Origin of the sequence: Rhodococcus sp. NPDC078407 (genome assembly GCF_044542515.1) — a bacterium.
GTDB lineage: Bacteria > Actinomycetota > Actinomycetes > Mycobacteriales > Mycobacteriaceae > Rhodococcoides.
In genome coordinates this window covers 1-57,671 of the sequence record NZ_JBITUQ010000030.1, presented here as the reverse complement: position 1 = coordinate 57,671, position 57,671 = coordinate 1, and the positions used below count along the sequence as shown (strand labels likewise).

At 65.3% G+C, this 57,671-nt stretch carries 52 protein-coding genes and 1 pseudogene (1 of these 53 running past the window's edge); 27 read left to right on the top strand and 26 right to left on the bottom strand.

Annotated features, from left to right (window positions below; all coding sequences use genetic code 11):
* The 4 genes from ACIGGF_RS22790 to ACIGGF_RS22775 all read left to right on the top strand — a co-directional run.
* Window positions 1-1,485: the 3' portion of an alpha/beta fold hydrolase gene (locus ACIGGF_RS22790; protein WP_397523426.1), read on the top strand. Its footprint begins 90 nt before the window's first position; 1,485 of the gene's 1,575 nt are visible here — the last part of the coding sequence; its start codon lies beyond the left edge, outside the window; its stop codon occupies window positions 1,483-1,485.
* Window positions 1,486-1,554: 69 nt separating this feature from the next.
* A complete protein-coding gene (locus tag ACIGGF_RS22785; RefSeq protein WP_397523425.1) occupies window positions 1,555-2,793 on the top strand; it encodes a glycosyltransferase family 87 protein in 1,239 nt (412 codons plus the stop codon).
* 27 nt (window positions 2,794-2,820) lie between these two features.
* Window positions 2,821-3,249 carry a peptide-methionine (R)-S-oxide reductase MsrB gene (gene msrB / locus ACIGGF_RS22780; protein WP_397523424.1) on the top strand — a complete coding sequence of 143 codons (429 nt, stop codon included), beginning with the start codon at window positions 2,821-2,823 and terminating at the stop codon, window positions 3,247-3,249.
* Window positions 3,250-3,277: 28 nt separating this feature from the next.
* On the top strand, window positions 3,278-3,736 hold the full coding sequence (locus tag ACIGGF_RS22775; RefSeq protein WP_397523423.1) for a MaoC family dehydratase: 459 nt from the start codon (window positions 3,278-3,280) through the stop codon (window positions 3,734-3,736).
* Here the strand turns inward: ACIGGF_RS22775 and ACIGGF_RS22770 are convergent.
* Genes ACIGGF_RS22770 through hemE form a run of 5 tightly spaced genes read right to left on the bottom strand, consistent with a single transcriptional unit; the run spans window position 3,714 to window position 9,884 of the window.
* A complete protein-coding gene (locus tag ACIGGF_RS22770; RefSeq protein WP_397523422.1) occupies window positions 3,714-6,035 on the bottom strand; it encodes a molybdopterin-dependent oxidoreductase in 2,322 nt (773 codons plus the stop codon). The two genes, ACIGGF_RS22775 and ACIGGF_RS22770, sit on opposite strands and share 23 nt — an antisense overlap.
* Before the next feature lie 13 nt (window positions 6,036-6,048).
* Window positions 6,049-6,732: an HAD family hydrolase gene (locus ACIGGF_RS22765; protein ID WP_397523445.1), complete on the bottom strand. Its 684-nt coding sequence runs from the start codon at window positions 6,730-6,732 to the stop codon at window positions 6,049-6,051.
* A 17-nt stretch (window positions 6,733-6,749) separates the two neighbouring features.
* On the bottom strand, window positions 6,750-7,445 hold the full coding sequence (gene hemQ, locus ACIGGF_RS22760; protein ID WP_397523421.1) for a hydrogen peroxide-dependent heme synthase: 696 nt from the start codon (window positions 7,443-7,445) through the stop codon (window positions 6,750-6,752).
* Window positions 7,446-7,449: 4 nt separating this feature from the next.
* On the bottom strand, window positions 7,450-8,805 hold the full coding sequence (locus ACIGGF_RS22755) for a protoporphyrinogen oxidase (protein ID WP_397523420.1): 1,356 nt from the start codon (window positions 8,803-8,805) through the stop codon (window positions 7,450-7,452).
* Complete coding sequence (gene hemE / locus ACIGGF_RS22750; RefSeq protein WP_397523444.1) at window positions 8,802-9,884, bottom strand: uroporphyrinogen decarboxylase; 1,083 nt, start codon at window positions 9,882-9,884, stop codon at window positions 8,802-8,804. The genes ACIGGF_RS22755 and hemE overlap by 4 nt, the downstream gene beginning before the upstream one ends.
* 115 nt (window positions 9,885-9,999) lie before the next feature.
* Between hemE and ACIGGF_RS22745 the strand changes: the two genes are divergently transcribed.
* The 6 genes from ACIGGF_RS22745 (at window position 10,000) to ACIGGF_RS22720 (ending at window position 17,124) form a co-directional block, all read left to right on the top strand.
* Window positions 10,000-10,599, top strand: a complete 600-nt coding sequence (locus tag ACIGGF_RS22745; RefSeq protein ID WP_397523419.1) for a DUF3000 domain-containing protein — start codon at window positions 10,000-10,002, stop codon at window positions 10,597-10,599.
* A 40-nt stretch (window positions 10,600-10,639) separates the two neighbouring features.
* Window positions 10,640-11,935 (top strand): HRDC domain-containing protein, encoded by a 1,296-nt coding sequence (locus tag ACIGGF_RS22740; protein WP_397523418.1) that lies wholly within the window; start codon window positions 10,640-10,642, stop codon window positions 11,933-11,935.
* Between the two features lie 72 nt (window positions 11,936-12,007).
* The gene (locus tag ACIGGF_RS22735) at window positions 12,008-13,234 is read left to right on the top strand and encodes a thiolase family protein (protein WP_397523417.1); all 1,227 of its coding nucleotides are present in this window, start codon (window positions 12,008-12,010) and stop codon (window positions 13,232-13,234) included.
* A complete protein-coding gene (locus ACIGGF_RS22730) occupies window positions 13,231-15,336 on the top strand; it encodes a 3-hydroxyacyl-CoA dehydrogenase NAD-binding domain-containing protein (RefSeq protein WP_397523416.1) in 2,106 nt (701 codons plus the stop codon). Before ACIGGF_RS22735 ends, ACIGGF_RS22730 begins: the two co-directional genes overlap by 4 nt.
* Window positions 15,337-15,433: 97 nt before the next feature.
* Complete coding sequence (gene sigJ, locus ACIGGF_RS22725) at window positions 15,434-16,285, top strand: RNA polymerase sigma factor SigJ (RefSeq protein WP_397523415.1); 852 nt, start codon at window positions 15,434-15,436, stop codon at window positions 16,283-16,285.
* A 92-nt stretch (window positions 16,286-16,377) separates the two neighbouring features.
* Window positions 16,378-17,124 carry an SDR family oxidoreductase gene (locus ACIGGF_RS22720; protein ID WP_397523414.1) on the top strand — a complete coding sequence of 249 codons (747 nt, stop codon included), beginning with the start codon at window positions 16,378-16,380 and terminating at the stop codon, window positions 17,122-17,124.
* 85 nt (window positions 17,125-17,209) lie between these two features.
* Here the strand turns inward: ACIGGF_RS22720 and dxs are convergent, their stop codons facing one another.
* The gene (gene dxs, locus ACIGGF_RS22715; RefSeq protein WP_397523413.1) at window positions 17,210-19,090 is read right to left on the bottom strand and encodes a 1-deoxy-D-xylulose-5-phosphate synthase; all 1,881 of its coding nucleotides are present in this window, start codon (window positions 19,088-19,090) and stop codon (window positions 17,210-17,212) included.
* A 177-nt stretch (window positions 19,091-19,267) separates the two neighbouring features.
* On the opposite strand from dxs, the gene glsA reads away from it, so the two are divergent.
* Window positions 19,268-21,094 (top strand): glutaminase A, encoded by a 1,827-nt coding sequence (gene glsA / locus ACIGGF_RS22710; RefSeq protein WP_397523412.1) that lies wholly within the window; start codon window positions 19,268-19,270, stop codon window positions 21,092-21,094.
* Window positions 21,095-21,132: 38 nt separating this feature from the next.
* On the opposite strand, the gene ACIGGF_RS22705 is transcribed toward glsA, so the two are convergent.
* Together ACIGGF_RS22705 and ACIGGF_RS22700 are read right to left on the bottom strand one after the other, a co-directional pair.
* Window positions 21,133-21,891, bottom strand: a complete 759-nt coding sequence (locus ACIGGF_RS22705) for an anti-sigma factor domain-containing protein (protein ID WP_397523411.1) — start codon at window positions 21,889-21,891, stop codon at window positions 21,133-21,135.
* A complete protein-coding gene (locus tag ACIGGF_RS22700) occupies window positions 21,888-22,631 on the bottom strand; it encodes a sigma-70 family RNA polymerase sigma factor (protein ID WP_397523410.1) in 744 nt (247 codons plus the stop codon). Before ACIGGF_RS22700 ends, ACIGGF_RS22705 begins: the two co-directional genes overlap by 4 nt.
* Window positions 22,632-22,811: 180 nt before the next feature.
* On the opposite strand from ACIGGF_RS22700, the pseudogene ACIGGF_RS22695 reads away from it, so the two are divergent.
* Window positions 22,812-23,741: pseudogene (locus ACIGGF_RS22695) on the top strand (ATP-binding cassette domain-containing protein); the annotation flags it as partial.
* Window positions 23,742-23,995: 254 nt separating this feature from the next.
* On the top strand, window positions 23,996-24,835 hold the full coding sequence (locus ACIGGF_RS22690; protein ID WP_397523409.1) for an ABC transporter permease: 840 nt from the start codon (window positions 23,996-23,998) through the stop codon (window positions 24,833-24,835).
* A 22-nt stretch (window positions 24,836-24,857) separates the two neighbouring features.
* Here ACIGGF_RS22690 and ACIGGF_RS22685 read toward each other — a convergent pair whose 3' ends face one another.
* From ACIGGF_RS22685 to ACIGGF_RS22670, 4 genes are all read right to left on the bottom strand, one after another.
* On the bottom strand, window positions 24,858-25,379 hold the full coding sequence (locus ACIGGF_RS22685; protein ID WP_397523408.1) for a CGNR zinc finger domain-containing protein: 522 nt from the start codon (window positions 25,377-25,379) through the stop codon (window positions 24,858-24,860).
* A 187-nt stretch (window positions 25,380-25,566) separates the two neighbouring features.
* The gene (locus ACIGGF_RS22680) at window positions 25,567-26,556 is read right to left on the bottom strand and encodes an ABC transporter substrate-binding protein (RefSeq protein ID WP_397523407.1); all 990 of its coding nucleotides are present in this window, start codon (window positions 26,554-26,556) and stop codon (window positions 25,567-25,569) included.
* Between the two features lie 44 nt (window positions 26,557-26,600).
* Window positions 26,601-27,872 carry a class I SAM-dependent RNA methyltransferase gene (locus ACIGGF_RS22675; RefSeq protein ID WP_397523406.1) on the bottom strand — a complete coding sequence of 424 codons (1,272 nt, stop codon included), beginning with the start codon at window positions 27,870-27,872 and terminating at the stop codon, window positions 26,601-26,603.
* Entirely contained in the window at window positions 27,869-29,866 is a 1,998-nt protein-coding gene (locus tag ACIGGF_RS22670) for an APC family permease (RefSeq protein WP_397523405.1), read from the bottom strand. Before ACIGGF_RS22670 ends, ACIGGF_RS22675 begins: the two co-directional genes overlap by 4 nt.
* A gap of 177 nt (window positions 29,867-30,043) precedes the next feature.
* Here ACIGGF_RS22670 and ACIGGF_RS22665 point away from each other — a divergent pair, with 177 nt between their 5' ends.
* Both ACIGGF_RS22665 and ACIGGF_RS22660 read left to right on the top strand, forming a co-directional pair.
* Window positions 30,044-30,709 (top strand): potassium channel family protein, encoded by a 666-nt coding sequence (locus tag ACIGGF_RS22665; RefSeq protein ID WP_397523404.1) that lies wholly within the window; start codon window positions 30,044-30,046, stop codon window positions 30,707-30,709.
* A gap of 49 nt (window positions 30,710-30,758) precedes the next feature.
* Complete coding sequence (locus tag ACIGGF_RS22660) at window positions 30,759-31,418, top strand: potassium channel family protein (RefSeq protein WP_397523403.1); 660 nt, start codon at window positions 30,759-30,761, stop codon at window positions 31,416-31,418.
* Here the strand turns inward: ACIGGF_RS22660 and ACIGGF_RS22655 are convergent.
* Entirely contained in the window at window positions 31,392-32,054 is a 663-nt protein-coding gene (locus tag ACIGGF_RS22655; RefSeq protein ID WP_397523443.1) for a DUF3159 domain-containing protein, read from the bottom strand. The two genes, ACIGGF_RS22660 and ACIGGF_RS22655, sit on opposite strands and share 27 nt — an antisense overlap.
* A gap of 154 nt (window positions 32,055-32,208) precedes the next feature.
* Window positions 32,209-32,586 (bottom strand): OB-fold nucleic acid binding domain-containing protein, encoded by a 378-nt coding sequence (locus tag ACIGGF_RS22650; protein ID WP_397523402.1) that lies wholly within the window; start codon window positions 32,584-32,586, stop codon window positions 32,209-32,211.
* 122 nt (window positions 32,587-32,708) lie between these two features.
* Between ACIGGF_RS22650 and ACIGGF_RS22645 the strand changes: the two genes are divergently transcribed.
* A complete protein-coding gene (locus ACIGGF_RS22645; protein WP_397523401.1) occupies window positions 32,709-33,431 on the top strand; it encodes an alpha/beta fold hydrolase in 723 nt (240 codons plus the stop codon).
* On the opposite strand, the gene ACIGGF_RS22640 is transcribed toward ACIGGF_RS22645, so the two are convergent.
* Complete coding sequence (locus ACIGGF_RS22640; protein WP_397523442.1) at window positions 33,413-34,306, bottom strand: DUF3710 domain-containing protein; 894 nt, start codon at window positions 34,304-34,306, stop codon at window positions 33,413-33,415. The genes ACIGGF_RS22645 and ACIGGF_RS22640 overlap by 19 nt on opposite strands.
* A 64-nt stretch (window positions 34,307-34,370) precedes the next feature.
* The gene (gene dut, locus ACIGGF_RS22635; RefSeq protein WP_397523441.1) at window positions 34,371-34,814 is read right to left on the bottom strand and encodes a dUTP diphosphatase; all 444 of its coding nucleotides are present in this window, start codon (window positions 34,812-34,814) and stop codon (window positions 34,371-34,373) included.
* 241 nt (window positions 34,815-35,055) lie between these two features.
* Here dut and ACIGGF_RS22630 point away from each other — a divergent pair, with 241 nt between their 5' ends.
* Window positions 35,056-35,508, top strand: a complete 453-nt coding sequence (locus tag ACIGGF_RS22630; protein WP_397523440.1) for a DUF3093 domain-containing protein — start codon at window positions 35,056-35,058, stop codon at window positions 35,506-35,508.
* Between the two features lie 73 nt (window positions 35,509-35,581).
* Here ACIGGF_RS22630 and ACIGGF_RS22625 read toward each other — a convergent pair whose 3' ends face one another.
* Window positions 35,582-35,884 carry a DUF4193 domain-containing protein gene (locus ACIGGF_RS22625; RefSeq protein ID WP_027496891.1) on the bottom strand — a complete coding sequence of 101 codons (303 nt, stop codon included), beginning with the start codon at window positions 35,882-35,884 and terminating at the stop codon, window positions 35,582-35,584.
* A 545-nt stretch (window positions 35,885-36,429) separates the two neighbouring features.
* Between ACIGGF_RS22625 and cei the strand changes: the two genes are divergently transcribed.
* Complete coding sequence (gene cei / locus ACIGGF_RS22620; RefSeq protein ID WP_397523400.1) at window positions 36,430-37,110, top strand: envelope integrity protein Cei; 681 nt, start codon at window positions 36,430-36,432, stop codon at window positions 37,108-37,110.
* A gap of 15 nt (window positions 37,111-37,125) precedes the next feature.
* On the opposite strand, the gene ACIGGF_RS22615 is transcribed toward cei, so the two are convergent.
* Window positions 37,126-38,025 (bottom strand): inositol monophosphatase family protein, encoded by a 900-nt coding sequence (locus ACIGGF_RS22615; protein WP_397523439.1) that lies wholly within the window; start codon window positions 38,023-38,025, stop codon window positions 37,126-37,128.
* A 172-nt stretch (window positions 38,026-38,197) separates the two neighbouring features.
* Between ACIGGF_RS22615 and ppgK the strand changes: the two genes are divergently transcribed.
* Together ppgK and ACIGGF_RS22605 are read left to right on the top strand one after the other, a co-directional pair.
* On the top strand, window positions 38,198-39,019 hold the full coding sequence (gene ppgK, locus ACIGGF_RS22610) for a polyphosphate--glucose phosphotransferase (protein WP_397523399.1): 822 nt from the start codon (window positions 38,198-38,200) through the stop codon (window positions 39,017-39,019).
* 161 nt (window positions 39,020-39,180) lie between these two features.
* A complete protein-coding gene (locus tag ACIGGF_RS22605) occupies window positions 39,181-40,512 on the top strand; it encodes an RNA polymerase sigma factor (RefSeq protein ID WP_397523398.1) in 1,332 nt (443 codons plus the stop codon).
* A gap of 112 nt (window positions 40,513-40,624) precedes the next feature.
* Here ACIGGF_RS22605 and ACIGGF_RS22600 read toward each other — a convergent pair whose 3' ends face one another.
* The gene (locus ACIGGF_RS22600) at window positions 40,625-40,984 is read right to left on the bottom strand and encodes a DUF952 domain-containing protein (protein WP_397523438.1); all 360 of its coding nucleotides are present in this window, start codon (window positions 40,982-40,984) and stop codon (window positions 40,625-40,627) included.
* 1,208 nt (window positions 40,985-42,192) lie between these two features.
* Between ACIGGF_RS22600 and ACIGGF_RS22595 the strand changes: the two genes are divergently transcribed.
* The gene (locus tag ACIGGF_RS22595) at window positions 42,193-42,387 is read left to right on the top strand and encodes a hypothetical protein (protein WP_397523397.1); all 195 of its coding nucleotides are present in this window, start codon (window positions 42,193-42,195) and stop codon (window positions 42,385-42,387) included.
* Between the two features lie 116 nt (window positions 42,388-42,503).
* Here ACIGGF_RS22595 and ACIGGF_RS22590 read toward each other — a convergent pair whose 3' ends face one another.
* The gene (locus ACIGGF_RS22590; RefSeq protein WP_397523437.1) at window positions 42,504-44,243 is read right to left on the bottom strand and encodes a DEAD/DEAH box helicase; all 1,740 of its coding nucleotides are present in this window, start codon (window positions 44,241-44,243) and stop codon (window positions 42,504-42,506) included.
* 189 nt (window positions 44,244-44,432) lie between these two features.
* Here ACIGGF_RS22590 and ACIGGF_RS22585 point away from each other — a divergent pair, with 189 nt between their 5' ends.
* A complete protein-coding gene (locus ACIGGF_RS22585; RefSeq protein ID WP_397523396.1) occupies window positions 44,433-45,500 on the top strand; it encodes a YihY/virulence factor BrkB family protein in 1,068 nt (355 codons plus the stop codon).
* A 4-nt stretch (window positions 45,501-45,504) separates the two neighbouring features.
* Here ACIGGF_RS22585 and ACIGGF_RS22580 read toward each other — a convergent pair whose 3' ends face one another.
* Window positions 45,505-45,741, bottom strand: a complete 237-nt coding sequence (locus ACIGGF_RS22580) for a DUF3039 domain-containing protein (protein ID WP_397523395.1) — start codon at window positions 45,739-45,741, stop codon at window positions 45,505-45,507.
* Window positions 45,742-45,835: 94 nt separating this feature from the next.
* Between ACIGGF_RS22580 and ACIGGF_RS22575 the strand changes: the two genes are divergently transcribed.
* The 3 genes from ACIGGF_RS22575 (at window position 45,836) to ACIGGF_RS22565 (ending at window position 48,881) form a co-directional block, all read left to right on the top strand.
* Window positions 45,836-46,204, top strand: a complete 369-nt coding sequence (locus ACIGGF_RS22575; protein ID WP_397523394.1) for a DUF3099 domain-containing protein — start codon at window positions 45,836-45,838, stop codon at window positions 46,202-46,204.
* Between the two features lie 33 nt (window positions 46,205-46,237).
* On the top strand, window positions 46,238-47,731 hold the full coding sequence (locus ACIGGF_RS22570; protein ID WP_397523393.1) for a methyltransferase: 1,494 nt from the start codon (window positions 46,238-46,240) through the stop codon (window positions 47,729-47,731).
* Window positions 47,732-47,909: 178 nt separating this feature from the next.
* Window positions 47,910-48,881 carry a sigma-70 family RNA polymerase sigma factor gene (locus tag ACIGGF_RS22565; protein ID WP_032377730.1) on the top strand — a complete coding sequence of 324 codons (972 nt, stop codon included), beginning with the start codon at window positions 47,910-47,912 and terminating at the stop codon, window positions 48,879-48,881.
* Between the two features lie 111 nt (window positions 48,882-48,992).
* On the opposite strand, the gene ACIGGF_RS22560 is transcribed toward ACIGGF_RS22565, so the two are convergent.
* Complete coding sequence (locus ACIGGF_RS22560; protein ID WP_397523392.1) at window positions 48,993-51,725, bottom strand: GNAT family N-acetyltransferase; 2,733 nt, start codon at window positions 51,723-51,725, stop codon at window positions 48,993-48,995.
* Complete coding sequence (locus ACIGGF_RS22555; RefSeq protein WP_397523391.1) at window positions 51,718-52,986, bottom strand: acetoin utilization protein AcuC; 1,269 nt, start codon at window positions 52,984-52,986, stop codon at window positions 51,718-51,720. Before ACIGGF_RS22555 ends, ACIGGF_RS22560 begins: the two co-directional genes overlap by 8 nt.
* Window positions 52,987-53,171: 185 nt before the next feature.
* On the opposite strand from ACIGGF_RS22555, the gene ACIGGF_RS22550 reads away from it, so the two are divergent.
* Both ACIGGF_RS22550 and galE read left to right on the top strand, forming a co-directional pair.
* Entirely contained in the window at window positions 53,172-53,858 is a 687-nt protein-coding gene (locus tag ACIGGF_RS22550) for an iron dependent repressor, metal binding and dimerization domain protein (RefSeq protein ID WP_397523390.1), read from the top strand.
* 44 nt (window positions 53,859-53,902) lie between these two features.
* A complete protein-coding gene (gene galE / locus ACIGGF_RS22545) occupies window positions 53,903-54,883 on the top strand; it encodes a UDP-glucose 4-epimerase GalE (protein WP_397523389.1) in 981 nt (326 codons plus the stop codon).
* A 12-nt stretch (window positions 54,884-54,895) separates the two neighbouring features.
* Here the strand turns inward: galE and ACIGGF_RS22540 are convergent, their stop codons facing one another.
* From ACIGGF_RS22540 to ACIGGF_RS22530, 3 genes are all read right to left on the bottom strand, one after another.
* Entirely contained in the window at window positions 54,896-55,999 is a 1,104-nt protein-coding gene (locus tag ACIGGF_RS22540; RefSeq protein WP_397523388.1) for a DUF4192 domain-containing protein, read from the bottom strand.
* 162 nt (window positions 56,000-56,161) lie between these two features.
* Complete coding sequence (locus tag ACIGGF_RS22535) at window positions 56,162-56,869, bottom strand: DUF5642 family protein (RefSeq protein WP_397523387.1); 708 nt, start codon at window positions 56,867-56,869, stop codon at window positions 56,162-56,164.
* Window positions 56,870-56,984: 115 nt separating this feature from the next.
* Complete coding sequence (locus ACIGGF_RS22530) at window positions 56,985-57,617, bottom strand: MBL fold metallo-hydrolase (protein ID WP_397523436.1); 633 nt, start codon at window positions 57,615-57,617, stop codon at window positions 56,985-56,987.
* Window positions 57,618-57,671 lie beyond the last annotated feature (54 nt).

Here is a 57,671-nt window from a genome sequence, read left to right as displayed (position 1 = left end):
GTCGCGGTGGAGCAGCGATCGCCCGGTCAGCCGGCCGAGTCCGAGGCGGACGCGCCGCCGAAGCCGGTCGCGATCGCCGTTCCGACCACGGACTTGGCCTGGGCCGACTGCACCGCAGCGACACTCGGGACGTACGGGCTCACCTCCACCACTCCCGGTTTGACACTCGAATGCGCGGAGTACGAAGCCGACGTCGATGCGAGCGGACAGATGTTCGGCACTTTCGCTGTCGGAGCCCTGCGAGCCCGGCTCGACACGACGCCCACCGATGCGGGCCCACTGGTGTTCACGTCCGGTTCGGACCGATCCTCGACCGCCACGTTGGCCACCATGGCCGCCGGACCGCTGTCGACACTGCTTGCGGCGCATCCCGTCGTCGCGGTGGATCGACGCGGCATCGGCCGATCCACCGCGGTGGACTGCATCGACGACACGGTCCAAATTCCTACCAAGTCTGCCGTGGACACGTTGGGGCAGTTCACCAGGTCCGATGGCGACGCAGTCGACCGAGCCGTCGACGCGGGACGTGATGCCACGATCGAGTGCACCGACACTCTGCAGCCGCAGGAGCTCGCATTCGGAACCACCTACGCCGCCGACGATCTCGACCGACTCCGACAGCTCTGGGGTGTCGAGCAGATCGCCTTGATCGGATCCGGTAACGGCGCGCTCACCGCTGTGGCCTACGCAGCGAAGTTTCCCGGCAACATTTCGCGTCTGATTCTCGACTCCCCGCCGGGGGTCAACGCCGATCAGATCACGCTGGCCGAGCAACGAACCCAGGGCAAGGAAGCCGCTTTCGCGGCGTTCGCACAACGGTGCGTCGCACTGAACTGCTCACTCGGGAGTGATCCGACGGCCGCGGTGGCGCAGCTGCTCCGACGCGCCGCCGGTGGCGAGTTCGCACCGCTGTCCACCCACGAAATTCTCGACGGCATCACCTTCGCCCTGGCGTCGACAGCAGGCGACGCGTCGTCTCGGGCCAACGGTCTGTCGAACACCCTGTCCACCGCGGCCGGGTCCGACACCACCGCGCTGTCCGCCCTCGCCGAACGAGGTCGAAACGCATACGGCACCGACGGTCAATTCGTCTCCCGCTGCACGGACGGGCAGCAGTGGCCGTCGCCGCAGGGCGTCCGCGATCTGTCGGAGCAGTGGGCCGAAAGATATCCGGTCTACGGCACCGACGCCGCGCTGTCTGCCCTGCTCTGCTCGTCCTGGCCGACGGCTCCGTCGATTCCTCTGCCCACCTCGTTGGAAGTCCCGGTATTGGTCCTGTCGAACGCGGGCGACCCGATCGTCGGCAACGCAGGGCTGGCTTCGGTCACCGGGTTGGTAGGGGCCACCGGCGCGGCCGTGGCCTCGGCGGCGTGGCAAGGCAGCGGGCACCCGAGCCTCGGCGGATCACAATGTCTGCAGAGCGCAGCGGTGAACTATGCACGCGACACCGCGCTTCCGATCGACGGCACGGTCTGTCCCGCCTGACCCCGGTACCGGATTCCGACGCGGGGTGTCCTTGCTCTGGTTACGCATCGCCTCGGGTACCGTTCCCGGGTGTCACTTAGCTTTCTGGAGCCGCGTACGGGGCGGACCACCGCCGAGGTAATCAAGTACGCCCTCTGGCCCATCGCCATCATGACCGTGATCCAGCGGGTGGTCATCAAAGCGGTCAACGGAGACATCACCAACGATTTCACCCCGGTGTACAACGCCGCCCTGGCATTCCTCAACCGTCAGCCGGTGTACACGGCGAACTTCGACTCCGTCGATCCGCACTATCTGTATCAACCGAGCGCGACGATGCTGCTCTCCCCCATCGCCGTCATCGACCCCGAGCGGTCCCGCTGGCTGTTCATCATCGCCAGCACCATAGCCATTCTGCTGGCGCTGTACATTCTGCTGCGCATCTTCGGCTTTCGGCTCGATTCGGTTGCGGCTCCGGCTCTCCTGCTGGCCGCTTTCGTCAGCGAAACAGTCACCAACACATTGGTGTTCACCAACTTCAACGGCTTCGTCCTTCTCGGCGAGGTGGCCTTCCTCGGGTTCCTCCTCCAGCGCAAAGACCTGTCGGCGGGCGTCGCCATGGGTCTGACACTGGCAATAAAACCGATGCTCGCGCCCTTGCTGCTACTTCCGTTGATGACACGTCAGTGGAAGGTCTTCATCACCTCGATCGCGATCCCCGTCGTGATGATGGCCATCGCCTGGCCGCTGTCGGTGGATCCGATGAACTTCATCGATCGGACGCTGCCGTACCTGCTGCAGACTCGCGACTACTTCAACAGCGCCGTCGTCGGCAACGGCCGCTACTACGGCGTTCCCGAACTTCTCACGCTCGGAATCCGCGCGGTCCTGGGAATCATGGTCCTGATCTCGCTGTGGTTGCTCTACCGGTACTGCCGCGAAGACCGTCTGTTCTTCTTCGCGACCACGTCGGGCTTGATTCTCACCGCGCACTGGCTGTTGGGCTCCCTGGGCCAGATGTACTACTCCATGATGCTGTTCCCGCTGCTCATGACCGTCGTGCTGAAGAATTCGCTGCTGCGAAACTGGCCCGCCTGGCTCGCGATCTACGGGTTCATGAACTATGACCGATGGCTGTCCGGGCGCTGGATCGAAACCGGCCGTGCCCTGGATTACCTCCGGACCACGTTCGGGTGGGCGCTGCTGATCGTCGTCATCTTCGGTGTTCTCGTCGGACGCTATTTCGCCGCTCGAAGCGAAGGACGACTGGACGACGGAATCGAGCCGAATTACCTGCTGCCGAGCGCTCCACCAGCAAAAACGGCATAGCCCGACAAATCGTATTAGCGTGAGAGCATGAGTTCAGCAACCGACAACAACTCCGCTCCCGCCGTCCAGCTCACCGACGCACAGTGGCGAGAGAAGCTGACCCCCGAGGAGTACGCGGTTCTGCGGCAGGCAGGCACCGAGCGCCCCGGCGTCGGCGAATACACCGACACCACCACCGAAGGCATCTACGAGTGCCGCGCCTGCGGGGCCGAGCTGTTTCGCAGCACCGAGAAGTTCGAGTCGCACTGCGGCTGGCCGTCCTTCTTCGACCCGGCCGACAGCGACGCCGTTCTCCTGAAGGAAGACAGCACACTGGGAATGCGCCGCGTCGAGGTGATCTGCCGCAACTGCCACAGCCACCTCGGCCACGTCTTCGAGGGCGAGGGCTACCCGACGCCGACCGACCAGCGCTACTGCATCAACTCGATCTCGTTGACGCTCAAGCCTGCATCCTGATCGGCACCGCTCGAGCCATACTGTGAGCATGCGCACTTTCACCTCACCAGAGCAGATCAAAGCCGCCGTCGGTGAAGACCTCGGCACGAGCGATTGGTTGCAGATCACCCAGGAACGGGTGAACACCTTCGCCGACGCCACCGGCGATCATCAGTGGATCCACGTCGACGTCGAGCGGGCGAAGAAGGAAAGCCCGTTCGGCGCGCCCATCGCCCACGGATTCCTGAGCCTGTCTCTGGTGTCGATGCTCAACTGGCAGATCTACACCATCGAGAACACCAAGCTCGGGATCAACTACGGCTCCAACAAGGTTCGCTTCATCAACCCGGTGAAGGTCGGATCCCACGTGCGCCTGCAGACCACTCTCGTCTCCGTCGACGAGGTATCCGGCGGGGCACTACAGATGGTGACGGCGGGAACGTTGCAGATCGAGGGCGAGGACAAGCCGGCTCTCGTCGCAGAGATCATTTCCCGGGTCGTGTTCTGACCCCTGATCGAACAGGCGGATCGAACGCTGTGATCGGCGGCAGTGGCTCGTCGTAGCGTTCGATCTCCACCAACACGTGCTGGCCGGTGCAGCCGCGCGACAGCGAGGACGACCCCTGGTCTGCGGTCAGCACGTTCACACTGCCGTGCTTGCACATCGAATCAGGGTCGGCCGGATCGAGTGGGTCGTACCAGGCTCCCGTGGACAGCTGCACGATCGACTCCAGCATCGCGTCGTCCAGAACCACTCCGGCCAGGCACGAGCCGCGATCGTTGAACACCCGTACGATGTCACCGTCCGCGACTGCCCTGGCCGCGGCCGCCGACGGGTGCATGCGTATCGGCTCGCGCCCCTGAATCTTCGAGTTACGGCTCACCGCACCGTGATCGAGCTGACTGTGCAGCCGGGTGCGCGGCTGATTGGCGATCAGGTGCAACGGAAAGTGTTCGGCCCGCTGTCCACCGAGCCACTCGTGCGGCTCGAACCACATCGGATGCCCACGGCAGTCGTCGTAGTCGAATCCCGCCACCGTCGTCGAGTAGATCTCGATCTTGCCACTCGGGGTGCGGAGTGCGTTCCCGACCGGATCGGTTCGGAAGTCTTGGAAGAACGTCAGATCGTCCTCGGTCTGCATCCGGAACGATCCCGCACGCCGAAAGTCCTCGAACTCCGGGGTCGAGACGCCGCCCGCGCGCAGATATCCGCGCCACTGCTCGTACATGTGCTCGAGCCACTGCTGCGAGCTACGCCCTTCGGTGAACTGCTCGCCCACACCGAGTTTCGTGGCCAACTCGGCGAACGTGTCGTAGTCGTCGCGGGAGTCGGCGAATCGCGCGGCTGCCGGTTCCATCGCAACCAACAAGGGATTGTTGCGCGTGCAGCTCAGATCCGACCGCTCCAACGACGTGGTCGACGGGACCACGATGTCGGCGTGCTTGGCCATCGGTGTCCAGTACGGGTCGTGCACCACCACGGTGTCGGTTCTGCCGAGAGCGCGGCGTAGCCGTCCCAGATCCTGGTGGTGGTGAAAAGGATTTCCGCCCGCCCAATAGACGATCTTGATGTCGGGATAGGTCAATCGCCTACCGTCGTAATCGAACTCACCGCCGGGATCGAGAAGCATGTCCGAGACCGCCGCGACCGGAATCAGGTCGGGAATTGGGTTGACGCCCTGCGGCAGGGTCGGCAACGGATACGGCACCGGAGCCAGCCCGGGTTCGTTCATCGAGCCGTAGCCGTGTCCGAATCCCCCACCCGGCACACCGATCTGGCCCAGCATCGCGGCCAACGTGATCCCCATCCACGGGGCCTGTTCGCCGTGCCGAGTACGTTGCAGGGACCACGTGACGGTGACCATCGTGCGTTTCGACGCCATCTCCCGTGCGAGATCCGCGATCACTCCGGCGTCGACGCCGCAGATCGCCGACGCCCAGCGCGGATTCTTCGGAATACCGTCCGTGGTGCCGAGCAGATATTTTTCGAACTCCGGATAGCCTTCGCAGTACTTGTCCAGAAATGCTGTGTCGTGCAGATTTTCGTGAGCGAGTACGTAGGCCAGGGCCAGCATCATCGCCACGTCGGTACCGGGGCGTGGGGCGATCCATCGCGCGTCGCCGTTCATGTCGTCGCGCAGCGGACTCACCGTCACGATCTGCCCGCCACGGCCGCGCATCGCGTCGAGCGAGCCGGCGGTCGGATGATCGGACGTGCCGCCGTGATTGATGCCGGTGTTCTTCACCGGAACTCCCCCGAATGCGACCAGAAGCTCGGTGTGCGCAGCCATCACATTCCAGGATGTGGAGCGCGAGAACATCTTCCAATGCGCACCGAGAACGTGCGGCATGATGACGCCGGTTGCCCCCAGGGAGTAGCTGTGTACCGACCTCGTGTAGCCGCCGATGCAGTTGAGGAAGCGATGCACCTGACTCTGTGCGTGATGAAAACGTCCGGCACTCGCCCAACCGTAGGACCCACCATAGATGGCGCTGTTGCCGAATGTGTCCACTACTCTGCGTAGTTCGCCCGCCAGAAGGTCGGTGAGCTCGTCCCAGGAGACGTCGACGAACTCGTCGCTGCCGCGCTTGTCGGTCGGACCAGGCCCGTGCTCGAGCCAGCCCCTACGCACAGCCGGTGAGGTGACACGGGAGCGATGGGTCACCGAACCGACGATGTTGCCCAGTACCGGAGAAGGATTTCGATCGGTGACCTGAGGATGAACCGCAGTGACCTCACGTCCGTCGGACTCGGCCCGGAACATGCCCCAGTGACCCATGTGCTGGACACCGGCCACGCCGGTCATCGAACCACTCCGGTCATCGAATCCCGTACTGGCTCAGAGCTGCCAGCAGCGCATCCGGTCGCTCGGCCGTCGGCACCGGATCGACGAGCGCGAACAGGCAACCGATCTCCTGCGCTGCTCCGTCTGCTTCGACGCTGTCTCCGACCATCAAGGTCCGCGATGCGTCGACACCCAGCGCCGCCACCGCATGTCGGAAGATGTCCGGTTGTGGTTTGACGTGTCCGACCTCGAACGACAAAACGAATTCGTCGACATACCGGTCCAAGCCACGGGCCTGGAACGCAGGACGAATATCGAACGCGATGTTGCTCAACACGCCGACTCGAACCGAGTCGCGCGCAAGCATTTCGAGCACTGCCTCGGTATCGGGGTAGGGCGTCCAGGAATCGGCGTCGATCACCCGTCCGTAGATCGATTCGGCATGGGTCTGCGCGGTGATGCCGGACTCGGCGAGCACATGGAGATACGCCTGCCTGTGCAGCGCTGGATCCAGGTCGCGATTGCGCCACGCGTGCCGGGTGACGTCGTCGAACTCGACCGTCTCCCCCACCGGCGCGGTCATGCGACGCATCAGCTCGGCAGCTCCCGCACCGTCGACCGCCACACCGTTGGAGTCGTGCACACCGTCGAACCACGACGCATCCTCTTCGAGCCGGAAGAGGGTCCCGGAAAAATCGAAGAGAACGGCGTCGACGATCGGTGTGTTCGTCCTCGTCACGGCAGGGATTCGACGAGCGCGTCCACCTCGACCCGAGGGCCGGTGAAGAACGGGGTCTCCTCACGCACATGCCGCCGCGCTTCGGTTGCCCGCAGATCGCGCATCAGGTCCACGATGCGGTCGAGTTCGGGGGCCTCGAACGCCAGGATCCACTCGTAGTCACCGAGCGCGAACGACGGCACGGTGTTCGCCCGTACGTCTTTGTAGTCGCGCGCAGCCTTGCCGTGATCGGCGAGCATCGTCCGACGCTCCTCGTCCGGCAGCAGGTACCAATCGATCGAGCGGACGAACGGGTAGACGCAGATATACGCGCCCGGGTCCTCACCGGCGATGAAGGCCGGGACGTGGCTCTTGTTGAATTCGGCCGGGCGGTGCAGCGCGGTGTTGCTCCAGACCGGAGTGCTCGCCTTGCCCAGTGCGGTGGTGCGACGGAAGTCGGAGTATGTCGCCTGCAGGTCCTCGATGCGCTCGGCATGCGTCCACACCATGAAGTCCGCATCGGCACGCATACCGGCGATGTCGTACACGCCCCGCACCGCGACACCCTTGTCTTCGCGGCCCTCGAAGAAGACTTTCGCCTCCTTGGCGGCCTCGGCTCGATCCTCGCCCAGCACACCGGGCGTGACCTTGTAGACCGAGAACATCAGATAGCGAAGTGTCGAATTGAGCGCTGAGTAATCGAGGCGTGCCATGGCCCTATCGTGCCACTTCGATCAGACGAGCGGCAGCGGTGGTGGCGGACGCAATACAGGCGGGCACACCGACGCCGCACTGCCAGGCTCCGGTGACCTCCAGGCCGGGCAGATCGGCGACGCCGGACTCGACGGCAGCGACCCGATCGAGGTGTCCCGGCGCGTACTGCGGAAGGCCTCCCGGCCACCGCTGCACGGTCGTGGCCAGCGGTCGCACCTCTACGCCGGCAACCGTGCGCAGATCGTTCAGTGCTGTCTCGACCGACTCGGCATCGGATCGGTCCGACGCCGTGGAGTCTCCGAAGCGGCCGAGCGATGCTCGCAGCAGGACCGCGTCACGCTCGGCCAGGTGCGGCCACTTACGACTGGACAGGGTGAACGCCTTCACGTCCAGCCCCGCGTCCGTGGCCACCAGAATCCCTGAATTCTGCGGCAACTCCGTGCCTTTCGGGAAAGTCATCGCCACGACGACCGAGGACGCCAGCTCGATACTGCGGGCCGCGTGCGACGCATCCGGTGCCACCACGGAGAGCAGCCGACCGAGGACGGGTGCGGGTACCGCCAGAACCAGACCGTCCACCGGGCCGACGCCATCGACGGACCAACCGTTCGCTTCCCGGCGCACCTCGTCTACGCCTGCGCCGACGACCGTTCGGGCATCGGTCGCGGCGATCAGGGCATCGAGCAGCACCGCATAACCGTCGCGCAGCCCGCCGAACACCGGTCCCGGGGACGGCGTGGGCAGTGCCGCCAGTACGGCTTCGGTCAAGCTGGCTGCGCCTGCGTCCAACGCGGCGGCCAGGGTCGGGAGTGCTGCCCGAACTCCGATCGAGCTCGCCGATCCGGAATACACACCGCCGAGCAGCGGGTCGACCGAACGGCTCACCACCTGGGAGCCGAACCTGGAACTCACGAGATCGGCCACACTGACGTCCGAACCCGCGGTCCATGCGAAAGGCCGTGCGGTCTCGGTCTCGATCAGATGCAGATCGTGAGGGTCCACCAAATTCCGTACCGACTCGGCGGACGACGGTATGCCCATCAGAGTGCCGAGTGGGAGTGGGTGCGTTCGGCCACCGGAAAACACCAGCGGGCGTGCCGGCGACGGATGCACCAACTGATCCGACAGTCCCAGCTCGGCGAGCAGAGCCGGTACTTCCGGCCGACGACCGATGAAGGCTTCTGCGCCGACGTCCAGTGACTCGGCACCGACCTCGGTGGTGCGCAGCGTGCCGCCCAGTCGAGCGGAGGCCTCGACGAGAGTGATCTCCGCCTCGGTTCCGAAGGCCTGCCGGAGGCGATACGCGGCAACGAGGCCGGAGATTCCGCCGCCGATGACGGCGTAGCGCCGCACCGTCACAAGGAATGCACCAGCGAGACCACCCGGGTGAGGATGTCGGGATCGGTCTCGGGAAGAACCCCGTGACCGAGGTTGAACACATGCCCCCGTGCACCGGCGGCCACCGCGCGGTCGGCTTCGGCAGCAATACGTCGAACTTCTGCCTCGACGGCATCCCACCCGGCGAACAGGACGGCGGGATCGAGATTGCCCTGCAGCACCTTTCCTCCGCCGACTCGGTGCACGGCGTCGTCGAGCGGGATTCGCCAGTCGACGCCGACCACATCGGCACCTGCCTCGCCCATCGCGCCGAGTAACTCACCGGTTCCGACGCCGAAGTGGATCTTGGGGACACCGGCCGACGACACGGCGTCGAACACTCGCGTCGAGTGCGGCAGCACGTACTCGCGATAGTCGGCGAGGGACAGCGCACCGGCCCACGAGTCGAATACCTGCACCGCATCCACCCCGGCGGCCAGCTGAGCCTGCAGGAACGTGATCGTCGTGGTCGCCAGTGCATCCAGCAGCGCGTGCCAGGTCGCCGGATCGGACCGCATGAGCGCCTTGGTCTTCTCGTGATTGCGACTGGGGCCGCCCTCGACCAGATACGACGCCAGGGTGAACGGGGCTCCGGCGAACCCGATCAATGGAGTGCTTCCCAGCTCACGAGTGAGAATGCGGACGGCATCGGCCACCGGTTCCACCTGATCTGCAGTCAGGACCGGCAAGGCCGCCACATCGGCCGCCGACCGCACCGGCTGCGCGACGACCGGACCGGTGCCGGCGACGATGTCGAGGTCGATACCGGCAGCCTTGAGCGGAACGACGATGTCCGAGAACAGGATTGCCGCATCCACATCGTGCCGCCGAACAGGTTGCAGCGTGATCTCGGCCACGAGGTCGGGTCGGAAGCATGAATCCAACATGCCGATGCCGGCACGAATCTTGCGGTACTCGGGCAGCGATCTGCCGGCCTGCCGCATGAACCACACCGGCCGACGCGAGGGGGCTCGACCTGCGATCGCGGCCAGGAACGGCGCATCCGGGAGTTCTCGACGGGCGGGGGCTGTGGTGTGCGCTTCGGCGTTCATCGCTTCCATGTTCCCACGCGTCGGGAAAGCTCCTGCCACCAAGGGCGACACACCCACTTCGGTTCCATCACGGCTCGGCGCGCCTCCGCCTCGGTTCGACGTGACGCGTCTAACGTCCGATCACGTGACCGACTCCGAACCCTCCGCCGAACCTGCGCCTTTCCGCGCCGCCATCGACGCGATGCATCGGGCTCAGGTACACCCGGCAATCGAAATCGGTCCGATCCGGCCACCGCAACGCCTCGCCCCGTACAGCTACGCCATCGGTGCCGAGGTGAAGCATCCGGACTCCGAGCAGGTCGACGAACAGAGCGACGGCGACGCGTTCGGCCGCTTGATTCTGCTCTACGACCCCGACGGTGCAGAAGCATGGAACGGGACGCTTCGACTGGTCGCCTACATTCAGGCGGATGTCGACGAATCGCTGGCCGAAGATCCCATGCTCCCCGAGGTCGGCTGGAGTTGGCTGGTCGACGCATTGGAATCGCGGGCCGAACCACTCAACGCACTCGGCGGAACGGTCACCTCGACCAGCTCGGTGCGTTACGGCGACATCGCCGGACCACCCAAGGCGCATCAGCTCGAGCTGCGCGCGTCCTGGACAGCGACGTCCGAAGACCTCTCGACGCATGTCGAGGCCTTCTGCGAAGTTCTCGCTTACGCGGCCGGTCTGCCGCCTGCGGGCATCACCACCCTCGGTCAACGCAGCTCCAGCAGGACATAGTCGCGTTTCTCCCCGACGGTAGGGCTTAGAGTCACATCTCATGTCAGCCGAGAGCTCCCCCGACACCACGTCGGACAACACCACGCAGGACGAGCAGGCGAACGAGCCTGTCGCCGTTCCGTTACTGGCCCCGGCTGACGGAGTACCCGACGTCGTCGACACACCGGACGCCGTGCGTGTCGCAGCAGCTCTGCTCGCAGCAGGTCACGGACCCCTCGCCGTCGACGCCGAACGCGCCTCCGGCTTCCGCTACTCCCAGCGCGCCTACCTGCTGCAGTTCCGTCGCCGCGGCGCGGGCACGGTGCTGCTCGATCCGATTCCCGTCAGCGGCGATCTCGCTCCGCTCGCCGAGGTCGTCAATCCACTCGAATGGGTACTGCACTCGGCCGATCAAGATCTGCCGGGACTCGCCGAACTCGGCCTGGTGCCGGCAACGCTCTACGACACCGAGCTCGCCGGCCGGCTGGCCGGATTCGACCGGGTCGGCCTCGGCGCGATCGTCGAACGCACCCTCGGACTTGCGCTGCAGAAAGGGCACGGCGCAGCCGACTGGTCCACCCGGCCCCTGCCCGACACCTGGCTCAACTACGCCGCGCTCGACGTCGAGGTTCTACTCGAACTCCGCGACGCGATGGCCGCAGAGCTCGAACGCCAAGGCAAGTCGGAGTGGGCGGCACAGGAATTCGCGCACATACTCGCTCTCGGACCACCCAAACCCAAGACCGACAGATGGCGTCGAACGTCCGGGATCCATGCGATCAAATCGCCCCGTACTCTTGCGGCTGTTCGTGAAATGTGGACCACCCGAGACGAATTGGCCGCCAAACGCGATGTGGCTCCGAGCCGGGTACTGCCGGACTCGGCGATCGTCGCCGCAGCGACCGCCGATCCGAAGACCTCACGCGAGCTCGAACTCCTACCGGTCTTCGGCGGTCCTCGCCAGCGCCGGTCATCCCGACTGTGGGCTTCTGCTCTGACGCGTGCACGGGCGCTTCCGACGTCCGAGCTGCCCTCGATGGCAGCGTCTTTCGACGGTCCACCCCCGGTCAACCGCTGGGCGAGACGCGATCCCGACGCGGCCGCGAGGCTCGCCGACGTGCGAGCGGCTATGACCGAGCTGAGCGAGTCGGTGTCGGTACCGGTGGAGAATTTGTTGATGCCCGATCTTCTCCGGCGACTCGTCTGGGATTGGCGGACTCCCGACGACGACGGTCTCGACCCCGAGGCGATGATCGACGCCCGATTGACCGAGGGTGGCGCTCGCCCTTGGCAACGCTCGCTGGTAGTACCCGTACTGGCTAAGGCGCTGCACCCTTCCCAAGTTACCGACGGGTAATACCCGCTACAGTAGGACCGCGCCCGGGCACCCGGGCGAGTCGTCCGCATCTGCTCGGGAGGAACGAAAAGCGTGTCGGTACCCGCGTCCACCAGCTCACAGAGGAATGTCGTCTTCGTCGACGGCATCCGAACCCCGTTCGGCAAAGCAGGCCCCAAGGGCATGTACGCCGACACTCGCGCAGACGACCTCGTCGTCAAGGCAATTCGCGAACTTCTTCGCAAGAACCCCAACCTTCCTCCCGAGCGCATCGACGAGGTCGCGATCGCTGCGACCACGCAGACCGGAGACCAGGGCCTGACCATCGGCCGGACCTCCGCCCTGCTGGCCGGTCTCCCCCGCAGCGTTCCCGGCTTCGCCATCGACCGCATGTGCGCGGGTGCAATGACATCGGTGACCACCACCGGATCGGGCATCGGCTTCGGCCAATACGACGTCGTCATCGCCGGTGGCGTCGAGCACATGGGCCGTCACCCGATGGGTGAAAGTGTCGACCCCAACCCGCGTTTTCTCGCCGACAAGCTCGTCGATCCCAGCGCACTGGTGATGGGCAATACCGCCGAGAACCTGCACGACCGGTTCCCGAGCATCACCAAGGACCGCACCGACGCGTATGCCGTCGCCAGCCAGAACAAGTACGAGGCAGCCAAGAAGGCCGGCTTCATCGCCGACACCCTTGTCCCCGTCGCCACCAAGTCCGCCGCCGGGTGGGGCCTGGCCACCGAGGACGAGCCGCCTCGCCCCGGCACCACCGTCGACGACCTCGCCAAGCTCAAGACCCCGTTCCGTCCCGCGGGCCGCGTCACCGCAGGCAATGCAGCCGGCCTCAACGACGGTGCCACCGCCGCAATCCTGGCCGGTGAGGACACCGCGCACGAACTGGGACTGAACATCGGCATGCGAATGGTCGGCTTCAGTTTCGCCGGCGTCGACCCGGCCGTCATGGGCATCGGACCGGTTCCCGCGACCGAAAAGCTGCTCGGCCGAACAAGATTGAGCATCGATGACATCGGCCTGTTCGAGATCAACGAGGCCTTCGCCATCCAGGTGCTCGCGTTTCTCGAGCACTACGGCATCGCCGACGACGACTCACGCGTCAACCAGTGGGGCGGGGCCATCGCGTGTGGCCACCCCCTCGCATCCTCGGGCGTTCGGCTGATGACACAGCTGAGCCGTCAGTTCGCTCAGCAGCCCGATGTCCGTTACGGCCTGACGACCATGTGTATCGGTCTCGGCATGGGCGGCACCGTCATCTGGGAGAACCCCAACCACGCTGACTACTCGGGAGCAGCCAAATGAGCGATATCACCACCGCGTTCGAAGACGAAGTAGTCACGAACGCCTTCACCAAGATCGTCTCCGTTCCGGGGCTCGACGGCTCCATCGCCCTGGTCACCCTGGACAACGGCTTCGATCACACCAAGCCGTCGACGTTCGGTCCCGGTGGACTGGCCAAGTTCGACGCCGCCCTCGACGAGGCATTCGCAGCGAACCCGGTGGCCATCGCCGTCACCGGCAAGCCGTTCATCTTCGCCGTCGGTGCCGATCTCAACGGTGTGCCGAACATCAAGACCAAGGATGAGGCGCTCCAGATCGGGCAGCTCGGCCACAAGGTCTTCCGGCGCCTGCGCGAGTCGACTGTTCCGACATTCGCGTTCATCAACGGTGCCGCCCTCGGCGGTGGCCTCGAAGTGGGATTGCACTCGCACTACCGGACCGTCGCAGAGAATGCCGCTGCCCTCGGTCTGCCCGAGGCCTTCCTCGGGCTGGTACCGGGATGGGGCGGAACTCAGTTGCTGCCCAACATCGTCGGAGCGTCCAACGCCGTCACCGTCGTCATCGAGAACGCGCTGAACCAGAACCGCGTCCTCAAGCCGCAACAGGCACTCGACCTCGGCATCGCCGACGCCCTCTTCGGTGGTGCCGACTTCCTCGAGCAGTCGCTGCTGTGGGCAGCTCAGGTCATCAAGGGTGAGATCACGCCGGCGCGTCCCGAGATCGATCGCGGACAGGCCTGGGACGACGCCATCGCGCGTGCGCGGGGCATCGTGGCCGGCAAGACCGGCAATTTCGCTCCGGGCCCGGTCGCTGCGGTCGAGCTGCTCGAGCTCGCCAAGAACACCGATATCACCGACTCGGCCTCGCTCGACACGGCTTTCGCGGCCGAAGACGAGGCCCTGTCGACCCTGCTGGTCAAGGACGAGCTCCGCGCCGGCCTGTACGCGTTCGATCTGGTCCAGAAGCGCGCGAAGCGTCCCGCCGGTGCACCCGACAAGTCGTTGGCGCGCAAGATCTCCGGAGTCGGCATCGTCGGTGCCGGTCTGATGGCCAGCCAGCTCGCGTTGCTGTTCGTGCGCCAGCTGAAGGTGCCGGTGATCCTCACCGATATCGATCAGGAGCGCATCGACAAGGGTGTCGGCTACGTCCACGGTGAGATCGACAAGCTGCTCGGCAAGAAGCGCCTGTCCCCCGATGCTGGAAATCGGTTGAAGGCGTTGGTGTCCGGCTCGATCGACAAGTCCGCTTTCGCGAACACCGACTTCGTCATCGAGGCCGTGTTCGAGAACCTGGACGTCAAGAAGAAGGTGTTCGCCGAGGTCGAGGAATTCGTCTCTGCCGAGACGATTCTCGCGACCAACACCTCCTCGTTGTCGATCACGAAGATGGCGGCGGACCTGAAGCACCCCGAGCGGGTCGTCGGATTCCACTTCTTCAACCCTGTCGCAGTACTCCCCCTGCTCGAGGTCGTCAAGGGTGAGAAGACAGACGATGCCACTCTCGCAACGGCATTCGCGACGGCCAAGACCCTCAAGAAGTCCGCCGTCTTGTCTGCGGATCTCCCCGGATTCGTCTTCAACCGGCTCGTCACCCGCGCGTCGAACGAGATCATCAGCGCAATCGACGAGGGCACCCCGTTCGATGTCGCCGACGGCGCTGTGGGCGAACTCGGGATGCCCATGAGTCCGCTGACCCTGCTGGCACTCGTCGGACCGGCAGTGGCACTGCACACTGCCGAAACCCTCGCCGAGGCGTACCCGGAGCGGTTCAAGGACTCCGCCGGCTTCCGTGCACTCGTCGAGGCGAAGAAGCCGGGTGTGTGGACTTACGGGCCCGAAGGCCAGGTCGTCGATCCCGAGGTCGCCGCACTGTGGCCGCAGGGTGATTCGCCGTCGACGGCCGAGCAGGTTCTCGAACGCACCCGTAACGCCTTCGCCGACGAGATCAAGATCATGCTGGACGAGGGTGTCGTCGCAGCGGCCGAGGACATCGACCTCTGCCTGCTCCTGGGCGGCGGCTTCGGCTTCTGGAACGGCGGTATCACTCCGTACCTGGATCGAAGCGGAGCGTCCGAGGCCGCTACCGGTCAGCGCTTCCTCGCGCCGGGTGTCGCCAGCGTCTAGTTTTGTCCGCCGAGTTCGAGGTTGTGGACGGATTTCTCCCGTTTTCCGTCCATAACCTCGAACTCGGCTTTGTCGTGTCGCGATAAGGTCTCGTCCGATGAACAGCGAACGCACTCGCCTGATCGGTATCGCCTACCGCATGCTGGGCTCCTACAGCGACGCCGAAGACGCCGCATCCGAGTCTCTCGTTCGCTGGTATCGACTCACCGATGCCGAACGCGGCGCCGTCGACGTGCCGGCTGCATGGCTCACCCGGGTGGTCGGCCGCATCTGCCTCGACATGCTCGGCTCGGCCCGCGTTCGCCGCGAGAGCTACGTCGGGCAATGGCTTCCGGAACCGGTCCCGGGTCTCGGCTCCGAGGCGACGGACCCCGCCGACCGAGTCGCGATGCAGGAGTCGGTGGCGCTGGCGCTGCTCGTCGTACTCGAATCGCTCGGTCCGGCGCAGCGAGTCGCGTTCGTGCTGCACGACGCCTTCTCCGTCCCGTTCGACGAGATCGCGGTCATCCTCCGACGATCCCCGGCCGCATGTCGCCAACTCGCGTCGGCTGCCCGCAAACAGGTCCACAGCCGCCGGAACACCTCCGCCGACCCCATCGAGCACGATCGCGTCGTACGCGCCTTCGAAGCCGCGGCCGGCAGCGGAGACCTCGCATCGCTCCTCTCCGTGTTGGCACCCGACATCACGCTCGTCAGCGACGGCGGCGGACGAGTGTCCGCCGCCCGCAATCCTGTGGTCGGCTCCGACAGAGTCGCGCGCTTCGTTCGCGGCATCACGGGCAAGTCCACCGATCTTCAGTGGTCGATCGAACCCGTCAACGGTCTGTCGGGAATCGTGATCCGACGCGAAGGCGCGGTGTTCGGCGTCATCGGGTTCGATACCGCCGACGGCGTGGTCGCGGCCGTGTGGATCGTGCTCAATCCCGACAAACTTCGGCACTGGACCTGACGTCCGCCATACATTCGTCATGGCTGCGTCGTCAGAGAGTGAGGGCCGCGCGTGCGGTCTGCATCATCTCTCGAGAATCAGGTGGAAGCGCGATGAAACTAGCCGTTGCCGGTGGAACGGGAATCGTCGGAACACACGTGGTCCAGGTAGCGCGTGAGCGCGAACACGAGGTGGTCGTGCTGTCACGATCTGCCGGTGTGGATCTGGTCACCGGATCAGGACTGTCCGACGCACTGGACGGAGCCGACGTTGTGATCGACGTCGCGTCGACCCAGACGATCTCGGCAGAGGAGTCGACGACGTTCTTCGCCGCCGTCACCCGCAACTTGCTGGCGGCCGAGATCGAGGCCGGAATCGGTCATCACCTCGCCCTGTCCATCGTGGGGATAGACAAGGCTCCGCACTCGTACTACGCCGGAAAGGTGGAGCAGGAGAGGCTCGTTCGGGCGGGAGGCGTGCCCTGGACCATTCTCCGAGCCACTCAGTTCCACGAGTTCGCCGCTCAGATCCGCGCGCAGTCCTCGTTCGGCCCGGTGAGCGTCATTCCGAAGATGGTCTCGCAACCGATCGCTGCGCGCGAAGTGGCGGAAAGACTGATCGACCTCGCGGAGCAGTCGCCCGCCGGCCGCGTAGCAGACCTCGGCGGGCCACGCGAAGAACGCGTGGCCGACATGGTGCGACGCTATGCTCGGGCGATCGGTACACGCGGCATTGTTTTGGAGGTGCCGATTCCCGGTGCGTACGGGCGCGCCATGCGCAACGGAACGTTGGTCACCTCTCCCGACTCGGATCACGGTCGACAGACCTTCGACCAGTGGTTGGCCGCTCAGGGCAGTTGATTCCCACCGCGCCGAACTCGAAGTTGGGGACGGAAAATCGACGAAAACCGTCCCCAAGTTCGAGTTCGCGGGATCGAGACCGGCGTCAGAGGCTCTTGACCCAGTGCGAGACCCGCTGCACGACGTCCTCGCAGGTGAGCCCGAGTTCGTGGTGCAACTGCTCGCGCGATGCGTGGTCCAGAAAACGTTGCGGCACACCGAGATCCCTACACGGAGTGTCGACCCCCGCGGCACGCAGGGCCGCCGACAGAGCAGAACCGATTCCGCCGTGCAGACCGCTGTCCTCGACGGTGACAACCATTCGATAGTCCTCGGCCAACTTCAGCAACGACTGCGGAACGGGAAGCACCCAACGCGGATCGACGACGGCCACCGAGATGCCGTCCTGCTCGAGCTTCTTCGCCGCGTCGAGCGCGAGTGAACCGAACACACCGACTGCGACGATCAAGACGTCACCCGTCGCGTCGGAGGGCTCGGTCAACACGTCGACGATGCCGTCGAGCCTGCGTACTGCAGACACGGTCTCGGTGACGGCCCCCTTCGGGAAGCGCAGGGCCGTGGGCCCGTCATTCGTCGAAATCGCCTCGGCCAGCTCCTCCCGGAGCGTCTCGGCGTCCCGCGGTGCGGCGACCTTCATGCCGGGGACGATCCCGAGCAGAGACATGTCCCACATGCCGTTGTGGCTGGCCCCGTCGGCCCCGGTGACACCCGCGCGGTCGAGAACCACGGTGACCGGCAATCCGAGCAATGCCACATCCATCAACAACTGATCGAACGCTCGGTTGAGGAAGGTCGAGTAGATGGCGACCACCGGGTGCATCCCACCGAGCGCGAGACCGGCAGCCGATGTCATCGCATGCTGCTCGGCGATACCCACATCGAACAGGCGATCCGGGAACCGAACTCCGAATGCCGCGAGCCCGGTCGGCGCGGCCATGGCGGCGGTGATGGCAACGACGTCGTCGTTCTGCTCGCCCTGCTCGATCAGCGCCGCCGAGAACACGGACGTCCAGTCCGGTGCCGACTTCGATCGAGCGAGCCCGGTTGCCGGGTCGATGACTCCGGTGGCGTGCATCTGATCGGCGACGTCGTTCTCGGCGTGGACATAGCCCATGCCCTTGCGCGTCACCGCGTGCACGATGACGGGCCCGCCGTACGCCTTGGCTCGGCGCAGTGCCGATTCCATCGCATGTTGGTCGTGACCGTCGACCGGCCCGAGGTACTTGATGCCGAGATCGGTGAACATCACCTGAGGACTGATGGCATCTTTCACGCCGGCCTTCATGCCGTGGAGCATCCTGTAGGCGGTGGTCCCGACGACGGGGATCTTGCGCACGATGCGGCGCCCGTTGTCCAGCATCTTCTCGTACTCGGGCTGCAGGCGCAGGGCGGCCAGATGATCGGCCAGGCCCCCGATGGTCGGGGCGTACGAACGGCCGTTGTCGTTGACGACGATGACCAAGGATCGGTCGCGTCCGCCTGCGATGTTGTTCAGCGCTTCCCAGCACATGCCGCCGGTGAGCGCACCGTCGCCGACCACTGCGACGACGTGCCGATCGGTCTCGCCCTTGAGTGCGAAGGCCTTGGCCAAGCCGTCGGCGTAGGACAACGAGGCCGACGCGTGAGAGGACTCCACCCAGTCGTGTTCGCTCTCGGTCCTGGACGGATATCCCGAAAGCCCGCCCTGTTTACGCAGCGTGTCGAACAAGCCGGTGCGACCGGTCAGCATCTTGTGCACGTAGGCCTGGTGGCCGGTGTCGAAGATGACGGGATCGCGTGGCGAATCGAATATCCGGTGGATTGCCAAGGTCAACTCCACCACGCCCAGGTTGGGGCCGAGGTGACCGCCGGTAGCCGACACCTTCTCCACGAGGAACCCGCGGATCTCGCGAGCCAGCTCCGCCAGCTCCGTGCTACCGAGGTCGCGCAAGTCCTCGGGCGTCTGAATTCGCGCTAGGACACCCAACGAGATCGCTCCCTCCGGCCGAAAAAACACTGGACAATTCAGTCTACGGAGTTGTCGTGCCCGCGCTGCTCCGCCCAGCGTGGTGTCGGTGACACTACCGTCGAAGGCCGAGTTGCCCTGGATCAGCCGCCCCTAACCTCCAGGGTGACGAATCGGACACCACATACAGTGTCGCCCATGAGCAACGTCGTCGATGCCATCCTGTGCCGAGTTCACCAGTTGTGCCTAGACGACACGAGCGGAGAAGTGGCGAACTACATCCCCGAACTGGCCGCCGTCGTGCCCGACGGCTTCGGAATTGCTCTGACGACCACCGACGGCTACCTCTACGAAGTCGGCGACACCCGACTCCCGTTCACCATTCAATCGATCTCGAAACCGTTCACGTACGCGCTGGCTCTGGCCGATCGCGGACTCGATACCGTCGCGAGCAAGATCGACGTCGAGCCGTCCGGCGAGCCGTTCAACGAGATCAGCCTCGACCCCGTCACCGAGCGACCGCGCAATCCCATGATCAACGCTGGTGCCATCACGTCGGCCTCTCTCATTGCCGGACGCACTCCCGAGGATCGTTTCGAGCGAATTCGAGCCTCCTATTCTCGCTACGCCGGGAGGTCACTGACCTTCAACGATGCCGTCTACCGTTCGGAGGCGCGCAGTGGCAATCGCAACCGTGCGATCGGATACATGCTTCGGTCGTTCGACATCATCGAAGACGATCCGGACGCGGCCGTCGATTTGTACTTTCGGCAGTGCTCGATAGACGTCACCGCGGCGGATCTCGCGATGATGGCGGCAACCATGGCCAACAACGGTGTCAATCCGCGGACGCGCGAACGCGCTCTGGCACCTGCTCTCGTCGAGCGAGTGCTATCGGTGATGACCACGTGCGGAATGTACGACGGCGCGGGCGATTGGGTCGCGCAGGTGGGAATGCCGGCCAAGAGTGGCGTCGGCGGCGGAATCCTGGCGGTACTGCCAGGGCAGATGGGCATTGCCGTCTACTCCCCGCGGCTCGATTCCCATGGAAACAGCGTGCGCGGGGTCGCCGCCTGCCAGGAGCTGTCGAAACGCCTCGAACTGCACTTCCTCCACGTCACCCGCGCGGCGAAGTCCTCGATTCGGCGGCGATACGTCCTCACCGAGGCACCGTCGCGCAAAAGGCGCTCCGAGATCGAACAGGCCACCCTGGCCGCGGTAGGAGACCGCGCGCGCGTGTACGAACTGCACGGCGACCTGCTGTTCTCCGGTGCCGAGACCGCGGTGCGCGAGATCGGGAATCTGGATCGAGAACTGGATGCCCTCGTCATCGACGTGCGCGGCGTCGACGAGGTCAGTGACATCGCCCGGACCATGTTCGAAGACTTACGTCAGGATCTAGCCGAACATGGCTGTGTGGTGTGTCTGGTCGATCCCAGAGCGATCTTGGGACACACTGCGTCGAGTCTGGACCCCACAGATCCGGCGGGACGGGTCTATTCGAGTCTGGGGTCGGCCATTCAGTGGGCCGAGAACCTCTTGCTCGATCGCCACTGCGCGGGTCTTCGGCAGCCCACCGAGATCACACCGGCCGAGCATCCGTTGCTCGCAGGGCTGTCGACCGCCCAGATGGACGCAGTCAGTCCCTATCTGGAGAAGCGCCATTACGCGCGTGGCGACACGATCGTTCATCGCGGCGACGCGGCCGCAGGCCTGTTTCTGATGCTTCGCGGGGAGGTGACGTCGACGACGGTGTCGGCCGACGGCGGTACGCATCGAATCACGACGCTGTCGCCCGGTATGAGCTTCGGCGAGATGCCCCTGTTGATGGCGGTGCCGTTTCTCCTCGACATGGTGGCAGACACCCCGGTCGACCTCATGGTGGTGTCGGTACGGCACTTCGAGGCTCTCACCCGGGATGCACCCGAGGTCAAGCTGGCTCTGCTGGAGAATTTGGCCACCGGCGCATACGGCCAGATGGCGGCAGTGATCAAAACGCTCGGGCGGTTCGATATCGGTATCTGACACCGACAATCGAACCGCCCGTCGCGAACGTGAATTTGTCAGGCACCCAACGTCAACATGGTGAGCACCTCGGTGGGCTGCGGCGACCCGCCTGCGGGCTCGAGAGAGAACGCGAAGTTCGTCGATGCGCCGAGGCCACTGACCACCGTGCCCGATTCCGACGTGAGCTGATCCTCGGTCACGACGCCGGCCGATCGGGGGGACCCATCGACGAACCACATCTGATAGACCCGTCCGGACGGCGGCTGCGGAACCCCGTCGAGCGAGACCACCACGGCGTCCTGCGACAGTGAGTACGCCACCGTTGCCGAACCACCACCGGGGAATTCGGCCGAGGTCTCCCGTGCGTCAGGCGCAGCAACGATCTGGTCGGCCTGCGAGGGCTGCGCATCGTTGCCCATCGTCTGGGTGACGACCACCACGCCACCGACCGCGACGACCACTGCGGCAGCAGCAGACACCATCGAGTACCGCCAGGTCTTCGATCGTTCGCGCCGATGCCGGTGCAGCGGAGTGACGTTCGGCGGAAGCGCGCGGACCGAGGGCTCCTGGTCGCTGACGGCGATCCGCTCGAGCACCGTCCGGCGCAGTCGATCGGGGGCAGGGGTGGCGTCGATGGCCGCAGCCAACGCCAGCGTCTCGTGGATCTCGGCGACGAGGACGTCGAACTGAGCTCGCGCGGTGTCGTCGACGCGAAGCCGTTCGGCCTCGATGTCGCGTCGTTCCGCCTCGGTGGTCGCGTGAAGGGCGTAGATCTCCGCGTCCTCGATCAGTCGTTGTCGTGACGATTCGCTCATTGCGGGATCACCCCCAGACATGTCTTCAATTTGATCAATCCGTCTCGTATGCGCGATTTGATGGTAGGAACGGCGACCCCGAGCCGTTCCGCAACTTCGCGGTAGGTGTATCCGCTGTAGTAAGCCATTCGTACCGACTCGCTCTGCGTATCGGTCAGAGTTTCGAGACAGGCCACCACGGCTTCCGATTCGAGCCTCTGGGTCACCGTTTCGAGCACTTCGTCGTGTTCCGGAGTGTGACTCACTGCCCCGTATGCAGCCTCACGGTCGGTACCCGACTGCTCGCTACGTACCCGATCGACGGCCCGACGGTGTGCCAGCGTCATGATCCACGCGAGTGGACTCCCCTGGTTCGGGTCGTAATTCGGTGCTGCGCGCCAGATCTGGAGGAACACCTCCTGGGCGGTCTCCTCGCTGTATCCCGGGTCGCGAAGCACACGAAGCACCATGCCGTACACACGAGCGGACGTGGCGTCGTACAACTCCGCGAACGCCGCTCGATCACCTTGCGCAACCGACGCCATCAGCCGCCGAAGTCGCTCCGCCTCTTCGGCGCGCAGATTCTTCAGCTGTGGACTGGGGACGGCGCAGACCGAGCCGTCTTCCGCGTAACCCTCGGCACTGTCGGGTGCCCGTTGACGCCCCGAGTCCGATGGTCCGGACAGCGGCGCGCTCATCGAGAGGTCGTCCCAACAGACGGGTTCATGATCGAGTTCATCGAACACGACACTAGTGGTCATAGTGCTCTCATATCGAAACCTCCGCGTTTTCCCGCCGCAGTACATATTCGGAACAAACCGGCCGGAGGATGGTTCTCGTTCCAAAAATGGTTCGCGCCGACCTCGGCCGCGATTCATCCTTGGTGAGTAATCGGACAATCGCGGACAATCGGGCGATCCGCCCAGGAGGAGTCGAGAGACATGACGGCCATCGAGACACATGGTCTGGTCAAGCGATTCGGGGCGAATGTCGCAGTCGACGGCGTCGATCTGTCCATACCGCCGGGAGGGGTCTACGGCGTTCTGGGGCCGAACGGAGCAGGCAAGACCACGACCATCCGGATGCTCGCCACCCTGCTCCCGATCGATGGGGGTAGCGCGCGGGTACTGGGACACGACGTGGCGAGCGAACCCGAGGCGGTTCGTCGGAAGGTTGCGCTGACCGGCCAATTCGCCTCTCTGGACGAGGATTTGACCGGAACGGAGAACCTCGTCCTGCTCGCACGACTACTGGGATATTCACGGCCTGGTGCCCGGTCGCGGGCCGAGCAGTTGCTGACCGCCTTCGACATCGCCGACGCGGGGCCGAGGCAGGTCAAGACCTACTCCGGCGGGATGCGCAGACGCATCGATATCGCAGCCAGCATCATCGTCACTCCGGAGCTGATCTTCCTCGACGAACCCACCACCGGGCTCGATCCGCGTAGCCGAAACCACGTGTGGGAGATCGTCCGTGCGTTGGTCGCGGGCGGAACGACGGTCCTGCTGACGACGCAATATCTCGACGAGGCCGATCAGCTGGCCGGGCGTGTCGCGGTGATCGACCATGGCAAGGTCATCGCAGAAGGTACGACAGGTGAGCTGAAAGCATCGGTGGGATCGAACTCACTACACCTTCGTGTTCTCGACGCTGCTCACCGAACCTCTGCCGCACGGATTCTGCGAGATCTACTCGGCGACACCGTCACCGAGGATCCGGACCCGTCGACCGTCACGGCACGTCTGACCAACCCGGCACAGGCCGCTCCCGTACTACCTGCTCTCGACACGGCGGGAATCTCGATCGCGTCCTTCACGCTCGGCCAGCCGAGCCTGGACGAGGTGTTCCTCGCGCTCACGGGTCGTGAGGCGGGAGTGGAGCCTGCCGAAACGACCCGAAACGCGGGAGTGGAGCCTGCGGGAACGACCCAGAAGGCGGGAGTGGAGCCTGCCGAAACGACCCGAAACGCGGGAGTGGAGCCTGCGGGAACGACCCAGAAGGCGGGAGTGGAGCCTGCGGGAACGACCCAGAAGGCGGGAGTGGAGCCTGCGGGAACGACCCGAAAAGTGGGAGTGGAGCCTGCGGGAACGAGCCGATTGTCTTCATCCGACCGAGGAGCTGTGTGATGACTGCCGAGATCCAACAGTCGGCACCGCAGGCGTCGACCATCATCGGCGTCCTGGGGACTGCCGGGCCTCGTCCTGCGCGACCGTCGTCGCTGTCCACCTCGTTGAGCTTCGGATGGCGGGCGTTGCTCAAGATCAAGCACGTTCCCGAGCAGTTGTTCGACGTGACGGCGTTTCCGATCATGTTCACGCTGCTGTTCACCTACCTGTTCGGTGGCGCGCTCGCCGGGTCGACCGACGCCTACATTCAGTTTCTGCTTCCCGGGATCCTCGTGCAGACGGTGGTGATGATCACGATGTACACGGGTGTGACGATGAACAAGGACATCGAGAAAGGCGTATTCGATCGTTTCCGTTCGCTGCCCATCTGGCGTCCGTCCCCGCTGGTGGGTGCGCTTCTGGGAGATGTGGTCCGATACTCGCTCGCCTCGGTGATCGTGCTCGTTCTCGGCTTGATTCTGGGGTTCCGACCGCAAGGCGGACTCGTCGGCGTGGTCGTGTCGATCGCCCTGCTGCTGGTGTTCTCGTTCTGCCTGTCCTGGATCTGGACGATGATCGCGATGATCGTGCGCACCGAGGCCGCCGTGATGGGGGTATCGATGTTCATCCTGTTCCCGCTGACATTCGCGAGCAACATCTTTGTCGATCCCGACACGATGCCGGGTTGGCTGCGCGCCTTCGTCGACGTCAATCCGGTCAGCTTCTTGGTGACGTCCTTGCGTGGCTTGATGCAGGGCGATGTCGACACTGGTCAATTGGGAGTGACGCTCGCGCTCTCTGCCGTTCTGCTGGCGGTGTTCGGGCCGATCACGATGCGCCTGTACAACCGAAAGTCCTAGCACTGCAATCGCGTGCAGCGGATCAGGACGCTGCTCGGGCCCGGTGCCGACGCACCGCGTCGCGATTGGAACACACCGTGCCGCAATACCTCTGGGTACCTGTTCGAGACGTGTCCGCGAAAGCGAGTGAGCAATCGGCCGCAGCGCAGCGAGCGAGACGGGACATGCCTCGGCCCGTCAGATGCAACGCCGTACCCACGCTCACCAACGCCCGAATGACACCACCGAGGGCAATGTTCGGGTCGCGATAATGCATGTGCCAACCGTCTCCCGCGTGGTTCGTCAACCTCGGGTACGCCGCCGCCTGTGCCAGCAGGAGGTTCAGTGCCTCGGCCCGGTCGTGCTCGGTGACGGCGTCCACCACCTGCGCCCAGCAACGCAAGAACTCGAGTGTGTCGACCAGGTCGGCTTCGGTTGCCGTCCAGTCGGGCACGAGGCCGGCATCGATGCAGCGCTCGCCGAGCTCGACCGCTGTGGTGGGCGGATTGTTGAGCAGGTCGATGCCGAGTTTCACGGCATATTCGCCGTAAGGGTTGATATGCACAAGACCATTACATCACAGTGGACGCATGCTCACAGAACACGCCACTCACACCTGACCCATTCCACCCACCACACGAGCGAGGGCCTCGTCGGCTACCAAGGCTGTCGATGCGGGGCCCAACGCATCGTGTCGGCTCCCGCCGAGCGGTTCGCCCCTGTTGCCGAAGTTGCTCGCCACACCTGATCGATCACTGCAGCGTGCGAGCCACCTGGGGCACCACGGTGTCGAGGGCGTATCCGATCGACAGCGCCGAGTTGGTGGAGTAGGACTTTGCTACCACCGGGTCGTCGAACACGATGGAACGTCCGTCCGCCACCGCCGGAATTCGTTGGAAGAGAGGACTGCCGGTTACCTCGGAGGGAGACTTCTCGATCGGAAACACCACGAGCAGATCGGCGTCGAGAAGATCGAGTTCCTCCTCCGACACCGGTACCGAGAACCCCGTCGACACCAGGGCGTCGATGGTCGGGCTGGTCACGAACCCGAGCTTCTTCATGAACTCGAGTCGACTGTTGGACGAGATGTATGCCCCGAACCCACGGCCGCTGTAGGCACCGACGACGACGGTCCTGCCGGCGAACTCGGGATGCTCGGCTGCAGCTGTCCGAAATCGATGGGAGATACCGGAGAGCAGAGCGTCGCCGTCCGTCTGCCGGCCGAGTGCGGTCGACACCATGGACACCTGCTGCTCGAGCGAGGTCAGGTAATCGTCCGATCCCGCCGGCACGCCGACGGTAGGTGCGATGGCCGACAGCGTCGCATATCGGTCGGGGTCACCCGAACTCTTGGTATCGAGAATCAGATCCGGTGCCAGCGCGGCCACTTGCTCGTACGACGGCTCCTGGGTCCCGATGATCTCCGGCGGCGCATCGTAGAGCCCCGCCGCCCACGGCCCGACCCCGTCACCGCCGAACGCCAGCCAGTCACTGGCACCGACCGGCGAGACGCCCAGAGCCAGTGCAGTTTCGGCGTCGCCCCACCCGAGGGCCACGACGCGCTGCGGCGCGCTGTCGATCGTCACCGCGCCGAACTTCGTCTCGACGGTGGCGGGAAACGCCCCGGATACATCCGATTCGATGGAGGGATCGGGCGTCTCGGCACCCGAACTGCACGACACGCCGGCAGCAAGCGACAACGCGAGGACGAGACCGGCAACGATCGAGCTACGAAATTTCACACGAGAGACGGTACGACACCGACCGTTCCATTGGTAAGCCAACCCTATTTTCTGACGAAACGACCGATGCACTCCACGTGGCTGGTCAGAGGAAACGCGTCGAAGGCGCGAATGTCGGTGAGCTCGTATCCAGCTGCTCGATACAGGCTCACATCCCGCGCGAACGATGCAGGATCGCAGCCGACATGCACCACCGAACGAGGACCTCGGGCGGCGAGGGCCTCGATCACGTCGCGGCCGGCACCCGCGCGAGGTGGATCGAGCACCGCTACCGCCACCGGCTCGACCAGCGCGTCCATCGAACGCTCCACGCGTCCGGGCACGAACGAGACCTGAGTCAGATCTGCCAGCGCCGCACGGCCGTCGTCGGCCGCTCGGCGAGAGAACTCGACGCTGGTCACGTGACCTCGCGGTCCTACGTCGGCGGCGAGAGACGCTGCGAACACCCCGACACCGCCGTAGAGATCCCACGCGCCGTCACCCGGGAGAGCGTCCGACCACTCCCGCACCACGTCGGTGTAGACCTGGGCAGCACCACGATGGGCTTGCCAGAATCCGGTGGCGTCGAGAGTCCAGGACCGGCCCGAAACGTACTCCGTGACCCGGCCCGACCCGATGACTGCCTTCTCCGGCCGCGCCCGAGACGACGCTGCCCGACGCGCCGACGCGCCGCGGCGCCCCGGGGATCTGCGCCCGGTGGTCGACAGCTGAGCCGGGGCGATCTCGACCACGTGCCGCTCACCGGCTCCGTCGAGAACGACCTGCAGCTCGGCACCCGGACGCCAGTGCTGGTCCGACAGTCCGACGAAGGCCGCGGAATGCATTTGCGGACAGGACAATTCGCTAACGATGGAGCTACTGCGATAGCGATGGTAACCGGGCCGCCCACCGGAATCGACGGCCAACCGAACGCGGGTCCGCCACCCGATGCCGTCGCCGGTTCCCGGCAGCTCCTCGACCCGCACCTCACGCTCGACTCCGGCGACGCGTCGCAGTTGCTCGGTGACCACGGAGGACTTCAGCCGTCGGCCCGCATCGGCACTGGCGTGGGAGTAGTCGCAACACCCGGATCCACCCGGCCCGGCAATGGGACAGCGCGTATCGACTCGATCCACCGACGCCTCGAGAATCTCCACGGCATCGGCTCGACAGAACGATCCACCTCGGTCCTCGGTGACTCGCGCCACCACGCGCTCTCCGGGCAGCCCGTGGCGAACGAACATCACTCTGCCTTCGTGACGAGCCACGCAGAATCCGCCGTGCCCTGGCGCACCGAGTTCGACCTCGAGCAGAAGACCGAACCAGCTCTCGGTCATTTTCCCGCCGGGGGCTCGTAGCCGCGACGCGACGCACCCGGTGCATTGCCGAGCACCTCACGCTTGGCCTTCTCGGACGAACGCAACTGCCAGGGGACGCTGGTGACCATCACTCCCGGCTGGAACAGCAGTCGAGACTTCAGTCGCAAGGCGCTCTGGTTGTGCAGGACCTGCTCCCACCAGTGACCGACGACGTATTCGGGGATGAAGACAGTGACGACATCACGCGGAGAATCGCGTCGAACACGCTTGACGTAATCCAGCACCGGCTTCGTAACCTCGCGATAGGGCGACTCGACGACCTTGAGCGGTACCGACACGTCACTGGCCTCCCACTCGCGCACCAGCGCACGCGTATCGGCCTCGTCGACGTTGACGGTGACCGCCTCGAGGGTGTCGGGCCGAGTGGCCCGCGCGTATGCCAGCGCGCGCAGTGTCGGCATGTGCAGCTTCGATACCAACACGATCGAGTGCGTACGACTGGGCAGAACTCCGTCCCACTCCTCGTTCTCGAGCTCGCGCGCCACGGTGTCGTAATGCTTCCTGATCATGCGCATCAGCACGAAGATCGCCACCATGGCGACGATCGCGATCCAGGCACCTGCCGCGAACTTGGTGATCAAGACGATCACGAGCACTGTGCCGGTCATACCGAGCCCGACGCCGTTGACCACCCGCGAGCGCTGCATGCGTCGCCGTTGCTCGGGATCGGTCTCGGAAGCCAGCAACCGCGTCCAGTGCCGAACCATGCCGGTCTGGCTGAGGGTGAACGAGACGAACACACCGACGATGTAGAGCTGAATCAGCTTGGTGACCTCGGCACCGAACACGACGACGAATGCGATCGCTGCCCCGGACAGAAAGAGAATGCCGTTGCTGAACGCCAGACGATCGCCTCGGGTGTGCAACTGCCGGGGCAGATAGCGGTCCTGTGCCAGCACCGAACCGAGAACCGGAAATCCGTTGAACGCAGTATTGGCCGCGAGCACGAGGATCAACGCAGTCACTGCTGTGATGAAGAAGAACCCGATGGGAAATCCGGAGAAGACGGCCTCCGCCAACTGAGCGATGAGCGTCTTCTGCCGGTACCCCTCCGGCGCACCGATCAACTGCTGCTCGGGATCCATCGCGTACTTGATGCCGATCTTCTGCGCGAGCACGATGATGCCCATCAACAGCGTGATCCCGATCGCCCCGAGCAACAGCAACGTCGTGGCGGCGTTGCGAGACTTCGGCTTCTCGAAGGCGGGCACACCGTTGCTGATGGCCTCGACGCCCGTCAGTGCCGCGCATCCGGAGGAGAAGGCTCGCGCAACCAGAAAGGCGAACGCGATGCCGTACAGGTGCGAATCCTCGGCCTTCAGGTCGAAGTTCGCCGATTCTGCGTGGATGTCGTCGCCGAGAACGTAGACCCGGAACAAGCCCCAGCCCAACATCAGGACCATGCCGCCCATGAAGGCGTACGTGGGGACAGCGAACGCGGTTCCCGATTCCCGGATGCCCCGCAGGTTCACCGAGGTGACGAACACGATGGCCACCACCGCGAACAGCACCTTGTGCTGAGCCACGAACGGGACTGCAGAGCCGATGTTCGACGCTGCCGCCGAGATGGACACCGCGACCGTCAACACGTAGTCCACCAGCAGCGCGCTGCCGACCGTGAGCCCGGCTGCGGGACCGAGGTTGGTGGTGGCAACCTCGTAGTCGCCACCACCCGATGGATAGGCATGCACGTTCTGCCGGTAGCTGGCGACGACCACGGCCATCACCACGCAGACTGCGAGACCGACCCACGGCGTGAACGCAATCGCCGAGATACCTGCCACCGACAGCACCAGGAAGATCTCCTCGGGAGCGTAGGCAACCGAAGACATCGCGTCCGAGGCGAACACCGGCAGCGCGATTCGCTTGGGCAGCAACGTGTGACCGAGCTTGTCGCTCCGGAACGGCTTACCGAGCACTAGCCGCTTGGCGGCAGTCGAGACCTTGGACACGCAGAGAAGCGTAGGCCGTCCTCTCACGGACGTCTCGACCACGCGCCCGAAACTGCGTCGGAGCCCACCCTCGGTCGATCCGGCGACCGAACGCCCCGATACGTTGGTGCACGCCTGCCGGTCGTGGCAGTGTCGGTCGACAGGGGTCGACCATCGAGATCGGGACGGAGCTGGCCGTTGTACGTAGTTGTGATGGGATGTGGCCGCGTCGGCGCATCGCTGGCCGGGGCGCTCGAACGCATCGGCCACGAGGTAGCGATCATCGACCGCGACGAAACAGCCTTCCTACGTCTCGATCCGGACTTCGCTGGACACCGCGTCGTCGGCATGGGGTTCGACCGAGATGTATTGGTGAGCGCAGGAATCGAGAAGGCCGAAGCCTTCGCGGCCGTCTCCTCCGGCGACAACTCGAACATCATCTCGGCCCGCGTCGCACGCGAAACGTTCGGCGTCGACAAAGTGGTCGCGAGAATCTACGACGCCAAACGCGCCGCCGTGTACGAACGGCTCGGAATTCCCACGGTCGCCACCGTGCCCTGGGCAACCGACAGATTTCTGCACAATCTGCTCCGCGACGACCCCACCACCAAATGGCGCGATCCGTCCGGCAGCGTCGCGGTGGTGCTCCTCGAATTCCACGAGAGCTGGATCGGCAAGAAGCTCTCGGTTCTCGAAGAGGCCACGCGCTCGCGTGCTGCGTTCGTGATCCGATTCGGCGGTGGACTGCTCCCCGACAAGCGCACCGTCATCCAGGCCGGTGACGAGGTCTACGTCGCCGCTGTCTCGGGCACGGTCGCCGAAGCCATAGCGTTGGCGGGCAACCCGCCGCCGTCGGACGACTGATGCGCGCCCCCACGTTCCCCAACTGCCCCACCGACCCGAACGGGAAGCCATGAAAGTCGCCATCGCCGGTGCCGGCGCAGTCGGCAGATCCATTGCACGCGAGCTGATCCGAAGTGACCACGACGTGATGCTCCTCGAACGCAAGCTCGATCACGTCGATCGTGCGGCGATTCCGGAAGCCGAGTGGGTGCTGGCCGACGCATGCGAGTTGAGCCTGCTGGAATCCGCGCACCTCGAGAACTACGACGTGGTGATCGCTGCCACCGGCGACGACAAGACGAACCTGGTGCTCAGCCTGTTGGCGAAAACCGAGTTCGGGGTGAACAGAGTCGTCGCCCGAGTCAACGATCCACGCAACGAATGGTTGTTCGATGCCTCGTGGGGCGTCGATGTCGCGGTCTCGACCCCCAGAATGCTCGCGTCGTTGGTCGAGGAGGCCGTATCGGTCGGCGACCTCGTGCACCTGATGACGTTCCGCAAGGGTCAGGCCAACCTGGTCGAGATCACGCTTCCCGAGAACACCCCGCTGGCGGGCAAGCCGGTCCGAAAGCTCCAATTGCCCAGGGATGCAGCGTTGGTGACGATTCTGCGCGGCGGCCGGGTAATCGTGCCACAGCACGACGATCCGCTCGAGGGCGGCGACGAACTGCTCTTCGTCGCGGCCAAAGAGGTAGAGAACGAACTACGTAGGGCGGTCGGCCTCGTCTGACGTCTGCGCGGTCCGGTCGGTGCTCGATGCGATATCGAGTGCACGATCGGCCCTTCGTACCGCCCAGAGCGTGACCAGCAGCGCCACCCCGGTCAGCGGCCAACCCATCGCGATGCGCGCGACGGCCAGCCAACCCGTCTGGTCCGAGTCGTACAGCTGCGACTGGACGATGTAGCGAGCCGCGAACACGGTGGCCCAGGCGATCGTGGCCACGTCGTAGAAACGCACTGCGGATCGGTCGTGACGCCACGCCGTTCCCTTGCCGTTGAGGTAGCCCCAGATGACCCCGACCAGGGGCCAGCGCGCGAGAACCGACAATACGAATGCGCCGCCGTAGACCAGCGAGGTGTAGATGCCGAACAGGAAATAGCCTTTCGCATCCCCGGTGCGGTACGCGATGAAGGCGCAGATGCCGACGCCGAAGAACCCGGAGATAGCGGGCTGAATGGGAGTGCGCTGAACGAGACGCCACACGAGAACCGCGGCGGCGACACCGAGTGCAGACCAGAGGGCGACCGCGAGGCCGAAGTAGCTGTTCGCGGGAACGAAGACGATGACCGGCAACGTCGAATAGACGAGACCGCTCAGGCCGCCGAGCTGTTCGAGGACGGTGGGAGCCGCCTTGTCGACGCTCACCGGCGTCGGCGCGTCAGTAGCCGAAGGCGGCGTCGTGGAGGGCGGCGTCGGCGCGTCGGTCGCAGAGGGCGGCGTCCTGGAGGGCGGCGTCGTGGAGGGCGGCACGGCATCGTCGCTGTTGGTCACGACAACGAGACTGCCATACCGGCGACGATCAACTGTCGTCGCGCAGTTCGTAATAGGGGTTGTAGACGATCTTGCGTCCGTCACGCTCACCGACGCGGCCGCGCACGAGCAGGGTCTTCCCCGGCTCGATTCCGGCGATCTTGCGGCGCCCGATCCAGAGCAGCGTCACCGTGTCGGTGCCGTCGAAGAATTCGGCCTCGATATTGGCATTGGCAGCCTTGGAACACGCCTCGACGCTGCGCAACCGACCCAGCATCGTCACTTCCTCGCCGCGCGAGCAATCGCACGCACGCCGAGCCCCCGAGGCTTCGGAGTTCTCGGCCATCTCCTCGGCATCGAGTTGATCGATGTCCTCGGTCAACTTTCGCGTCAACCTGCGAAAGTATCCTGCGGCAGCGGGTGCCATCGTGTGCTCCAGCGGTGTGGGTCGTTCCCTCGTCAGGGCGGGTACTTCGCCACTGTAGACCCGAAGCGTCACGCTGACCAACCACCGCAACGGTCGCTGTCGAAGCCGTGCACAATCGTCTCGTGCACACCCGATTCGATACCCCGGCCGCGGTCGTTCTACCTGGTACGGGATCGGACGCGCGATTTGCCGCGGACGCGTTCTCGGCAGCATTCGCAGGTGTGGGATTGACCACCCTCGCCGTCGAACCCGACCCGAACGGTGTGGTCGACAGCTACCTCGATGCACTGAACTCGGCAGCGCGCCGACACGGGCGGATCGTCGTCGCCGGGATCTCCCTCGGCGCTGCGGTCGCAGCGCAATGGGCCGCCGACAACGCGTCGAGCACCGCAGCGCTGGCGCTGGCTCTCCCTGCCTGGACGGGCAACCCGGCAGGCACTCCGGCGGCCGTCAGTGCCGAGTTCACAGCACGATCGCTTCGCGAGACGGGTCTCGACGCCGTCACTGCGGCCATGTCGTCGTCGAGCCCGGAATGGCTCGCCCGCACCTTGCGTCGCTCGTGGTCAGCGCAGTGGCCGGCCCTTCCCGACGCGCTGGACGAGGCAGCGCGACATCGAAGCCTCGAACTGCACGAACTTGCCCGGATCGATACTCCTACGGTCGTCGTCGGTGCGGTGGACGACGCGGTTCATCCGATCGAGGTGGCGCAGGACTGGGTGCGGGTACTCCCGAACGGCACTCTGCGCACCGTGACGTTGTCGATGATCGGCCTGGACGCCGGATGCCTGGGCCGTGCGGCAGTCGACGGTCTCGAAGGTCTTGCGACTCAACCACCCAGCTGTTGAATCGCCGATCCCGACGCCCCGCGTCGAGGCGCTCGATCACGCTCGGCGGCCGTCGGCGCATCCTGCTGCTGATCGGACTCCTGCTGTTCCGAATCAGGTTGTTGCGCAACAGGTTCGGGGTCGACAGTTCCGCGCTGCGGCGCTTGCTGCGCCGACACTTGCTGCGCCGACATTTGCTGAGCCGAAGCTTGCTGAGCCGAAGCCTGCTGGGCGGCAGCCTGCTGCTGTGACGCAGCAGCGAGTTGCTCGGCCAACACCTGCGGGAGCACCACCGGCAGCGGAGTTCGAACAGGATGCGGATCGGTGCCGCGGTCGACCACGGTCTGCCGAAGAATCGTGTGGGCGAGCTGGACGAGCGGCTGCCCCTCCCCTACCGCACCCGATGGTCCGGCGAGTACACAGCGAACCATCCATCGATAGCCGTCGATTCCGATGAAGCGTAGATCCGCGTTGGCCGTGACGCCGTGCAGCTCACGTCCCCAGGGACCCGTCTCGAAGGTCGTCTCGGCCTTGTCGTTGCGAAGCGATGTCGCCAGGTCGGCCGCCACCTCACGCCATTGACCGGGCGATTTGGGCGCGGCGTACGCAGCGATGGTGATGCGACCGAACTGGGTGACGATGTGCACGGCCTGCGGGCTTCCCGCCTGGGACATCTCGACCTGGAGCTGACCACCCTCGGGAAGCGGAATCAGCACCGAACCGAGGTCGAGACGCGTTGTGGCGACGGTCTCGCGATCGGCGTCGAGGTCCTCCAGATCGTGGGGTCCTTCGGCGCTGGTGTTTGCCGTCTCGTCGTCTTCGACGTCGTCGACGAATGCCTCCGCACCGGGTGCAGAGTCATTGCCGGCGTCGTTCTTCTTACGCCGTCCGAACATGTTCATCCCTCTTCTTCTCGGTTGCTTCCATGGTGCCTGCCACCGATGAACGCCGTGGCGGTACTCACTGCTTCAGACTCGCATGTCCGCCGGTCGATCCGTGACCACCGGCCCCGCGAACGGTGTCGTCCAGTTCGTCGACCTCGACGAACGTGACCAACTCGACCTTCTGGACGATCAATTGCGCCACGCGGTCTCCCCGCGCCAGGACGATCGGGCTGTGCAGATCGTGGTTGATCAGACACACCTTGATCTCGCCGCGGTATCCGGCATCGATAGTGCCTGGGGTGTTGACGACCGACAGTCCCGATTTCGCCGCCAAGCCGGAGCGCGGATGGATCAATCCGACGGTTCCCAGCGGAAGAGCAACCGCAATACCGGTTCCCACCAGCACGCGTTCACCCGGCGCGAGAGTGACCGGCGCAGTGATCCGCAGATCCACTCCTGCGTCACCCTCGTGCGCACGGGTGGGGATCGGCAACTCCGGGTCGAGTCGTCGCACACGCACCTCGTCCGACCGCGACGCAGGCGAGGTCGTTGTCGGGGGTCGGTCGGTGGACGGTGTCTCGACACTCTCGGTGACTTCGTCGCTCACGTCGAACGAGACTACGCTGGCCCGCTCCACTCTCGTCGTGGCGACTACCCTGGTACTCGTGACTGCAGATCGACAGACCGAACACGCGAACTCAGAGTCAGGCAATTCCACTTCGGCCACCGGGCGCAGCGACTCGGCGCTCTACTCGGAACGGCTGTGGGTGCCGATCTGGTGGTGGGCGGCCGGGGCGGCGTTGGCAGTGTTGCTTGCGGCAGAAATACACATGGGGGCACCGGGCGTCCGGGCATGGCTGCCCTACGTCGTGCTGCTGCCACTGATCGCCTGGGCGCTGTACACGTTCAGCAGGCTGCGAGTCGAGGTGGTGGCGGGCACCGGCTCGACAGACGTCGAACTGCGAGTCGGAAAGGCTCACCTGCCGCTCTCTGTTGCAGCCAAAGCCGCCGTCGTGCCCGGAACAGCAAAAAGTGCGGCGCTGGGCAGGCAGCTCGATCCGCTGGCCTTCGTTCAGCACCGCACCTGGGTGAAGCAGATGGTGATCGTGGTTCTAGACGATCCGGACGACCCGACTCCGTACTGGTTGATCAGCACGAAACACCCCGAACGGTTGCTTGCCGTGCTGACCGCTCACGGCGTCGAGGCGCGCTGACCTCTCCCATTCGACGAACTACAGGAGTCGACGCACAGACCCGAGCCGGTCGATCAGGCCTGTGCGAAAGAAATCATGCAGCGCAGTCGCGACACATCAGCACGCCGTTGGCGTCGCTGGCGAGTCGACTCCGGTGATGGACCAGGAAGCAGCTCGAGCAGGTGAACTCGTCCGCCTGCTTGGGGACCACCCGGACCGAGAGCTCCTCGCCGGACAGGTCTGCACCCGGCAGCTCGAACGACTCCGCGGTGTCGGATTCGTCCACGTCCACCACAGCGGACTGGGCTTCGTTGCGCCGAGCCTTCAATTCTTCGAGAGAATCCTCCGAGACATCATCGGATTCTGTTCTTCTCGGTGCGTCGTAGTCGGTTGCCATTGTTCTCGTACCCCTCATCTTCGTGCGTGTGTGTGGTGGAAGCTGCCGGTGTGATCGGCTTGTGGCCGTCGGCTGTGAAGAGGGCGCTTGCTCACTCCCACCGGTGTTACGTGTCTGGTCGAATCGCTCGTCGTCGCGCGGTGCCCGAAACTACACCGGGTAGTTCCCATTACTCGAGGGTTGAAACCCGTTCGAGACCTCGCTCACCTGATCGATGGTGCACCGGCGTCCGATTTTTGAAGCACCGCGGCCGCCAGACAATAGCCGAAGCCGGTCACAAAGTTGAAACCGAATCGCCGACACATCGTCCACCAGCGTGCACGCCCCATCAACACCGAGATGGGCGGCTTCATTCCGCACCCCTCGGACGGTGTCGCAGTGCCGGTTTCGAGCGCCGAACCGGGCCGTGCGCACTGCCTCCGAGGAGCAGGGACTCGAGAGTGCCGCCGCTCGACACCGCGGGCATCTACAGTAGGCACCGCGTCGGTGTGAACCGGCCTCGAGACCGGTCTCGGCGACAGCCGACGGAAAGGCGAAGATCAACCGTGGTTTCTCTGATCACCGAAGGCCATTCGGCCGACGATCGAGGTCGTCCGTTCCGACGCCGCCGTGCACTTCCGGCCATCGCGGTGTTCACCGTTCTGGCACTGCTCGGCGTGGTCGTGTGGGTCAAGGTGTTCACCACCTCCGAAGCCACCTCGGCCACCGCCGAATGCAACGCTCCGACCACCACGGCCGCAACCGACGGCACGCAGCCCGTTCCACTGGGTGGCGAGGTCGATCCGACCACCTTGCTCGACGTCCAACCAGCCCCTCTGTCGGCGACGAAGGTGCGCGTTTTCAACGCCAACGGTGAGCGTGGTCAGGCCGCCCTCGTGGCCGCACAACTGATCGATTACGGTTTCGCGAGCGCACCGGACGTCCAGGTCGGCAACGACCCGGTCTACGTCGATCAGAACATGCAGTGCCAGGGCCAAATTCGTTTCGGTGCAGCAGGGTTGGCGGCGGCCAGCGCGGTGTGGCTGATCGCTCCCTGTGCCGAGCTGATCGAGGACGCCCGCGTCGACGACTCGGTCGATCTGGCATTGGGTACGTATTTCAGCGAAATTCAGCCCAACGACGACGCGGAGGAAGTGCTGCGCACGCTCGCGAGCACCGCACCCGGAGCCGAACCTCAGCCGCTCGATCCCGACTTGCTCTCGGCCGCACGCGAATCCCGCTGCTGACCGTCGTCCTGCCCGTCAGCCGGGAATCGGATCCAGAGCACCTGCGCTCCGCAAGGCGGCCAGGAACGCGTCCGAAATCCCCGGGGCCATGGCCACGGTCGCCGAGCCGTGCGCACTCGTCGAGTTCGCGGCAGGCAACCGCACTATCGCTCCCGCTTCGGCCGCGATGAGCCCGCCCGCGGCCCAGTCCCACGGACTGAGGCCATGCTCGAAGTGGGCGTCGACCGCTCCGGACGCGACCATGCACAGATCGAGTGCAGCCGAACCGATTCGGCGGATGTCTCGAACCTGAGGCAGCAATTCGGCGATGATCGCGCCCTGCACCGCACGACGCCCCGACCCGTAGCCGAATCCGGTGGCCAACAACGTCATCGGCAGTGCCGTCACACCCGAGCAGCGCAATTGCTCCCGGGTACCGTCCACACCCTGAACCGTGGCACCGCGGCCCTTCGCAGCCGAGTAGACCAGGTCACGCGAGACATCGACGACGGCACCCGCAACACTGACACCATCGATCTGAACGGCCACCGACACCGCGTAAGCGGGGATTCCGTACATGAAATTCACGGTGCCGTCGATCGGGTCCAGCACCCACCGCACACCCTCGACGGACTCGTCCTCGGCTCCCTCTTCTTCCCCCAGTATCGAATCCGCCGGCCGCAGCTGCCCCAACATCTCGCGCAGCACGCGCTCGGCCTCGGTGTCCACGACGGTCACCGGATCGGTCGGCGTGCTCTTGGACTGCACTGCGCCCTCATCCACACCGGAACCGCGGACGAACACCTGCGGTCGACGCAGTCTCACGTGCTCGGCGGCACGGGCTGCGACTCGAACTGCAACCTCACGCAACACGTCCACGTCTCGGGTGTTCGATTCCGTGCCCGCCCCTTCGCTACTGGCGGTGTCGTTCTGCAATCCGTCTGATGTCGGCACGCGTACATCGCAACACACACCGACGCCCGAGCACCACCGCAGCGACTCACCGATTCCATCGGGTCAGGTCGGCGTCTCACGAACCTCGAACCGGCACTATTGTTCGGGAGCGACGGCAGCACTCGGATTCGATCGGGCCAGGAGCGGAATTCACATGACACAGGCAGGTTCGGACACCACCACCACCGGGGCGACACGTCACGGATTCGGCGTCGACGTCGGCGGCAGCGGGATCAAGGGTGGCATCGTCGACCTCGACACCGGCGACCTGGTCGGTGACCGCTACAAGATCGAGACGCCCCAGCCGTCCACTCCCGACGCCATCGCGCGCACCGTCGCGGAGATCGTCCGGCATTTCGAGTGGACCGGCCCCGTCGGCGTCACGCTGCCCGCTGTGGTGACCAACGGTGTGGCGCGGTCGGCTGCCAACATCGACAAGTCCTGGATCGACACCGACGCCCGCGCCCTGTTCGCGAAAGCCATCGGAACCGAGAACATCACCGTCCTCAACGACGCCGACGCCGCCGGTGTCGCCGAGGACAAGTACGGCGGCGGCAAGGGCAAGGACGGAGTCGTCGTGCTACTGACGTTCGGCACCGGGATCGGCTCTGCCGTGCTGCACAACGGCGTTCTGCTACCCAACACCGAATTCGGCCACATGGAGATCGGCGGCAAGGAAGCCGAGCACCGGGCGGCGTCCTCGGTCAAAGAGAATCAGGGGCTGTCGTACAAGGAATGGGCCAAGGAGGTCTCGACTGTTCTCGAGACGTTCGAGGCGTTGCTGTGGCCCGATCTGTTCATCGCCGGTGGCGGAATCAGCCGTAAGAGCGAGAAGTGGATTCCGCATCTGACGAACCGCACCCCCGTGGTGCCGGCAACCCTGCTGAACACTGCCGGGATCGTGGGTGCAGCGCTCGCTGCAGACCTCGCCGTTCCGTCTGCGGAAACCGGCACATCCGCCGGATCCGCGGACTGACACGCGGCCTCGCCACCCGCGTAGGACGAGGGTAGGTAACAAACTCCTGAGAGGTCGTTACAATGGTGTGTGCCGGTACGCAGCCGGCCCGAATCCGAAGACCTCTCCGCCGGAAACAACTCTGGCGTGACGCCGCACGACTTCGTCACGAAAGGGCGTACGTGGCAGCCACCGATATCCGTCAGACCGTAGATTCCGAGACCGAGTCTGCGGCCCCTGCACCTGCTGTCAAGGCACCCGCTGCGAAGGCACCTGCAAAGAAGGCCCCGGCCAAGCGTGCCGCGGCCAAGAAGGCACCGGCGAAGAAAGCCGCAGCGAAGAAGACAACAGCAACTCCCGCCACCGGGGACGACGCCGAGGACAGCGCACCCGGGATCGAGGACATCGATATTTCCGAAGGCGATCTGGCTGCAGCCGCCAACGATGTCGTCGAGGTCGTCGCCGCCGGCGACGACACCGAAGAGGACGCCACCAGCGAACCGACCGCCGAGGACAAGGCTTCGGGTGACTTCGTTTGGGACGAGGAGGAATCCGAGGCGCTACGTCAGGCCCGTAAGGACGCCGAGCTCACTGCGTCGGCGGACTCCGTCCGCGCGTACCTCAAGCAGATCGGCAAGGTCGCCCTCCTCAACGCGGAGGAAGAAGTCGAACTGGCCAAGCGCATCGAAGCAGGCCTGTTCGCAGTCGAGAAGATGCGCGAGTCGGCGGAGAAGGGCGAAAAGCTCCCCGTCGCCCAGCGTCGCGACATGACGTGGATCTGCCGTGACGGCAACCGCGCCAAGAACCACCTTCTCGAAGCCAACCTACGACTCGTCGTCTCGCTGGCCAAGCGCTACACCGGTCGCGGAATGGCATTCCTGGACCTCATTCAAGAGGGCAACCTCGGCCTCATTCGCGCGGTCGAGAAGTTCGACTACACCAAGGGCTACAAGTTCTCCACATACGCCACCTGGTGGATCCGGCAGGCGATCACCCGGGCCATGGCCGATCAGGCTCGCACGATCCGCATTCCAGTGCACATGGTCGAGGTCATCAACAAGCTCGGCCGAATCCAGCGTGAGTTGCTACAGGATCTGGGTCGTGAGCCGACTCCCGAAGAGCTGGCCAAGGAAATGGACATCACGCCGGAGAAGGTGCTGGAGATCCAGCAGTACGCGCGTGAGCCCATTTCCCTCGACCAGACCATCGGTGACGAGGGCGACAGCCAGCTCGGTGACTTCATCGAGGACTCCGAAGCAGTCGTCGCCGTCGATGCAGTGTCGTTCACGCTGCTGCAGGACCAGCTCCAATCGGTGCTCGAGACCCTCTCCGAGCGCGAAGCCGGCGTGGTCCGTCTCCGCTTCGGCCTCACCGACGGACAGCCGCGCACGCTGGACGAGATCGGTCAGGTGTACGGGGTCACCCGCGAGCGGATTCGCCAGATCGAGTCCAAGACGATGTCGAAGCTGCGGCACCCGTCCCGGTCACAGGTTCTGCGCGACTACCTGGACTGAGTGTCTCGATTCACCTCGAACAACGACCGCCGATCATCGTGATCGGCGGTCGTTGTTCTCTGTTATGTCGTTGCTCTCTGTTGTGTGGATGTCGTCTGTTGTGTGGATGCGGTCAGACCTTCGGCACCCCGAATGTTCCGTCCGGTCCGGGCCGATAGTCGAGCACTGCCGTCACGGCGACGATCGGTAGGGGCCCGTACAGGTGTGGAAACCGCATGGATTCCGGATCGGACGGCACCCCGGGTTCCCACCGAACCGGTGCGCTCAGTCGCGCCCGATCCAGACGGAGCAGAACGAGGTCCTCTCGGCCGGAAAAGAGCCGATTCGCCGGCAGGTGCACCTGCTCGGGAGTGGAGAGATGGACGAAGCCCACCTCGCCGTACGAGGCCGGCGTGTATTCGGACTGCCCACGCATCGACAGCCATTCTCCCGCAGTGCAGATGTGAACGAGGTCGTCCTGCGTACTGGTCACCCTGCCATTCTGCCGGGGGTCGGCAGTCAGGGCGGCGGAATGTCGACAACGCCGCGATCTCGGCGGGACGAATCGCTGCGGGACGGGAGCCCTCCGATCACCACTGCCCCGATGACAGCCACGATTCCGACTGCCTCGAGGGCAGTGGGAACCTGAGTGAGCACCACCGCTCCGACCACCGTGGCAGTCGCCGGAAGCAGCGCCAGTAGCAACGCGAACCGAGCCCGACCGACCGACCCGCACCATGACGTACTGATCCAGAACGTACGGCACCACACTCGACAGCAGACCCACCCCCAACCCCAGAACCCAGATTCGCCAGTCCCCCAGCGCACCGGGGTCAGCCAGCGCGAACGGCCCGAACAACGGCACGGCCAGAATCACCGATGCGATGCCGAACCCGGCTGCCATGTCGTCGAGGCCCTGGCCGGCGTCGGCAACGGATTTACCCAGGACGATGTAGGCGGCCCACAGTGCCGCCGAGCCCAACGCGAACGCAATACCCACCAGCCCGACCTCACCGCCCTCGAACTGCGCAGAGGCGATGGCTCCCACGCCCGCGACGACGAGAAGAAGCGCACACACATCGGCTGGTTTCCTCGAGCCGGCCGCAGCGACTGCGATGGGACCGAGAAATTCGATGGCCACTGCCGCGCCGAGCGGCAACCGAGCTATGGCCTCGTAGAACATCGCGTTCATACCGATGGTCGCGCCGCCGAACGCGGCAGCGGTACACACTCGCCGCAGGGACCATGCGCGGGCCGAACCGGCCTTGCGCCGCCAGGGCCGTCGCCAGACCAACAACACCAGAGCTGCGCCGAAACCCCGTAGCCACGCCACCGCGGCCGGATCGACGGTGTCGAACAGAAACACACCGATCGCCGCACCGACGTACATGCACACCGCGCCGACCACGAACAACGATGGAATGCCCAGCTTCGATGCGCCGGAAAGCGATGGAGAAGTCGAAGCCACAACGGTGACCCTACTGCTGTGGCCGGCCGAACCTCTTATCAGCTGTCAGCGAACAGATTTCAGGGCCATGCAGCTCGTGGGTCATGTTTCGTGTTAGTGACAACACAAAGAAACGCGCTCGGGAACAACGCGTGACCGCCATACGTCTGACAGAGTGAACGAACCGCGCCATACCGACGCGGCGGACCGGCCCCAGGCGAACGGGACAACCCGCGAGCCAGTACGGAGGAGTCATGCCCGGAACATTGACCAGCCCACAATTGACAGCAGCGGACCGGTGCGACCGGTGCGGTGCAGGGGCTCGCGCACGTGTGGTGCTCTCGACCGGTGGAGAACTTCTCTTCTGCGGTCACCACGCCAATGAGCACGAAGCCCGTTTGCGTGAAGTGAACGCAACGGTGATGACCGAATCGGACTCCACGGTGTAGCCGACCCGGACGTCGGGGGCACAGGTTCGCCGCGATCGAGGGCGAATGAATCGAACGAAAAAACGGACGGTCCGAGGACCGTCCGTTTTTTCGTGCGCTCCCCGCGCGCCTGCTGCCTACATCTTGCGTAGCTGGGCGATTCGCTCGCCCAATTGCTCGGCCGACGCCATCGCGGTCGGTGGCCCGCCGCAGATGCGTCGCAGATCGCCGTGAATCACACCGTGCGGCTTTCCGGTGCGGTGGTGGTACACCGCAACCAAACTGTTCAGTTCGCGCCGTAGGCCGGCCAGCTGGCCGGCACTGGTGGCTCTGTCGTTGACGACGGGTGGGGCCGGAACGACCGGTCCCGCCGAGGGCTTGTCGATCTGCTCCTGCTGGCGCTGACGCAAGAGATCGCGCATCTGGGTGGCGTCCAGCAACCCGGGCAAGCCGAGGTAGTCGGCTTCCTCGTCGCTACCCGAGAACGTGGCCGTCCCGAACGAGGAACCGTCGTAGATCACCTGGTCGAGTTCCGCGTCCGCGCCCAACGAGGTGTACGCCTTCTCTTCCTCGCCCAGCTCGTCCTTCTGCTTGTTGGCGTCGGCCAACAACTCGTCGTCGAAGCCGTCCTTCTCGCGGTGCGGCTTGCCGAGGATGTGATCGCGTTGCGCCTCGAGCTGCGAGGCGAGATCGAGTAGCACCGGTACCGACGGCAGGAAGACGCTCGCCGTCTCCCCCTTGCGCCGAGAACGCACGAAGCGGCCGATGGCCTGAGCGAAATACAGCGGGGTCGACGCACTCGTCGCGTAGACGCCGACGGCGAGACGCGGAACGTCGACGCCCTCGGACACCATGCGCACGGCCACCATCCATCGCTGATCGCTCTTGCCGAACGCGGCGATGCGAGCCGAGGAGGTGGGATCGTCCGACAGCACGATCGCCGGTGTCTCCCCGGTGATGACCTCGATCAACTTCGCATAGGCCCGGGCCACGGTCTGGTCGGTTGCGATCACCAGACCACCCGCATCGGGCATGCCGCCGGCCCGCAGTTGCGCGAGTCGCGTGTTCGCTGCCAACAGGACCGCGGGCATCCAGTCGCCCTGCGGGTCGAGTGCAGTGCGCCACGCTCTCGCCGTCTGCTCGGCGTTGAGCGGCTCGCCGAGTCGCGCCGTGTACTCCTCACCCGCACTGTCGCGCCACCGAGCCTCACCGGAATACGCGAGAAAGACGACCGGGCGAACGACGCCGTCGGCGAGGGCGTCGGAGTAGCCGTACGCGTGGTCGGCTTTCGACCGCATCAGGCCGTCCTGATCCGGTTCGTAGTTGACGAACGGAATGGGACTGTCGTCGCTGCGGAACGGGGTACCGGTCAGCGCGAGACGGCGTGTGGCATCGCCGAACGCCTCACGGATTCCCTCGCCCCAACTCTTCGCATCCCCGCCGTGGTGGATCTCGTCGAGGATCACGAGGGTCTTGCGAGCTTCGGTGCGTACCCGATGCTTGAACGGGTGCGAGGCGATCTGTGCGTACGTCACGACGACGCCGTGATAGTCGCTCGACGTCTGGCCGGTCGAGTTGGAGAAACGGGAGTCCAGCGCGATACCGACCCGAGCGGCCGACTCGGCCCACTGGTGCTTGAGATGCTCGGTGGGTGCGACGACGGTGACCTGATCGACGGTTCGATGGGCGAGCAACTCCGCAGCCACGCGCAGCGCGAATGTCGTCTTGCCTGCACCGGGCGTTGCAACGGCCAGAAAATCCTTGGGCGAGGCGACCAGATACTTGGTCAGCGCACGTCGCTGCCACGCGCGCAGCGGCGCAGCGCCGCTCGCGGGATCGACAGCTTGCCCTGCGGAAGGTGGTGTGGGATCGAACATGTCAGCGCTCACTGGCCGCCGGTTCCTGGCATCGATGTAGTTCCTCGCGCTCTCGGTAGCCCTGCAGTGTCCGCCGAGGAGCCTAACGCTCCGCACCGACCGATCCCGCATCGCTGGGGCGAGTCGGACGCGACACGGCGCGTCGGTCGTTAGGCGAAGTCGCCATTGTTCAGGAATGCTGGAGGAACCATGAGCGAGTCTGCAGGCACTACTCCGACACCGGAACGGTTGTCGGCGAGAAGGCCGATACATGCGGTGTGGAAAGTGACTCTGCGCACCCTGAGCAAAGCGTGGGACGACTCCATCTTCAGCAAGGCCGCCACTGCGGCGTTCTGGCAGACGCTCTCGCTTCCGCCGCTTCTCCTCGGCGTACTCGGCAGCCTCGGATTCGTCGGCGGATGGTTCGGACCCAACACCGTCCAGATCATCGAGTCCAAGATCATCACGTTCAGCAACACCCTGTTCAGCAGCAGTGTCGTCGACCAGATCATCGCGCCGACGGTCAGGGACGTGCTCGCTCAAGGCAGCGGCGAAATCGTGTCGGTGGGCTTTCTGCTGTCGCTCTGGGCCGGGTCGTCCGCGATCTCGACGTTCGTCGACTCGATCGTGGAGGCACATGGGCAGGCCGACGCTCGAAATCCCATCTGGCAGCGGTTCTTCGCGCTTCTGCTCTACGTCGGATTCCTGGTGATCGCGGTATTCGTGCTCCCGCTCGTGGCTCTAGGTCCGGTGTACGTCCAGCAGATCCTGCCGGATTCGTGGATCGAGGTCGGCAGTGAGCTGATCGACTTTCTCTACTACCCGGCCGTCGGACTGCTGCTCATCATCGGACTGACCACGCTCTACAAGCTGGCCCTGCACACCTCGCTACCGTGGCATCGACTCCTCGGCGGGGCGCTGTTGGCCGGAGTGTTCTTCATGCTCGCCAGTGCAGTGCTGCGCCGGTACCTGACGTGGGTGACGAGCACCGGGTACACCTACGGTGCGCTCGCGACGCCGATCGCATTTCTGCTGTTCACGTTCTTTCTCGGCTTCGCCGTCGTTCTCGGTGCCGAGTTCAATGCCACGATTCAAGAATTCTGGCCCGCTCGGGCCACTCGCATGGACCAGATGCGCGAATGGCTCGCGGCGCAATCGGCCGACGACGAGAAACCATCCACACCGATCACTGCCGTCGCCCGACGACTGGCAACGGGACCGATCAAATTGTCCGGAGACCGTCGCCGATCCGAGCGGCCGGCACCGACCGTCGAGTAGGTCGTCACTCGCCCTTTTTCAGTCCTTCGTAGACCTTCTTGCAATCGGGGCACACCGGAGAACCGGGTTTCGCGGACTTGGTGACAGGAAACACCTCACCGCACAGTGCGACGACGTGGGTGCCCATCACGGCACTCTCCGCAATTTTGTTCTTCTTCACGTAGTGGAAGAACTTCGGGCGGTCGTCCTCGGTGGTCTCGTCGGGCGCAATATCGGGACGTTCCTTCGTCTGAGTGCTCATCTACACAGAATAATCCGTGGATCCGCAGCAGGGGGTAATCGGTACCACACGCCAGTCGTGAGCATTCTGTGACCGGTAGTGCCACAGTGGAGGTATGAAAAGAACCCCAGGGTTCGACGGCAGCGCGTACAGCGACTCGCCGGATGGGCCTGTACTGATCACCGAGGCGCAGCAGTCGGTCGAAGAGCAACACAAGAAGCGTGTGCGCAAGTACATGTTCATCATGTCCTTCCGCATCCCGGCGTTGGTGTTGGCAGCCCTCGCCTACGGAATGTGGATGAATCCGTGGATTTCCATGGCCATCGTCGGAGCGTCCATCCCTCTCCCGTGGATGGCGGTGTTGATCGCCAACGACCGCCCGCCGCGCACCAAGGACGAGATGAGCCGGTACGACTACCGCACGGTGGACAGGCCGCAGTTGGAGTCGAGCAACCACCGAGTGATCGAAGCGGGCGACGACTGACACACCGGGTGTCGCCGATGCGACACTTGCGTCGTGACTGCACCGAACTCCGCCTCCCCGCTCGTTCTCGCCTGCTCCGATCTTCGTGAGGCCTTCGAGAGGGCTCGCTACGACGCAGACGGAGTGTTGGCGCTGCTCGGCGAGGACGCCCATGCTGCGCTCGGTCGTAGTGAACCGGTGCCGGTTCGCAACGCCAGCTTCGACGGCGGTGCACTCGGCGTGTTGGTCCGCCTGTTCCTCCTGGTCGACGACTGCCCCGAGTCCAACGTCGCCGACGCCCTCGCGCCACTGACCGTGTCCGAGGCCGTCGAAGCCGGGATTCTCACCCGATCAGGGGAGGTCGTGCGGACGCTGCTCGACATTCGACCGCTCGATGCCGGCCACGGAACCAGGTGGATCGTCTCGGATCCGGACGGCAGCATGCGGGTGGCCGACACCGCGCCCGACCACGTCCTGGGCGTGGGGCAGGCCTCGTTGTCGTTGCTCCGAGGGACGCCGACATCCCCGGTCGGCGACGTCCTCGACGTCGGCACCGGGTGCGGCGTCCAAGCCGTTCATGCCTGCGATTATGCAGCCCGGGTGACTGCAACCGACATCAGTCCGCGGTCGATGGAACTCGCCGCAGCCACGATTGCGCTCAACGGTCTCGACGTCGAACTCCTGCACGGTTCGTGGTTCGAACCGGTTGCGGGCCGCCGCTTCGATCGCATCGTGGCCAATCCACCGTTCGTCGTCGGCCGCGCGGAAGTGCTGCACACCTACCGCGATTCCGGCCTCGATCTCGACGGCGCGAGCGCACTGATGGTCTCGCAGGCACCGGAACACCTGGCACCGGGAGGCACCGCGGCCATTCTGGCGTCGTGGGTCCACGTCCGAGGCGAGGACTGGCGCACGCGGGTGGCGTCGTGGCTGCCGGCTCACGGGGTGGATGCCTGGGTCGTGGAGCGCGACGTCGCCGACCCAGCGCTGTACGTGGGCACGTGGATGCGCGACGGCGGACTCGATCCCCGCGATCCCGACGCGGCCGCGGTGGCGCAATCCTGGCTCGATCATTTCGCCGCCGCCGAGGTGGAGGGCATCGGTTTCGGCTTCGTCTACCTCCGCAGGACCGACACCCCCACCGATCTGCTCGCCGAGGAGCTCACCCACGGCTTCTCCGACCCGCTGGGCAACGAGTCGATCGAGTACTTCGCGCGGCTGGACTGGCTGCGGGAGCACGACATCCTCGACTCGGTGCTCACCCTCGACCCGAACACCGCTCTCGAACGCGTCTACCTTCCCGGTGCGGAGGGGTGGGCACCGGTGGCGGTGCGGGTCCATCGCGGGAACGGTCCGCAGTGGCAGCACGACGTCGACGAACTCGGTGCGGCTCTGCTGGCCGGGCTGCGACCCGATGGACTACCGGTCGGTGAATTGGTGGAGTTGCTCGCTGCTGCGCACGATGAGGATGCCGAGGAACTGGCAGCGCATGCGGTGACGATGATGCAGGGTCTCGTCCGTCACGGCTTGGTTCTGCCGGTCCGATGAGTCCCCGACGACGCCCCGCGGGAGCGACCGTTCCCGGCCGCGTCACTTCTCAGCAACTTCTCAGGACGAACATGACGTAATCCCTGGTCACACGGGTATCTACAGGATCGGCGTGGGAACTTATCGGAGTGTCCCGAGCGTTGAACACTGTGAGACACCACCGACCAGGAGGCAAGTCATGACCAGCCCCAGCACGACGATTCGTCCACGGCCCACCGATGCCGATCTGGACGCCCAGAGCCCAGCAGCCGATCTCGTTCGCGTGTACCTCAACGGAATCGGCCGCACCGCGTTGCTGACGGCTGCCGAAGAGGTCGACTTGGCCAAGAGGATCGAGGCCGGTCTCTACGCGAAGCAGGTTCTCGAGAACACCAAGCGGCTCAGTGCGGTCAAGAAGCGCAATCTCGCCATCATCGTGCGTGACGGTAGTGCAGCGCGCAGCCACCTGCTCGAGGCGAACCTCCGCTTGGTCGTATCTCTCGCCAAGCGCTACACCGGCCGCGGTATGCCCCTGCTCGACTTGATCCAGGAGGGCAACCTCGGGCTCATTCGCGCGATGGAGAAGTTCGACTACGCCAAGGGCTTCAAGTTCTCGACCTACGCGACGTGGTGGATTCGTCAGGCCATCACCCGCGGGATGGCAGATCAGAGCCGCACGATCCGGCTACCCGTCCACCTGGTCGAACAGGTCAACAAGCTGGCCCGGATCAAGCGTGAGCTCCACCAGCAACTCGGTCGCGAGGCAACGGACGAGGAGCTGTCGAGCGAGTCGGGTATCGCGGTGGAGAAGATTGCGGATCTGCTCGACCACAGCCGCGACCCGGTCAGCTTGGACATGCCGGTCGGCAGCGACGAGGAAGCACCTCTCGGCGACTTCATCGAGGATTCCGAGGCGACGTCCGCCGAGAACGCCGTCATCGCCGGACTGCTGCACAGCGACGTCCGTGTCGTTCTCGGCACTCTCGACGAGCGGGAGCAGCAGGTCATCCGTCTCCGCTACGGCCTGGACGACGGGCAGCCCCGTACCCTCGATCAGATCGGCAAGCTCTTCGGTCTCTCTCGTGAGCGTGTTCGGCAGATCGAGCGCGAGGTGATGGTCAAGCTTCGTCAGGGTGACCGCGCAGAGAAGCTTCGCTCGTACGCCAGCTGAGCCCGCCCTGTGGCGCGGCGGTCAGCAGTTCCCGTCTGAGCCACTCAGCTCGGTAGCCGAGCCGACGTCCTCCCCGGGGGACGTCGGCTCGGCTTCCGTATTGCGGTTCGCTCACCGCAGCCGACGAGGCCCGAGATCGGCCTTGGTCGGCTCGGGCCCTATCCGGACGCGCGCGTCGGTGATCTGCGCACCGTCGGCGGACGCCAGGACCGGCTCGCACGAGATCTCTCGGATATCCGGAATGTCCTCTGCGAGTGCGGATATCCGCTGAACCAGGTCGATCAAGGCGTTCTTGTTGACGGGCACCGCGTTGCGATAGCCGGACAGTAACGGCGCTGCCTTGGGCGCGTCGATCAATTGGGCCGCTTCGTCCTCGGTGAGGGGCAGTACCCGGAACGCGCGGTCGCCCAACAGATCCGAGATCACTCCAGCGAGACCGAACGAGATGAGCGACCCGAACGACGGGTCGTCCTGGACTCGGACGACGCAGCCGATTCCCTTGACCGCCATGCGCTGCACGTGCAGCAGCGGCTCGCCCGAATCGGCCGCCAAGTTGCGGTATGCCACCCGCACCGCAGAGGCGTCGGCGATGTCGAGGCGAACTCCGCCGAGATCGGGTCGATGCCGCCACCGCTCCCCCGTCGCCTTGACCGCCACCGGATAGCCCAGTTCTTCGGCTGCGGCGACCGCCTCGTCCTCGTCGGTCACGACACGGAACGCCACGACCTCGAGGCCGTAACACGCCAGAAGTTCTGCGGTCTCGAAGTCCGACAGCCATCGGCCCAGGTTGCTGTCCGCACGCCACCGCTGCACCAGGGCCTTTGCACCCTCGGAGTCGATGCTCTTGGGCCGCACAGTATTCGACACCGGTCGCGAGCGCCAGGACGAATATCGCCACGCGGCGGCCAACGCCGCGACGGCCCGCTCCGGACTGGAGTACGAGGGCACCGAACCACGAATCGGATGGCCGCTCGGTCCGCGCACGGCCAGCACGTCGGGAATTCCTTCGGTGGCGAGAAACGTCGTGAGCACCGGCTTGTCGGAGCCACGAACGGCGTTGCCCAAGGCCGCCGCGAACGGTTCGACCTCGACGGCCACCGGCGGTACGAACACCACGATGACGGCGTCGATGTCGGACGCGGCCAGTGCCGACGAGACGGCCTCGGCGAAATTCTCGGGCCCCGCTTGCGGGCCGACGTCGATCGGGGTGCTCGCGTGCAATCCCTTGGCCCGGGCAGCATCGACCGCCAACACCCCGAGCGCAGTCGAGTTCCCGACGACCGCGACCCTGGGACCGACCGGGAGAGGTTGATTGCCGAACAGGACTGCGCAGTCGAACAGTTCCGAGATGGTGTCGACCTGGATGACGCCGGCCTGTGCGAACAGAGCGCGCACGATCGTGTCGTCGATGTCGGCACCGATCGCGTGGGCGGGCGGGACGGCCCCACGACCGCTCTTGACCGCGATGATGGGTTTGCTGCGCGCTACCCGGCGGGCGATTCGGGTGAACTTCCGGGGGTTACCGAAGCTTTCGAGGTACAGCAGGATCACCTCGGTTGCCGGATCCGAGTCCCAGTACTGCAGCAGATCGTTGCCGGACACGTCTGCTCGGTTGCCGGCCGAGACGAACGTCGACAGTCCGAGCCTGCGGTTCGCGGCCTCGTCCAGAATCGCGATTCCGAGAGCTCCGGATTGGCAGAAGAAGCCGACATTGCCCGGCGTCGGCAGGTGCGGAGCCAGTGTGGCGTTCAACCCGAACTCCGGATCGGTGTTCGCCACGCCCAACGCGTTGGGCCCGATCAGTCGCATCCCGTGCGCCCTCGCCGCCAACACCAGCCTGCGCTCGCTCTCCTGCCCGGCGGGACCGGTCTCGCCGAATCCACCCGACACCACCAGCAACGCTTTGACGCCCTTGTCGAGGCAATCGTCGAGTACCGCGTCGATGGCGTCGGCCGGAACCGCTGCGATCGCGAGATCGACCGGGTCGGGGATGTCGTGCACCGTGGCGTAGGCACGAACACCGCGGACCGATCGATGGTCGGCATTGACGGGATAGACCGGGCCGGTGAAGTCGCCCGCCAGCAAATTGGCGAGCACGGCGTTGCCCACCTTCGAGCTGTCCGTCGACGCCCCGATCACGGCCACCGACCGGGGGCTGAGAACGTTGCGCACACTGCGAGCTTCGGCGGCCCGCTCACGCGAATTGCGCACGGACAGCAGCGCTTCGCTGGGGTCGATGGCAAATTCGAGCCGGAGTACTCCACCCTCGAAGGATCTGCTGACCTGGTAACCCGCTTCCCGGAAGACGGTGACCATGTTCCGGTTCTCGGCGAGCACCTCGGCGACGAACATGTTCACCCCGTTCTCGGCGGCGGCCCCCGCGAGATGTTCCAGAAGGATCGGACCGAGTCCACGGCCCTGGTGGTTGTCGGCCACGACGAAGGCCACTTCGGCGGAGTTGCCGTCGCCCTCGGGCAGCCGTTCGTATCGGCCGACGGCGATGATGTCGTCACCGAGCACGGCGACGAACGCGACGCGGTCGTGGTGATCGACGGTGGTGAAGTTGAGCACGTCGCGCTGCGGCATCGTGGGATACGGACCGAAGTACCGGAGATATCTCGTCCGTTCGGACAGTCGCCCGTGGAAGGCCACGATGCGGTCGGAGTCCGACGGCACTATGGGACGAAGGTGTACGACGCCACCGTCGGAGGTGAGTACGTCGGCAACCCAATGACGAGGGAACGACGTTTCCGCGCGCTCTCGTGCGAGGTCCTGTGCACTGGGCTCGGCGGCGGGTTCATCGGCCGAGGGGTCCGGCGACGAGGTACCGGTCGAATCAGTCACGAGGGTCCTCCGGATCGAGGCCGAGCAGCGGAAACACTGCCCGGCGGGTGGCTATGATCGCCGAGTCGACGCGTTCGAGCGCTCGGTCGGTTCCGTCGGTTCCGGCAAGAGATCCACCGGGTCCGTCCCAGGCGGGATAGTCGACGTCTCCCCCGTCGCCCATGGTCTGCGGAAGATCGACGCTCGGTGCCATCGTCCGCACGCGCTCACGCCAGGTGTCGGGCAGCGCGGATGCCGGATCGATGTTTCGGCCGAGCGCAGCGGCGATGAGGTACGTCCAGGCCCGCGGGACGACACGTACCAGGCCGTATCCTCCGCCGCCGACGGCCAACCATCGACCCTCGCAGTGGGCGTCCGCGAGGTCGCGCATGGCCAGGAACGCGGCATTCTGACCGTCGACCGTCAGCGCAAGATCCGCGAGGGGATCCTCGCGATGGCTGTCGACACCGCATTGACTGACGATGATCTGTGGCCGGAACGCCGCGATTGCACCCGGGACGACCGCATGGAACGCGCGTAGCCACAACCGGTCCGCAGTACCGGGTAGCAACGGAACGTTGATCGACGTGCCCTCGCCGCGTTCGGTTCCCACTTCGGTGGACCATCCGGTGTTCGGCCACAGCGTCGCCGGGTGTTGGTGCAGCGAGACGGTGAGCACTCGGGGGTCGCCGAGGAAGGCCGCCTGGACGCCGTCTCCGTGGTGGGCGTCGACATCGATGTACGCGATTCGATCGAATCCGTTGTCCAGCAGCCACGAGATGGCGATCGCGGCGTCGTTGTACACGCAGAAGCCCGAGGCCCAGTCGGCCATGGCATGGTGCATGCCGCCGCCGATGCTGACCGCGCGCCGGGCCCGGCCCGAGGCGATTTCTCGGGCTGCGGCCAGCGAACCACCGGCGAGCATGGCACTCGCCTCGTGCATCTGAGGGAACACGGGGTTGTCGTCGGAGCCGAGTCCGTGAACGACGTCGTCCGGGTCACGCAGTGCCGGGCCCTGCGTCGGTGCCTGTTTGACGGCGTCGATGTAGGCGCTGGTATGGAATCGAAGGAGCTCCGAATCCGGAGCCGCGGCGGGCTCGACGAGTTCGACGCCCTCCAACACCCCGATGTCGGTGGCCAGCGCCATGGTCAGGTCCAGCCGGGTGGGGTTCATCGGGTGGTCGTCGCTCCACCGGTAGCCGAGGTAGTCCTCGCTCCACACGACAATGTCCTCGGGGCGGTTCGGGATGTACTCGGCGGCGCGTGTCGCCTTGTCAGACATACGGACAAAACTACGTTGTCGGGCGGGAAGGTGTTGTCGGGTTCCGGTGTTGTGTCCCATGTCCCCTTGTGACCAGCCATGGGAATCGTTGTTCACCGTTGTGGTGCGCCGCGCCCGCAACAGCTGGGTGCAGCGCCGATTTCGGGGCGCTGACGGTAGGATCGAGCCCGACGAAGGGGTTGAGTGTGAAGGATCTGGTCGACACCACGGAGATGTACCTCCGGACGATCTACGATTTGGAAGAAGAGGGTGTGATTCCGCTCCGCGCGCGAATTGCCGAACGACTGGAACAGAGTGGTCCCACCGTCAGCCAAACCGTCGCCCGGATGGAGCGCGACGGGCTGCTGTCGGTCGCGGGAGACCGCCACCTCGAGCTGACCGAGAAGGGTCGCAGTCTCGCCGTTGCCGTGATGCGCAAGCACCGGTTGGCCGAGCGTCTGCTGGTGGACATCATCGGTCTGCGGTGGGAGGACGTGCACGCCGAGGCATGCCGCTGGGAGCATGTGATGAGCGAGGAGGTCGAGCGTCGTCTGGTCGCCGTGCTGAACAATCCGACGACCTCGCCGTACGGCAACCCGATCCCCGGGTTGGCGGAACTGGGTCTCGGTCAGTCGAATCCGACACCCGAGGCGCTCATTCGCCTCACCGATGTTCCGGTGGGGCAGCCGACAGCAGTGGTGGTGCGCCGCCTCGCAGAGCACGTTCAGTCCGACCCCGAGGTCATCGCTCAGCTTCGCGAAGCAGGCGTGGTTCCCGATGCCCGCGTTACAGTCGAAGCCAAGCCCGGGTCGGTCACGATCACGGTGCCGGGGCACAACGGTGTCGACATATCCGAGGAAATGGCGCACGCCGTTCAGGTCAAGAGGGTCTGACCTCACTGGCGACTGTGTCGGATGCAAGTGAGGGAGAACGGGCAATGAAGCTTCTGGTTACCGGTGGGGCCGGCTACGTCGGCAGCGTGTGCGCGGCCGTACTCGTCGAGCGCGGGCACGACGTGGTCGTCGTGGACAACCTGTCCACCGGAAACCGGGACGCTGTGCCCGCTGACGCCACCTTTGTCGAGGGGGACGTCAAAGACGTGGCTGCGGACGTGCTGAACGGCGGCGCGTTCGACGCCGTGCTCCATTTCGCCGCGCAGTCGCTGGTGGGTGAGTCGGTGGTCGCTCCCGACAAGTACTGGAGCGGCAACGTCGTCACCTCGCTGGCCCTGCTCGACGCCATTCGGGCCTCGGGGACTCCGAAACTGGTGTTCTCCTCGACTGCGGCCACGTATGGCGAACCCGAGAAGACGCCCATCACCGAGGATGCTCCGACCCGGCCGACCAATCCGTACGGTGCCACCAAACTTGCGATCGATCATGCGATCACGTCCTATGCCGCGGCGTACGGTCTGGCCGCCACCAGCCTCCGGTACTTCAACGTCGCCGGTGCCTACAACGGCTTCGGCGAGAATCGCGTTGTCGAGACCCATCTGATTCCGCTCGTACTGCAGGTTGCGCTCGGGCAGCGCGAGAAGATCTCGGTGTTCGGCACCGACTGGCCCACCGCCGACGGCACTGCGGTACGGGACTACATCCACGTAGCGGACCTCGCCGAAGCCCATATTCTTGCCGTCGGCGCGGCGCAGCCGGGCGAGCACACCATCTACAACCTCGGCAGTGGCACAGGGTTTTCCGTGCACGAGGTCATCTCGTCCTGCGAGCGTGTCACCGGCCTGCCCATCGCCGTCGAACATGCGCCCCGTCGTGTCGGTGATCCTGCCGTCCTGATCGCCTCGAGTGCGCGTGCAGTCGAGGAGTTGGAGTGGACGCCGGAGCTGACCGACCTCGATCGCATCGTGGCCGACGCATGGGCCTTCCTGCAGCAGCTCGGCGATCGGTCGCACTCCGCGCGTTGAGGCACGAGCCCGTCAGCGTCGACCGAACGGATCGCCGGGCAGCCGGACGCCGCAATCGCGTGCACAGGCGAAGCCGCTTTCGGCCACCTCGCGAAGCAGTTCGGGACCGGCCCCGGCACTGAGCGATCTGTCCAGCAAACGCGCCAGGCTGTACTTCTCGTCCGCCTCGAGGGCCGCATCGATCGCGATGCGCGCCATCGGTCCGTCGCCTCGCGTGTAGGCGCTGAACGCCAGAAGCGTTGCGGCGACGGCCCTGTCGCGTCTGGGCAGAACGCGGCAGACCATCGCCCAGAACTCCTCGACATACCCCGCGTCGTCGCCGAGAGTCAGCGCGAGCAAGGCGTCGCGAACCTGCACCGATCGGATCGCGACTGCAATCCGCGCGAGGTCGACCGGGTCCAGCACTGTGTCGTACGGAGCGCGTGCAACGTACGACAGGACGGCTGTCAGATCGTCGGTGTGGGAATGTCCCCGGTCACGTCCGAGGCGAGATATCTCGGCGGCAACGGCCCGGACTGTGTGCTCGGGGGCCCGCGCGATGGTCTCGGCCAGCTCGCACCTCGACTGTCGTACCGAGTAACCGTCGAGCACCCGGGCTACGGTCAGCGGTGACGACGACGGATCGGACATGCGGCCGTGCCGCTGTGGCCCACAGACCGACCACCATGCGGCGGAGTCGGCGATCTCCGCGGCTGCGAGGGCTGCGCAGAGCTCGATCCCGAACGACGCGAGGGCAGCGACCAGCTCCCCCACCAATGCCTCGACATCGAGCAGAAGGGCACCTCTGACGGCTCGGTCGAGCCGGTCGTCGACGAACACCGCCATGACGGCGGGGATGTTCGCCGACGCGCAATAGCCGGCCAAATAGCCGATCACGTCGAGCATCTCCGGGGTCGCCCTGGTGCCGCTACCGGCTCGGCGATCGGTGTGCTCACCGGCCAGCACCAGGTCGTGACGCATCGTGGGGCCTACGCTCGCGCCGCCGTCTCTCACCCCGATGAGCACGATGGAGCGGTGCGGATGGAACCCGAGCATGGCCGGTACCGCTGCCATCAGCTCGCTTGCGTCGCCCAGTCGCACGCGGGGACGAGAGTCGAAGTTGTCTTGAGAATTCATCGGTGTGTGCATGACCCGAAATTCTCGCGGCACGTTCAGCGCCGACCAGACCGCGAACTGGGCTTCCGTACTGCCCTGTGGAGGACGGGCGTCCTGTGGAAGAACCCTGCTGCCCACACCGCCGTCAGCGGGTACGTGTCGGCCACCTCTGCTAAGCGGGTGTCAAGCCTGCTTGACCTTCAGGACGGCCGCGGTGAAGAGCTCGTCGAGCGTCATCGCGTCGGGCGTCGCGGAATCGAACGACATGAACGTCGCCGACACTCGCACATCGTCGATCTGTGCCATCAACGTCAGCATCGACTGGGTGACGGTGTCGCCGCCCGTACCCGACGCAACGGTCTGCCGGACGGCCAAGGTGTCGTCCGCGTCGATGGGTGGTGCCGGTGTCAGAGTGGAGGTCACCGTCGAGGTTGCACCCGATTTGGTTGCGGTCACCTCACCGCACTGTTCGAGTTGCTCCTTGCGCGCCGACAGTGGCTGGTCCACTGCGGTCAACTCGATCGAGATGGTGGACCGGCTGTCGTTGTCCGTGCCGACGATCATGGCTGTACCTGTCGGGCCGAAATCCTGGTCGGCGGGCTTGCACCCTGCCGGACTGACTTCGGCGCCGGCAGGTATTCCGCTGAGATCGGGCGCGGCCTGCGAGATTGCCTGCTGGGGCAGCACAAGGGCGTCGTACTGTGCCGGAAAGCTCGACGGCTCGATCAGCAGCGCGTTCAGGTCCGTGCCGGACTGCGTGGAGGTGGTGCCACCGGCAGTGGGCTCGGCGGTTCCGGTGACGGTGGAGCTGCACCCCACCAGCACGAATGCTCCGATCGCAGCCGACGTGGCAGCGATGGTCAGGCGGGTTCTCCGTGCGGCGCGGCTCACGTGGTGTCCTCTTCGAGTTCGTGGGGACGCCGAGGCGAGCGCGTCGGCGTCCCCACCACTGTCTCACTCCGCCCACCCCGAGCGCGGCAAGCGAGCGACCGCAGTGTCGCGAATGTCAGTTCCCGCGGGCGATCCATTCTTCGAGGTGGGGTGCTTCGTCGCCGATGCGGGTGCCGTCGCCGTGGCCGGTGTTGACGCGGGTGTCGGCGGGCAGGGCGAACAAGCGGTCGCGGATCGACCCGATGATGGTCGGGAAGTCCGAGTACGACCGTCCCGTTGCTCCCGGTCCGCCGGAGAACAACGTGTCGCCGGAGAACAGCTGCCCTGCTTCGGGTAGATAGAGACACGTCGAGCCGGGTGAATGCCCGGGAGTGTGTAGGGCCTCGATGTCGGCTCCGGCGACGGTGATCCGCTGACCGTCCTCGAGCAGCGCATGCCCGACCCCGGGGTGTGTCTGTTCCCACAGCACGTCGTCGGCGGGATGCAGCAGAATCGGCGCATCCAACTCGGCCGAGAGCTGCGGCGCAACGGTGACGTGATCGTTGTGGCCGTGGGTGCAGATGATCGCCTTCACGTTCCGGCCGGCGACGGCGTCGATGATCGGGGCGGCGGTGTGTGCGGCGTCGACGATGACGACCTCGTCGTCGTCACCGATCAGCCAGATGTTGTTGTCCACATCCCATTCGCCGCCGTCGAGTGCGAAGGTGCCGGAGGTGACGACGTTCTCGATGCGAAACTGCCCGCTCACAGGATCACCACCGAACGCAGCACGGTGCCGTCGTGCATCTTGTCGAACGCGGCT

What these genes read in the sequence shown, in the direction of transcription:
- ACIGGF_RS22625 (WP_027496891.1), bottom strand. Translation starts at nt 35,884, where the DNA reads ATGGCAACCGACTACGACGCACCGAGAAGAACAGAATCCGATGATGTC.
- ACIGGF_RS22640 (WP_397523442.1), bottom strand. Translation starts at nt 34,306, where the DNA reads ATGTTCGGACGGCGTAAGAAGAACGACGCCGGCAATGACTCTGCACCC.
- ACIGGF_RS22650 (WP_397523402.1), bottom strand. Translation starts at nt 32,586, where the DNA reads ATGGCACCCGCTGCCGCAGGATACTTTCGCAGGTTGACGCGAAAGTTG.
- ACIGGF_RS22565 (WP_032377730.1), top strand. Translation starts at nt 47,910, where the DNA reads ATGACCAGCCCCAGCACGACGATTCGTCCACGGCCCACCGATGCCGAT.
- msrB (WP_397523424.1), top strand. Translation starts at nt 2,821, where the DNA reads ATGAGTTCAGCAACCGACAACAACTCCGCTCCCGCCGTCCAGCTCACC.
- ACIGGF_RS22675 (WP_397523406.1), bottom strand. Translation starts at nt 27,872, where the DNA reads ATGACCGAGAGCTGGTTCGGTCTTCTGCTCGAGGTCGAACTCGGTGCG.
- ACIGGF_RS22595 (WP_397523397.1), top strand. Translation starts at nt 42,193, where the DNA reads ATGCCCGGAACATTGACCAGCCCACAATTGACAGCAGCGGACCGGTGC.
- ACIGGF_RS22705 (WP_397523411.1), bottom strand. Translation starts at nt 21,891, where the DNA reads ATGAGCGAATCGTCACGACAACGACTGATCGAGGACGCGGAGATCTAC.
- ACIGGF_RS22575 (WP_397523394.1), top strand. Translation starts at nt 45,836, where the DNA reads ATGAAAAGAACCCCAGGGTTCGACGGCAGCGCGTACAGCGACTCGCCG.
- ACIGGF_RS22540 (WP_397523388.1), bottom strand. Translation starts at nt 55,999, where the DNA reads ATGAATTCTCAAGACAACTTCGACTCTCGTCCCCGCGTGCGACTGGGC.
- ACIGGF_RS22555 (WP_397523391.1), bottom strand. Translation starts at nt 52,986, where the DNA reads ATGTCTGACAAGGCGACACGCGCCGCCGAGTACATCCCGAACCGCCCC.
- ACIGGF_RS22775 (WP_397523423.1), top strand. Translation starts at nt 3,278, where the DNA reads ATGCGCACTTTCACCTCACCAGAGCAGATCAAAGCCGCCGTCGGTGAA.
- ACIGGF_RS22590 (WP_397523437.1), bottom strand. Translation starts at nt 44,243, where the DNA reads ATGTTCGATCCCACACCACCTTCCGCAGGGCAAGCTGTCGATCCCGCG.
- ACIGGF_RS22720 (WP_397523414.1), top strand. Translation starts at nt 16,378, where the DNA reads ATGAAACTAGCCGTTGCCGGTGGAACGGGAATCGTCGGAACACACGTG.
- sigJ (WP_397523415.1), top strand. Translation starts at nt 15,434, where the DNA reads ATGAACAGCGAACGCACTCGCCTGATCGGTATCGCCTACCGCATGCTG.
- ACIGGF_RS22770 (WP_397523422.1), bottom strand. Translation starts at nt 6,035, where the DNA reads ATGACCGGCGTGGCCGGTGTCCAGCACATGGGTCACTGGGGCATGTTC.
- glsA (WP_397523412.1), top strand. Translation starts at nt 19,268, where the DNA reads ATGAGCAACGTCGTCGATGCCATCCTGTGCCGAGTTCACCAGTTGTGC.
- ACIGGF_RS22580 (WP_397523395.1), bottom strand. Translation starts at nt 45,741, where the DNA reads ATGAGCACTCAGACGAAGGAACGTCCCGATATTGCGCCCGACGAGACC.
- ACIGGF_RS22740 (WP_397523418.1), top strand. Translation starts at nt 10,640, where the DNA reads ATGTCAGCCGAGAGCTCCCCCGACACCACGTCGGACAACACCACGCAG.
- ACIGGF_RS22585 (WP_397523396.1), top strand. Translation starts at nt 44,433, where the DNA reads ATGAGCGAGTCTGCAGGCACTACTCCGACACCGGAACGGTTGTCGGCG.
- ppgK (WP_397523399.1), top strand. Translation starts at nt 38,198, where the DNA reads ATGACACAGGCAGGTTCGGACACCACCACCACCGGGGCGACACGTCAC.
- ACIGGF_RS22690 (WP_397523409.1), top strand. Translation starts at nt 23,996, where the DNA reads ATGACTGCCGAGATCCAACAGTCGGCACCGCAGGCGTCGACCATCATC.
- ACIGGF_RS22730 (WP_397523416.1), top strand. Translation starts at nt 13,231, where the DNA reads ATGAGCGATATCACCACCGCGTTCGAAGACGAAGTAGTCACGAACGCC.
- hemQ (WP_397523421.1), bottom strand. Translation starts at nt 7,445, where the DNA reads ATGGCACGCCTCGATTACTCAGCGCTCAATTCGACACTTCGCTATCTG.
- hemE (WP_397523444.1), bottom strand. Translation starts at nt 9,884, where the DNA reads ATGGAAGCGATGAACGCCGAAGCGCACACCACAGCCCCCGCCCGTCGA.
- ACIGGF_RS22700 (WP_397523410.1), bottom strand. Translation starts at nt 22,631, where the DNA reads ATGACCACTAGTGTCGTGTTCGATGAACTCGATCATGAACCCGTCTGT.
- ACIGGF_RS22660 (WP_397523403.1), top strand. Translation starts at nt 30,759, where the DNA reads ATGAAAGTCGCCATCGCCGGTGCCGGCGCAGTCGGCAGATCCATTGCA.
- galE (WP_397523389.1), top strand. Translation starts at nt 53,903, where the DNA reads ATGAAGCTTCTGGTTACCGGTGGGGCCGGCTACGTCGGCAGCGTGTGC.